We start from the raw sequence: 56,391 nt of genomic DNA on the forward strand, positions 1-56,391 counted from the left end.
CTCGAAAACGCCGACCAGCATCTATCTCGCCAACCGCGGTATCAAGACGGCAAATATCCCGATCGTGCCGGGCGTCGACCTTCCATATGCACTTCTGTCTGCAACCCGGCCCCTGATCGTCGGGCTGGTCGCGACGACGGACCGCATTTCACAGGTGCGCGAACACCGCGAACTCGGAACCACGCAAAATTTCGATCGCGGTCATTATACGGATCGGGCAACGATCAACGAGGAACTGAAATATGCACGAGCGCTCTGCTCGCGCCACGGCTGGCCGGTCATCGACGTCACCCGCCGGTCGATCGAGGAGACGGCGGCGGCCATCGTTGCGCTCCGCCCGAAGCTACGGTAATTCGGCACTAATTCCATCCGGAGATCTGCCGTGACAATGTCTCACTCAAGGCCACTCATATTGGCCTCATCCAGCAAGTTCAGACGCATGTTGATGGAAAATGCGGGGCTGAGTTTCGAAAGCCGGGCCGCCGATATCGATGAACGTCAGATCGAGGCGGGACTGGTGGGCGCCAGCCCAGATATCGTCGCGCTGACCTTGGCAAAGGCCAAGGCGCTCGATGTCAGCAGACACTATCCTTCCGCCATCGTCATCGGGTCGGATCAGACCATGTCGCTCGATCATCGCGTTTATCACAAGCCGAAATCACGGGAAGAGGCGCGCGAAAGCCTGCTCTCTCTGTCGGACAGGACGCATAGGCTGAACAGCGCCGTCGCTCTTGTGCGCGATGGCGAAACCCTTTGGGAGCATGTTGCACACGCCGATCTTACCGTCAGACCGCTCAGCGAGATATTCGTGGATCGCTATCTCGATAGGGTGGGCGAAACGGTGTTCGGAAGCGTCGGCGCCTACCAGTTGGAAGGTGAGGGCATTCAGCTATTCTCGCGGATCGATGGAGATTACTTCACCATTCTCGGCCTCCCCATGCTGCCGCTTCTCGACACTTTACGCGCTATCGGAGCGATCGATGGCTGATTCACGTGAAACACTTTTGGTTAACGCTTTCGTAACGGGGTGGCCGATCAAGCACTCGCGTTCGCCGATCATCCACGGTCATTGGCTGGCTAAGTTCGGTATTTCTGGCCGCTACACACGTGAAGCGGTGGCACCTGAGGATTTTCCAGCTTTCGTCAGCAAGCTTAAAGACGGATCATCAGGCTATCGCGGCGGCAATGTCACCATTCCCCACAAGGAAATGGCTTTTGCGCTCGCTGATCGTCCAGATGCGATCGCCGAAGAACTCGGTGCCGCCAACACGCTGTGGATGGAGGAAGGTGTTCTTCACGCCTCGAACTCCGATGTCTACGGTTTTACCGCCAACCTCGACGAACAGTCGCCCGGTTGGGGAAATGTCGATCGCGCCGTCATTCTCGGTGCTGGCGGTGCCAGCCGAGCTATCATTCAAGCCGTCAGGGATCAGGGCGTCGGAGAAATTCACGTCGTCAACCGGACCGTGGCGCGTGCGCAGGAACTTGCCGACCGGTTCGGACAAAACGTGCACGCGCATGCGATGGAAGCACTGGGCGAGGTCATGTCCGGCGCAGGTCTCTTTGTGAATACAACATCGCTCGGCATGGACGGCGCGCCGATACCGCAGTTCGACTTCTCGACCATGCTCACGAACGCAGTCGTTACCGATATCGTTTATATCCCGCTGCAAACGGACATTCTGAAACAGGCGGAGGAGCAGGGCTTCGTGACCGTGGATGGTCTCGGCATGCTTCTGCATCAGGCCGTGCCGGGTTTCGAGAAATGGTTCGGCCTCCGCCCTGTCGTCGATCAGACGCTGCGGGATCTTGTCATCGCAGATATGGATATTCACGGATGATCGTTATCGGCCTCACCGGCTCCATCGGCATGGGGAAATCCACCACCGCAGAAATGTTTGCGCAAGAGGGTATCCCGGTCAACGATGCCGACCAGGTGGTCCACGATCTCTATCACGGTGAAGCGGTCGATCCGATCGCGGAGGCGTTCCCGAATGCGGTCAGAGACGGTGTCGTCGACCGACAGGAACTGTCGCGCCAGCTTTCGGTAGCACCTGAAAAATTCAAACTGCTGGAATCCATCGTCCACCCGCTGGTGCGCAAACGCGAAACGGAATTTCTCGATAAACACAAAAGCGCCGGCGCAGCGCTCGTCGTGCTCGACATTCCCTTGCTGTTCGAGACCGGCGGCGAGAAAAGGGTCGATTTTGTCGTCGTCGTCAGCTGCGATCCACAGGTGCAGCGCCAGAGGGTACTTGCGCGGCCCGGCATGACAGAGGAGAAGTTGTCGATGATCTTGGCGCGGCAGGTTCCGGATGCCGAAAAGCGGGCGCGTGCCGATTTCGTCATCGACACCGGCGCCGGACTGGAGCCAGCCAGATCAAGCGTGCGCGACATCATCGCCACTCTAAAAGCCGGCAGCAGGAACGGAAATACCCATGCGTGAAATCATCTTCGATACCGAAACCACCGGCCTTGAATCCAAGGCCGACCGGATTATCGAAATCGGCGGCATAGAGCTCATCAACAACTTCCCGACGGGGAGAACGTTGCACCTCTATATCAACCCGGGCGATCGCAAGGTTCATCCGGATGCGCTGGCCGTCCATGGCATTACCGATGAGTCGCTGAAAGACAAGCCGCCCTTCGCCCAGGTGGCGCAACAGATCATCGACTTCTTCGATGGCGCCCGGTGGATCGCCCACAATGCCAATTTCGATATCGGCTTTATCAATGCCGAATTTGAACGCATAGGCCTGCCGCCGGTCCCACCGGAAAACGTGGTCGATACGCTTTCGATGGCCCGCCGAAAGCATCCGATGGGTCCTAACTCCCTCGACGCACTGTGCCGTCGCTACGGCATCGACAATGGCCATCGCACCAAGCACGGCGCGCTGCTCGACTCCGAACTCCTGGCGGAAGTGTATATCGAGATGACCGGCGGCCGGCAGGCGGCTCTCGGTCTGGTCGGTGCTGATCAGCCGAGAAACGTCATCGAGATCGAGGATGTGGTGGTCACCGCGATCGCCGCACGGCCACGCCATCTGCCGCCGCGCATTAGCGAAGACGACATCGCCGCCCATGCCGCGATGGTGAGTGGACTGAAGGATAAGGCCGTCTGGCTGAAATATGCAGCCGACTGATTCCTGCTGAAGTCCAGACATGAAAAAAGCCCGGCTGTGACCGGGCTTTTATATTCTATCCGTTGCTCGCTCAGCTGTTGAGCGGCTGAACCTGCGACTTGGTCTGTTCTTCGGCCATACGCTGCGAGAACATCTGACCGAAATCGATCGGATCGATCATCAGCGGCGGGAAGCCACCGTTGCGGGTCACGTCGGAAATGATCTGGCGTGCGAACGGGAAGAGAAGACGCGGGCATTCGATAAACAGGAGCGGCAGCATGTGCTCCTGCGGGAAACCGGTGATGCGGAAAACGCCGCCGTATACCAGCTCGGCCGCAAACACGATCTTGTCGTCTTCGCGGGCTTCGGCACTCAGCGACAGAACGACGTCGAAGTCGTTTTCCGAAAGCGGATTGGCGTTGACGTTGACGCTGATGTTGATCGCTGGTGCCTTGTCGCGCGACTGCAGCGAGCGCGGCGCGCCGGGATTTTCGAACGAAAGATCCTTGGTGTACTGCGCCAGGATATTGAGCGAGGGTGCGGAAGCCTGTTCGTTATCGTCTGCCATAAAAATTCCTCAAGGCTGGAAAGGGTGGCTGAAAAGCGTTGGGGGCACTTAACATTTCGCTCCGGGGCTTACAACCCTGCGAGATCTTAGCCTTAAGGTTCGATCCGCTTATCCTTGTCCGCCCAAGGCGAGGACGGGTTCGGTTCGCGGCGATAATCGTCGTCATCGAGATCGACCACCGGGCCGGATCCAACCGGATGAACAGGCGCAGGACCGGGGCCAGGGCCGGGACCGGCGCGAAAACCGCCCGGGCTTCTGCGATCGCCCGAATTCACGACGACCACGCGGCTGCCGATGGCCGACCAGATCAGCTTGCGGATAAAGGGCACAAGCAGCGCGAGACCAACGATGTCGGTCAGAAACCCCGGCAGCATCAGCAGGATGCCAGCCACCACGACCATCGCTCCGCTCACCAGTTCGGCTGCAGGCATCCGACCTTCGCGCCCTTCTGTCGAAAGCCGCCGCAGCATAGTCATCCCCTGGCCGCGGATCATCAATGCGCCCAGGAGGCCCGTTCCGAGGACGAGGCCAAGCGTTCCCCAAAGTCCGATCGCTCTTCCGACCAAAACAAAACCAGCGATTTCGGCCAGCGGCCAAGCCAGGAGAACAACCGGAAGGAATGGTAAGCGCATAATCATTGCCTGTATCTAATTGGCGGATATGGGTTCATCTCACGCCGTTGCTATTTGAAGATGGGCGGTAGGAGACTATATGAAAAGCTGCATAGAACTTTTAAACGACAATTGCGGGATAAAATGGGCTCGAACGACTTGATAACACTGTTTTTCCTCGTCGCAGCAGTGCTGATATTCCTGCAATTGCGCAGCGTCCTCGGCCGGCGCACGGGACATGAGAAGCCGCCGACTGAGACAGTCAGCCCTCGCGATGTTGCCCGCGGTCCCGTCGAGGACGATAGCAAGGTAGTGACGCTTCCTCGCCGCGACAATGTCGATGAGGAACAACGCAATGCCGATATCGATGCCGTCGCAAAGCCTGATACGCCGCTCAACGCATCGCTTCGTGCCCTCGTGAAGGAAGATCCGTCGTTCCGCCCGAAGGAATTCCTCAACGGCGTGCGGATGGCGTACGAAATGATCGTCATGGCTTTTGCCGATGGTGATCGGAAGACCTTGAAGGGGCTTCTCTCCAATGAGGTCTATGACGGCTTCGAAGCGGCGATCGCCGAGCGCGAGGCCAAGGGCGAGGTGATCAAGTCCACCTTTGTCGGCATCGACAAATGCGACATGACACAGGTTTCGATCAAGGACGGCGAATCTCAGGTTACCGTCCGCATTGTCAGCCAGTTGATCTCCGCAACCTTCGACAAGGCCGGCACGCTGATCGACGGCGATCAGGAAACCGTAGCCGACGTCATCGACATCTGGACCTTTGCCCGCGACATCGGCTCCCGCGACCCGAACTGGAAGCTGGTCGCCACCGAATCCGAACAATGATTTCCGCGTCTCCGACCCTCTCTGACTTCCGCCTCGAGAGGGTCGACTTCGTGGATCTCCCCGGTTGGGCTGCCGACGATCCGAGCCCGCTGTATGAGGCGATGCGCGCTTGCGCGGCCCATATCCGCAACGTTAAGCCCTATCGCAAGGGTTCTCTCGGCCTGGAGGCCATGGAACTGGCGGACCTCTTCGAGCAGGCCGCACCAGTTGCCGATGCCTCTGCAGCTCGCACCTTCTTCGAACAACGCTGCACACCCTTCCGGATCCTGAAGCACAATGACGAACAAGGATTCGTCACCGCCTTCTACGAACCGGAAGTCGACGTCTCCGATGTGAGCGAAGGTCTTTTCACCCATCCCTTCTATTTCCGGCCTGACGATCTCGTCGATCTCGACGACAGCAATCGCCCTGCGGATCTCGACTCCGGCTACATGTTCGGCCGTCAGACGCCGGATGGTATCGTCGCTTATCCGGATCGCGGTGAAATCGATCGCGGCTGTCTCGACGGCCGGGGGCTGGAGATAGCCTTCGCACGGTCGCGGATCGACGTCTTCTTTGCCCATGTTCAGGGCGCAGCTCGGCTGGTCTACCCCGATGGCCGCGTCCGGCGCATCACCTACGCAGCAAAGGCAGGCCATCCGTTTTCGCCGATCGGCAAGCTTCTGATCGATCGTGGCGAAATCGCTCGCGAAGATATTTCCATGCAGAGCATACGGGCGTGGCTTGCCGAAGCTCTGGTGTCGAATCCGGCTAAGGTTGATGAAGTCTTATGGCACAACAAGTCCTACATCTTCTTCCGTGAGGCCGATGTCAGCGACCCTGACCTCGGTCCTATCGCTGCCGCCAAGGTGCCGCTGATCGCGGGACGCTCGCTCGCCGTGGATCGCTCCATTCACACATTCGGCTACCCCTTTTTCATCCATGCGGAACGGCTGACACATCTCGACGACGGCAAGCCGTTCGCGCGGCTGATGCTGGCGCTCGATACGGGTTCAGCCATTATTGGGCCTGCAAGGGGCGATATCTTCACCGGTTCCGGCTATCACGCAGGCGAGCTTGCCGGCACGGTGCGAAACGATGCGGATTTCTATATCCTCGTCCCAAACGCGGCCGCCGGCCGTTATGCCGGGTAGGATATGGCGCATGAAGGATCGAAAACTCAGTTCGGATGAACGCATCCTTTGGGGCAAGGTGGCGAAATCCGCCCGTGCTCTGCCTGGGCGCATGAAAGAGATCGCTGCCTTCGAAGAGGAAATGGCGGCACGACTGGCGGCAGAGGATGAAGTCTCCAAGCCTCCGGTACCGCCAACCCAGCGTGTCAGCGATGCCTTCGCGGCAGTCGCGCCGAAGGTAAAAAAGCCTGCCGGCATTCATCATCCGCTGGAAAAACCCACCCGGAAGAAGCTCGCCAAGGGTCGCCTGGCGATCGATGCTCGGCTCGATCTGCATGGTCTCTACCAGGACGCCGCCCACGATCTGCTGCTCGATTTTCTCTACAGTGCTCATGATCGCGGTCTGCGCCATGTTCTCGTCATCACCGGCAAGGGCCGCTCGGTGGGCGGCGAGGGGGTTCTGCGCCGTGCGGTGCCGCTGTGGTTCTCGAAGGCCGAATTTCGTTTCCTGATCTCGTCCTACGAATGGGCAGCCCAAAACCATGGTGGCGAGGGCGCCATGTACGTGCGGCTTTCAAAGAGCCGTGCGGATTATCGGGGATCGGTCCTGTGACGCCCTTTGGTGAAGCGCTTCGACAGCTGCGCGCCAAAAAGGGAGTTACCCAGAGGCAACTGGCAGAGGCGATCGGGGTTACGCCTGCCTATCTGTCGGCCTTGGAACATGGCAAACGGGGCCGGCCCACATTCGAGCTGCTCCAGCGTATCACCGGCTATTTCAACATCATCTGGGATGAAGCGGAAGAATTGTTTCGAGTTGCAGAAGCCTCGCGCCCGAAAGTGGTCCTCGACACGACAGGTCTAGCGCCTGCATACACCGCATTTGCCAACGCCTTGGCGGCACGGATTCGCTCTTTGCCGCCGGACGTGCTAGAGGAAATGCGAAGACTTCTGCAAAAGGCTTGAATTGCCCTGGAAATCTCTGCGCATCCACGCCTTTCCAGGCATTTTGCGAGGCACCAACCTTTAGAAACCGCCCTGAATTCCCTATATTCAAGGCGGAGACTCCGGTGATTCGCTCGCCGGTATTTTAACCAACTGGAAGAGACTGAATGACCGACACACCCGTCAGCGATCACGGCGCGAGTGCCGAATACGGTGCCGATTCCATCAAGGTTCTAAAGGGCCTGGATGCGGTGCGAAAGCGCCCAGGCATGTATATCGGCGACACAGACGACGGCTCGGGTCTGCATCACATGGTCTACGAGGTCGTCGACAACGCGATCGACGAAGCCTTGGCCGGCCATGCAGATATCGTCACGGTCACGCTCAATGCGGATGGCTCGGTCAGCGTCACCGACAACGGTCGCGGCATTCCGACGGATATCCATACCGGCGAAGGCGTCTCGGCAGCCGAGGTCATCATGACCCAGCTCCACGCCGGCGGTAAGTTCGACCAGAATTCCTACAAGGTCTCGGGCGGACTGCACGGCGTTGGCGTCTCGGTCGTCAATGCACTTTCGGTCTGGCTCAAGCTGAAGATCCGTCGCTCAGGCAAGGTTCACGAGATCTCGTTCACGCACGGCGTCGCCGATGCGCCGCTGAAGGTCATCGGGGATTATGAAGGTCGCTCCGGCACGGAAGTTACCTTCCTCGCCAGCACCGAAACCTTCACCATGACCGAGTTCGATTACGGCACACTCGAGCACCGCCTTCGCGAACTCGCCTTCCTCAACTCCGGCGTTCGAATCCGGCTCACGGATCGGCGCAAGCCCGACGTGAAGGAAGAGGAAATGCTGTATGACGGCGGCCTCGAAGCCTTCGTCAAATATCTCGACCGTTCCAAGAAGCCGCTCGTCGAAAAGCCTGTCGCCATCAAGGGCGAGAAGGACGGCATGACGGTGGAAGTCGCGATGTGGTGGAATGACAGCTACCACGAGAACGTTCTCTGCTTCACCAACAACATTCCGCAGCGCGATGGCGGCACGCATATGGCGGGCTTCCGTGGTGCGCTGACTCGCCAGATCACGTCCTATGCGGATTCGTCCGGCATCATGAAAAAGGAAAAGGTTTCGCTCACCGGTGACGACTGCCGAGAAGGCCTGACCGCAGTTCTTTCCGTGAAGGTGCCGGATCCGAAGTTCTCGTCGCAGACCAAGGACAAACTCGTGTCCTCGGAAGTGCGCCCGGTTGTCGAAAGCCTCGTCAACGAAGCGCTGAGCTCCTGGCTTGAAGAACATCCGGCTGAAGCGAAGATCCTCGTCGGCAAGGTGGTGGAAGCTGCTGTTGCCCGCGAAGCGGCCCGCAAGGCTCGTGAACTCACCCGCCGCAAGGGGGTGCTCGATATCGCTTCGCTTCCCGGCAAGCTCGCCGATTGCTCCGAACGCGATCCGGCCAAGTCCGAAGTCTTCCTCGTCGAGGGTGACTCCGCCGGCGGTTCCGCCAAACAGGGCCGTTCGCGTGATACCCAGGCGATCCTACCGCTCCGCGGCAAGATCCTGAACGTCGAGCGCGCCCGTTTCGACAAGATGCTGTCCAGCCAGGAAATCGGCACGCTGATTACCGCTCTGGGCACATCGATCGGCAAGGATGAGTTCAACGCTGACAAGCTGCGCTATCACAAGATCATCATCATGACCGATGCCGACGTCGACGGCGCCCATATCAGAACCCTGCTGCTGACCTTCTTCTTCCGGCAGATGCCGGAACTGATCGAGCGTGGCCACATCTACATTGCCCAGCCGCCGCTCTATAAGGTGACGCGCGGCAAGTCGATCCAGTACCTGAAGAACGAGCAGGCTCTGGAAGAGTATCTGATCGGCATGGGGCTGGAAGATACGACCCTGACCCTCGGCTCCGGTGAAGTCCGTGCCGGCCAGGATATGCGCGAAGTCATCCAGGATGCATTGCGCATCCGCTCGATCATCGAGGGACTGCATTCTCGCTACAACCGCTCGATCATCGAGCAGGCAGCCATTGCCGGCGCGCTTCATCCAGATCTGACGGATAACCCCGAACGGGCCCAGCAGACGGCTAACGAAGTCGCCAAGCGTCTCGATATGATCGCCGAGGAAACCGAGCGTGGCTGGTCGGGTCACGTCACCGACGAAGGCGGCATGCGCTTCGAGCGGATGGTTCGTGGCGTCAAGGAAGTCGCCGTGATCGATGTGGCCCTGATCGGCTCTGCCGATGCCCGCCATATCGACCAGATGTCGTCGCGTCTGCAGGAGATCTACAGCACGTCGCCAGTCCTCGCTCGCAAGGATAGCGAGCAGGATATTTCAGGTCCACGCGCCCTTCTCGACACGATCTTTGCTGCGGGACGCAAGGGCCTGTCCATGCAGCGCTATAAGGGACTTGGTGAAATGAATGCCGAGCAGCTGTGGGAAACAACGCTTGATCCCAACGTTCGCTCGCTGCTTCAGGTCAAGGTTCCCGATGCGACGGATGCAGACGGCCTGTTCTCGCGTTTGATGGGCGACGAGGTCGAGCCCCGGCGCGAGTTCATTCAAGAGAACGCGCTGAATGTCGCCAACCTCGATATCTAGCAATCTTTTCATCGTGCAAAAATGGCGGCCTCCCGGCCGCCGTTTTTGTTTGTCCAGCAGAAATCTGTTTCACGTGAATCTAACCTGTGGATGGACGATTCACGTGAAACAATTATTCTTCGCCGGCAAACCTTCCTTCGAAAGCGACTTCCGATACAGGCTTGCGCTGGCTTGGAACCTCACGCTCGCGCAAGTCCTCCGGCAGCGTGTCCTTGGCTGCCATGCGCCCGATCGCCGCTGCGGCTTCCACCCTGAAACCCTCAGGCAAACCAAGTTCGCCAACAGCCTTTTCCTTGTCGAACCCTTCCATGCCATGCGCATGATACCCAAGCTTCATCGCCTGGCAGATGATTGAGAACCACGCGGCGCCCGTGTCGAAAGAATGCGTATAGCCCTCACGACGTTCGCCATCCTTGGAAACGCGATAGGTTTTCGATACGAAGAAGACCAGCGCACCCGCGTTTTGTGCCCAGCGCCGATTGCCCGGAACGAGTAGATCCGCAAGTCTGGTGAAATCCTCGGTGCCATGTAACGCGTAGACAAAGCGCCAAGGCTGGCTGTTGCCGGAAGAGGGTGCCCAATGCGCGGCATCCAGAATGGTCAGCATCGTGTCTCGCTCGATTGCTTCCTTTGCAAAAGCCCGCGGCGACCAGCGGTCGAGAAAGAATGCGTCGATTGGAAATTCCGAAGTGCGGTTGTTGCTGGTCGTCATGGGGCATCCTCATAAAGTTGGCGTGTTACCAATCTAGGCAAACGCCGACGCTTTGCAATGAACCGCAGAAGACAGAAACAGGGGTGACAAGTGCGCCTCTATTTTGCATAAACACTTGTCTGACAACTGGAGGAACAAGACCTTGAAATTGATGCGTGTAGGACCTGCGGGCCAGGAAAAGCCGGCATTGCTCGATCAGGATGGCAAGATCCGCGATCTGTCCGGCCATGTCGCCGATATCGGCGGCGAGGCGATTTCGCCTGAGGGTTTGAAGGCGATTGCCGCCATCGACGCGACAACATTGCCGGAACTGTCTGCCGATCGTATCGGCGCCTGCGTGACGGGCACCGGCAAGTTCATCTGCATCGGCCTCAACTATTCAGACCACGCGGCCGAAACCGGTGCCACAGTGCCGCCGGAACCGATCATCTTCATGAAGGCGACCTCCGCGATCGTCGGCCCCAACGACGACGTCGTCATTCCGCGCACGTCGGAAAAGACCGACTGGGAAGTCGAACTCGGCGTCGTCATTGGAAAGACCGCGAAATACGTCTCGGAAGCCGACGCGCTGGATTACGTTGCCGGCTACTGCCTCACGAACGACGTCTCCGAGCGCGCCTTCCAGACGGAACGCGCGGGCCAGTGGACCAAGGGCAAGTCCTGCGACACGTTCGGTCCGATCGGTCCGTGGCTTGTCACCAAGGACGAGGTTGCCGATCCGCAGAACCTCGGAATGTGGCTGACGGTCAACGGCGAAAAGATGCAGAACGGCTCATCCAAGACCATGGTGTACGGCGTCGCCTTCCTCGTCTCCTATCTCAGCCAGTTCATGTCGCTGCATCCGGGCGATATCATCTCCACCGGTACTCCTCCGGGCGTCGGTCTCGGCCTCAAGCCGCCGCGCTTCCTCAAAGCCGGCGATGTCGTCGAACTCGGCATCGATGGCCTCGGCACCCAGAAGCAGACATTCGTCGCCGATATCTGATGCCGTATTGAGGGAAAGGGCGGTGCCAAATGGCCGCCCTTTTATAACTGGCTTCAAAAGTGCTAGCCTTTCCGCATTCCGATGGCGGAACGTTTGTCCCGCCACCGCTTTGACGGATATCGGACCAGGGATGAGGAGAGCCCGATTTCATGTTCTACCAGCTCTATGAACTGAACCATGCTGCCATGGCGCCCTTCCGGGCCGCCGCGGATGCCATGCGTTTCATGTCCGACAATCCGATGAACCCGTTCGCCCAGACCACGCTCGGCCGCACCATGTCGGCCAGTCTCGAAGTGTTCGAGCGAATGACCCGGCGTTACGGAAAGCCGAGCTTCGATCTGCCGCAGACAGTAGTCGACGGCAAACCGGTCACGGTGACCGAAGAGATCGTCTGGGCAAAGCCCTTCTGCAATCTCCTGCATTTCCGCCGCGATCTGCCCGCCGCGCGCCCGGCCGACCAGAAGATCCTCATCGTCGCGCCGATGTCCGGACACTATGCCACCCTGCTGCGCGGTACGGTCGAAGCATTGCTGCCGCATGCAGATCTCTACATCACCGACTGGATCGATGCCCGCATGGTGCCGGTCACTGAAGGCAGCTTCGATCTCGACGATTACATCGACTACCTGATCGAGATGCTCCACCGGATCGGCCCCGGTACCCATGTGGTCGGCGTCTGCCAGCCGTCGGTGCCTGTGCTTGCCGCCGTTGCGGTGATGGAAACCCGCGGTGATCGGATGGCGCCCGCCTCGATGACGCTGATGGGCGGACCGATCGATACCCGCAGCAATCCGACAGCCGTCAACAAACTTGCCGGAGATCACCCACTCGAATGGTTTCGCGACAATGTCATCATGAGCGTGCCGTTTCCGCAGCCGGGCTTCATGCGGCGCGTCTATCCGGGCTTCCTGCAGCTGTCAGGCTTCATGTCGATGAACCTTGACCGCCACGTCAGCGCTCACAAGGAATTCTACGAGCACCTCGTCAAGAACGACGGCGAGCCGGCCGAAAAGCACCGGGAATTCTACGACGAATATCTGGCGGTGATGGATCTCACGGAAGAATTCTATCTGCAGACCGTCGATGCCGTCTTCATCCGCCACTCCCTGCCCAAGGGCGAAATGATGCATCGCGCGATGCCGGTCGATACCAAAGCCATCCGCTCCGTCGCTCTTTTGACGGTCGAAGGTGAGAACGACGATATCTCCGGCGTCGGCCAGACACAGGCGGCGCACACGATCTGCCCGAATATACCCGATGAGAAGCGCCAGCATTACATGCAGCCCGATGTCGGCCATTACGGTGTCTTCAACGGCTCGCGTTTCCGCCAAGAAATCGCACCCCGCATCGTCGAATTCACCCGCAAACATGCCCGGGCAGAAACCAAGCCAGATACCAAGGCAGAGAACAAGGCGGCGAAACCCGCACCCCGCCGTCGCAGTACCAAGCGTGATCCGACCGCCTGACGTCCGAATCGGATTGATGGCCGTATCTGGATTTCTCCAAGGTATTTCAGCATGTTCTTGGATTTAGCGACCTGTCTTCTTGAAGGCGGGTCTGAGGCTCACCAAATCGGATATCATCGGGCTGGCATCAGGCCACTCCGCATTGAACTGAAGGGTGTAACCCATGAACCAGTCTGCATTGATTCGTCCGGAATGGACGCCGGCCACCATTGGTTTAATGGTGCTCGGTTTCGTGGTCTTCTGGCCGCTTGGCTTGGCTATGCTTGCCTATATCATCTTCGGGGATCGGCTCCGCGGCTTCAAGCGCGATGCGAACAATCGCGCCGACGAATGGGCCGGCAGGACCAGCCGATGGTTTTCCAGAAGCCGCGCCGCTGGCTACAACACGCATTTCTCGACAGGCAACGTTGCCTTCGACGATTGGCGCAACGCCGAACTCAACCGCATGGATGAAGAACGCCGCAAGCTCGACGAGATGCGCGATGAGTTCGACAACTATTCCCGCGAGCTTCGCCGTGCCAAAGATCAGGAAGAGTTCGATCGTTTCATGCGCGAGCGCCGCAACAGCAACGCTTCTGGCCAGAACCCGGTCGTCGACGTCTGATCGGTCAAACGGATCTTCTGAAAACGTAACGAGCCGGCGTCCTTGCGACGCCGGCTTTTTCATGAGAACGGTGCTCTCGAATCGGCTAGAAAGGCTACATGTTCGCGCTCCTCAAAAAGCCCCTTCGCGCCCGCCCGAAACCGCTCGAAACCGTGAAGCGCACGCTTGAAGTCGGAAACCGCGCTTTACCGCTGACGATCAAGGAAAACAGTCGCGCCACTCGTATCACGCTGCGCATCGAGCCCGGCGGCCGCGCGCTTAATCTCACTGTGCCGGCAGGCCTTCGAAACAGCGAGATCGAGGAATTTCTCGAGCGCCATCAGGGTTGGCTGCTTACGAAGCTCTCGAAATTCTCCACCGACAATCCCATCCGCTCAGGCGGCTTCGTGCCGATTCGCGGCGTTCAGCACCGCATCGACCATACCGGAACGCTTCGCGGCCTGACGGAAATCGCCGTGGTCGATGGCGTGCCGGTGGTAAGGGTAAGCGGGCTGGAGGATCATCTCGGCCGTCGGGTCGCGACATTTCTGAAAAAAGAAGCACGTAGAGATATGGAGTTGCTGGCTTTTCGCCATGCTGCATCGATCCGCAAGCCGGTCGCATCAGTCACGCTGAAAGACACGAGAAGCCGGTGGGGATCCTGTTCCTGGGATGGAAACCTGAGCTTTTCCTGGCGCATCGTCATGGCGCCGCCGCTGGTGATCGATTACCTCGCAGCCCACGAAGTGGCGCATCTGAAGGAAATGAACCACGGGCCAAAGTTCTGGGCTCTCTGCCACCAGCTTTGCCCGAGGATGGAAGAGGCGCGAAAATGGCTGAAGCAGAATGGCTCGCAGCTTCACGCGCTGGATTTCAGCTGAAGCCCGGCTAAAACAAACGGAAACTGGACGAAGAGATCAAGGTGTAGCTGTGCGAGCCGGGAACTGACGCGGAGTCGGCGCGACCATTACCATGTCGCCGGCTGTGTCGGTCTTGGCACCCGCCGGGCGCCGTTTCGGCAGAGGCCCGCTATTGGGCAAGGCTTCAGTCGAAAGAATGGCGGCACTTGCCGCATCCATGCCAGCGCCGGCCTGGTAGGCCTGCATCATGCTGGGCGAATGGGAAACAGGCTGCACTGTTGCGACAGCGGCGGAAGATGTGTCGGCAACCGTTGTGACCGAGGCAACGCCCGGCAAGGGCTGCTGCGTTGCTGCGGACGCAACCGCAACGGGGCTTGGTGTCTGTTCACGAACAGGCTCGGCCCGTGCGATCATGCTCATCGCTCCCGGCGTTGGTACGATCGTTCCTTCAGCCATCATGACATAGGCCCCGGCAGGCTTCGGCTCTGGCGTCTGCAAGTTGCCGTCCTCGTCGCGCTTTTCGTAAAACACGTTGCCGCCGGCATCAGCCACGTAATGCATGTTCTTGTAGGGGAAGCGCAGGCCCTTCGTGTGGAAGAACATCGCTTCCTTCACATCGGGGTGGCGCTTGCCCTTCAGCACGGCTTCCGCTGCTTCATTCAGCTGCGGCGCAGTGTTTTCGTCCATCTTGCGGGTCATCACCCCCGGCGCGAACTGCTTTTCCTGCCCCACGACACCACAGATCGTCTCAGGGTAAAGACCTGAGGTCAGGCGGTTCATGATGACGCTGCCGACAGCCATGAAACCATCGGGGCTGCTGCGCCTTGATTCGAAATACATCGCGCGCTTGAGGCATTCGCGGTCGCTGGACGAATAGGTGTAGACCTGCTTTGCCGAACCCACATTGACCTGGGCAGTCCTTGTCTTCGAAGCCTTGGAATCGAGCGACGCAGTCGTCTGAGTGCAGGCTGAAAGAGCGCTCACCGCGGCAAGGCACATTGCAGCGCGCACAAAGTTCGCACCTCTTGCCGCCATGACTACCCCCTGCGAAAACATTTCAAGAAACAATTTGCTGTGGAATAAGTTACTGGCAAAACCCTAATAAATCAAACCTGAATCGAGAACGTCTATTTTCCCGGAAAAACCTGCTCTTTTGACCGAGGTTCTGGTTGTGATTATGTCGGCGAGCATGTCCTTTCGCGTGCAGGATCGTGGTGGAGAACCGAATCACGCCCCGGATGATTGCCTGAGGTCTTGAGAAGAGGAGTCCGTGCCGAACTGTCACGCCACCAAACCGCTGAAGGGCTCGACTCCGGGCGCGTTTCGTGCCAATCCGCGCACATGAAACCGGATATCAAGATCTGCGGCCTCAAGACTGAAGAAGCGGTCGATCGCGCGGTGACGCGTGGCGCAACCCATATCGGCTTTATCTTCTTCCCCAAGAGCCCGCGTAACATCGCGCCCGAGATCGCCGGAGACCTGGCGGACCGGGTGCGTGGTAGAGCTAAGATCGTTGCGGTCACGGTGGATGCCGATGACGAGGAACTGGACGATATCGTCTCGCTGCTTCGCCCGGACATGCTTCAGCTCCACGGTCACGAGAGCCCGGAACGGATTTTGCACGTCAAGGCGCTCTACGGTCTGCCTGTCATGAAGGCGTTTTCTGTGAAGTCGGCGGATGATCTTGCAGGCGTCGATGCCTATATAGGGGTAGCTGATCGTTTCCTGTTCGATGCCAAGGCACCGGCAGGCTCCGATCTTCCGGGCGGCAACGGCGTTTCCTTCGACTGGAACGCAATGGCCTCGCTTGACCAGAGCGTGGATTACATGCTTTCCGGGGGCCTGAACAAGGATAATGTCGCGACTGCGCTCTCATCGACGCGGGCAAGCGGCATAGATGTATCGTCCGGTGTCGAAAGCGCGCCAGGCGCCAAGGATCTGGGCATGATCGATGCGTTTTTCGATGCGGCAGACGCCGCTACGAAACGCTGAAGGAGTTGAAAGTGAACGAGACCCCAAAACTGAATTCGTTCCGTTCCGGTCCCGACGAGGACGGCCTCTTCGGTATTTTCGGCGGCCGCTTTGTCGCGGAAACCCTGATGCCCCTGATCCTCGATCTGCAGGGCGAATGGGAAAAGGCGAAGACCGATCCCGCATTTCAAAAGCAGCTTACCGATCTCGGCAAACACTATGTCGGCCGGCCCAGCCCGCTCTATTTCGCCGAGCGCATGACGGCAGAACTCGGCGGCGCCAAGATCTATTTCAAGCGCGACGAGCTCAATCATACCGGCTCCCACAAGATCAACAACTGCATTGGCCAGATCCTGCTTGCCAAGCGCATGGGCAAGACCCGCATCATCGCTGAAACCGGTGCTGGCCAGCATGGCGTCGCTTCGGCCACGGTCGCTGCCCGCTTCGGCCTGCCCTGCGTCGTCTACATGGGCGCGACAGATGTCGAGCGCCAGGCACCCAATGTCTTCCGCATGAAGCTTTTGGGCGCCGAGGTGATCCCGGTCACGTCAGGCCACGGCACGCTCAAGGATGCCATGAACGAGGCATTGCGCGACTGGGTCACCAATGTCGATGACACCTATTACATGATCGGCACCGCTGCCGGTCCGCATCCCTATCCGGAAATGGTCCGCGACTTCCAGTCGGTCATCGGTCGCGAAACCAAGGAACAGATGCTGGAAGCCGAAGGCCGTCTGCCCGACATGCTGGTAGCAGCCGTTGGCGGTGGATCGAATGCGATCGGCCTGTTCCATCCGTTCCTCGATGATGACAGCGTAAGGATCGTCGGCGTCGAAGCCGGCGGCAAGGGCCTCAACGGCGAGGAGCACTGCGCCTCGCTGACGGCAGGCTCGCCTGGCGTTCTGCATGGCAACCGCACCTATCTGCTGCAGGATGGCGACGGACAGATCAAGGAAGGTCATTCGATCTCGGCCGGTCTCGACTATCCCGGCATCGGCCCTGAGCATTCCTGGCTGAAAGACATGGGACGCGTCGAATACGTCCCGATCATGGATACCGAAGCGCTCGAAGCCTTCCAGTTCCTGACACGCACCGAGGGCATCATCCCCGCGCTCGAACCCTCGCACGCACTGGCCGAAGTCATGAAGCGCGCACCGAAAATGTCCAAGGACGAAATCATCGTCATGAACCTGTGCGGTCGCGGCGACAAGGACATCTTCACTGTCGGCAAAATCCTTGGAATGGGGCTCTGAACATGACCGCACGGATGGACAAGCGCTTTGCCGATCTGAAGGCCGAAGGCCGCCCGGCACTGATCACCTATTTCATGGGCGGCGATCCCGACTTTGCCACGTCGCTGGCCATCATGAAGGCTCTGCCGGATGCCGGCGCCGACGTGATTGAACTCGGAATGCCCTTTTCCGACCCGATGGCCGACGGTCCGGCAATCCAGATGGCCGGGCAGCGCGCGCTGAAAGGCGGCCAGACACTTGCCAAGACGCTGGATCTCGCCCGCGAATTCCGTAAGACCGATGCAGCGACGCCGATCGTCATGATGGGCTACTACAATCCGATCTATATCTACGGCGTCGACAGGTTTGTTGATGACGCGCTGGAAGCCGGAATCGACGGCCTGATCATCGTCGACCTGCCGCCTGAAATGGATGACGAGCTTTGCATCCCGGCAATCGCCAAGGGGCTGAACTTCATCCGCCTGACCACGCCGACCACGGACGAAAAGCGCCTTCCGACCGTTTTGCACAACACGTCGGGCTTCGTCTATTACGTTTCGATGAACGGCATTACCGGATCCGCTCTGCCGGATCTGTCGCTGATCTCGGGCGCTGTCTCCCGCATCAAGGGTCACACCGACTTGCCGGTCTGCGTCGGCTTCGGCGTCAAGACTGCCGACCATGCACAAGCCATCGGCGCTGCGGCTGACGGTGTCGTCGTCGGCAGTGCAATCGTTGCGCAGGTTGCCGGCAGTCTCACCAAGGATGGCGCTGCGACACCAGATACGGTATCTGCCGTTTCCACCTTCGTCCGCGGCCTGGGCACCGGTGTGCGTTCCGCCCGCCTTGTTGCCGCCGAATAACTGGCCCAGATAGGCCTGACAAGTCCAAACTCGGAGTACGCCCAGTGAACTGGATCACCAATTACGTCCGGCCGCGCATCAACTCCATGCTCGGCCGTCCCGATCGGGACGTTCCGGAAAATCTCTGGATCAAATGCCCGGAAACCGGGGAAATGGTCTTCCACAAGGATCTCGAAGAGAACAAGTGGGTCATTCCCGCCTCCGGCTTCCACATGAAGATGCCGGCCAAGGCGCGTCTGAGAGACATGTTCGACGACGGCGAGTTCGAATCGCTGGTGCAGCCGAAGGTCGCCCAGGATCCGCTCAAGTTTCGCGACTCCAAGAAATATGCTGACCGCTTGAAGGACAGCCGTATCAAGACCGATCAGGAGGACACGATCCTCGCCGGTCTCGGTTTCGTCCATGGCGTAAAGCTCGTGGCCGTCGTGCACGAATTCAACTTCATTGGCGGTTCGCTGGGCATGGCGGCCGGCGAAGCGATCGTCAAGGCGGCCGAGCGTGCCCTGAAGGAAAAGTGCCCGCTGGTGATCTTCCCGGCGTCTGGCGGCGCCCGCATGCAGGAAGGCATCCTGTCACTGATGCAGCTGCCCCGCACCACGGTTGCCGTCGACATGCTGAAGGAAGCAGGCCTTCCCTATATCTGTGTGCTGACCAACCCGACCACCGGCGGCGTGACCGCTTCCTATGCCATGCTCGGTGATGTCCACATCGCCGAACCGGGCGCCGAGATCGGCTTTGCCGGCAAGCGCGTGATCGAACAGACCCTGCGCGAAAAGCTGCCAGAAGGCTTCCAGACAGCAGAATACCTGCTTGAGCACGGCATGGTGGATATGGTCGTCAAGCGCCACGATATCCCGGCAACGCTGGCGCGGATCCTGAAGATGCTGATGAGACAGCCCGATCAGGAATTCCTTGCCGCCCCTGTCGCCGTCAGCGCCTGAACACCGGTTCTGACCTAACGTGATCGGAGCCGGAGCTTCGGGATGACGACGATGAACCAGCCCGTGGCAAGTGCGGCCGAGCAGGAAATCGAGCGGCTGATGACCCTTCACCCGAAGGGTTTCGATCTGTCGCTCGAGCGCATTACCCGCCTCCTTGAGGTGCTCGGCAATCCACATCTGAAACTGCCGCCGGTCATTCATGTGGCCGGCACCAACGGCAAGGGGTCCTGCACCGCCTTCTGCCGCGCGCTTCTCGAGGCGGGTGGCTACGCCGTGCATGTCCACACCTCGCCGCATCTTGTGCGCTGGCACGAACGCTTTCGCATCGGCGTCAAGGGCAGCCGCGGCCAGTTTGTCGATGATGCGCTGCTGGCAGATGCGCTGCGCCGCGTCGGTGAGGCCAATGCCGGCCAGATGATCACCGTGTTCGAAATCCTGACGGCAGCAACCTTCCTGATTTTCTCCGAACAGCCGGCCGATGCCGTGGTGCTGGAAGTGGGCCTTGGCGGTCGCTTCGATGCAACCAACGTCATCACCGACCCCGCCGTCTCGGTGATTATGCCGATCGCGCTCGATCATCAGGCCTATCTCGGCGACAAGGTCGAACTGATCGCAGCGGAAAAAGCCGGCATAATGAAGCGCAGCCGACCGGTCGTGGTCGGCGCCCAGGAATTCGAAGCGGCCCGCGAGGTTCTGGTGGCGACAGCCGAACGGCTGGGCTGTCCGGTTTCCATCTATGGCCAGGATTTCTCAGCCCATGAGGAGTTCGGCCGGCTGATCTACCAGGACGAAGACGGCCTGCAGGACCTGCCGTTGCCGCGCCTTCCGGGCCGCCACCAGTTCGCCAACGCCGCAGCGGCCATTCGCGCCGTCAAGGCCGCCGGTTTCACGGTAACGGATGCGACGATGGAAAAGGCGATGGGCATGGTCGAATGGCCGGCCCGCCTGCAAAAGCTGGTCGAAGGCAAACTGCTCGAATTCGCGCCCCCGGGTTCGGAAATCTGGCTTGACGGCGGGCACAACCCGGCCGGAGGCGAAGTGATTGCCGAAGCCATGGCCGCCTTCGAGGAACGCCAGCCCCGGCCGCTCTACCTCGTCACCGGCATGATCAATACAAAGGATCCCGTCGGCTATTTCCGGGCCTTTGCGGATCTCGGCGAACACGTCTTTACCGTCCGCATCCGCGATAGCGAGGCAGGCCTTGATCCGGTTGTGCTGGCCAATGCTGCGTTCGACGCTGGCCTGGTCGCCGAACCCGCTGGTTCCACCATCGAAGCCTTGCAGGAAATCACCCGGCGCCAGCTGCCCGGCAGTCCGCCGCCCCGTATCTTGATCGGCGGCTCACTCTATTTCGCCGGCAATGTGCTGGCCGACAATGGCACGCCACCGGTCTGATAACGGACAGGATCGATCAACAGATAACAAAAAACCCGGCTGATCGCTCAGCCGGGTTTTTCGATTCACGTGAAACAGACGCTTAAGCGGCGCTGGAGATCCAGGCTGCGAGAGCCGTCTTTGGCGCAGCGCCAACCTTGATGTCGGCCACTTCGCCGCCCTTGAACATGGCGAGGGTCGGGATCGAGCGCACGCCGAACTGGGCAGCCAGTTCCGGGTTCTCGTCGATGTTCAGCTTGACGACCTTCACCTTGCCAGCGAGTTCCGTCGAAATTTCTTCAAGGCTCGGAGCGATCATCTTGCAGGGGCCGCACCATTCGGCCCAGAAATCGACGACGACCGGCTCTACGGCGTCCAGAACTTCAGCCTGAAAATTGTTTGTATCGACTTTCACGGTAGCCATTGGGCTCTCCTTCGATTCTTGTTGACCCAGATGTGAGATCGGCACTCACCATTTTCAATGTCCGTCATGTCACTTTGTCTTAAGTTCTGCAAGCGAACGGGACATCAGCTCCACACCCAGCGATATCACCTTTGCCGTCTCGGTGTAGACGAGCACGCAGTCGATCGCTTTGCTCGGATAAAGAGGCATGAGGATTTCGCGGTAGATGGAGAGCTGTGCCCTGTGGGTCAATGGAACGTCTTCCGCAGTGCCCGGCGGAAAGCGGTTCGTCTTGTAATCGAGGATGATGACGCGGTCTTCCATCTCGACAAGCCGGTCGATCCGGCCCGAGATCGCGTAGTCCTGGCCCTCCAGCGTCAGCGTCCCCATGATCGACACTTCCGACTGGCTGCGCGCAGAAAATACCGGCGCGAGCTCGGGAAGGGACAGAACGGACATGACACTTGCGACCAGGCTCTGGCGTTCGCTCGGCGGCCAGAAGCGGGCGGCGCGGTCGGCATAACGCCGGGCTGCACCCTCGCGTTCACCGTCCGGAAAGTCGGTCAGCATCTGCAGCATCCGATGCACCAGCTTGCCTTTTTGCAGTGCCAGGCTGCCGGTCGCCTTGTCTCCAAACAGGGGCGATGTGACGATCAGATCATCATCGTCGTCGTCGATCATCGTACCGGCGCCGGACGGGCTAAGCGGCCTCGGCAGGATCTTGCGGGGCGGCAGCGGCCGTGAAAGCGCCGTGGGCAGGGTAGGGGCGGAAGCTTCTCTTTCCGAGCCGCCGGCAGCTGTATGGTCCGCTTTGGCAGCAGCCTTGCCCGGTGCCGCGGGCAGGCGCCAGGACAGGCCGCTCCACTCGCCCTCGGGGCCGGAGAACGTGGCTGGGCTGCAATGCTGCCCACTCGTCGACAAGGCACGCGCGATCATCGCCTGCCAGCTGTCAGGGTTATCCCGGCTGCCGCGATAGCCGCAAATCACCAGATGATCGGCAGCGCGGGTCATGCCCACATAGAGAAGTCGCCGGTACTCTTCTTCGGCAGAGGTCTTCAGCCGTTCGTCGTCCGCTGCCGTCAGCGGGTTGGACAGCGTCTTGCCCGCAAGCCAGGCCGGAACATCGCCATGGACGGTCTTCAGCAGCCGGAATTTCGGCACATGCGATGGAATGAAGGATTTCGAGTTGCTGTCGACGAGGAACACGACCGGCGCTTCCAAACCCTTGGAGGCATGCACGGTCATGATCCGCACCTCGTTGCGGCCACCATCCTGTTCGCGCTTCACTTCGGGGCTTTCGAGCTCCAGCGTGGATACGAAAGCCTGCAGGCCGGGCAGGCCGGATGTCTCGTGATCGAGCGCGAAGGTCAGCAATTCGTCGAGAATATCGCCCGCCTCGGTGCCGAGCCGCCCGAGAAAGTTCCGCCGTCCGCCGTGCTGTCCGAGAATACGGGCATAGAGATCATGCGGGCTGAGCAGGCGCGACAGCGTCAGCAGATGCTGCAGGCGCTCCGCTGCATCACGAAACCGCAGCGGCTGTTCTTCGGCAAGGCGCTTGAGTTGCGTCCAGGCGCTGTCATTTTCGGCTCTGAGCGCAGCAACCTCGAACACGTCCTCTTCGGACAGATCGAACAGCGGGCTTTTGAGAAGCGCTGCGAGCGACAAGTCATCCTGCGGTAGGAGCAGGAAACGACCGAGCGCCAGCAGATCCTGCACCGCGATATGGCTCGTCAGCTTCAACCGGTCGGCACCGGCGACGGGAATGTTGTCGCGGCGTTTCAGCGCCCGCGTCAGCGCGTTGACGAAGGCGTCGCGTTTTCTCACGAGAACGAGAATGTCGCCCGGCTCGATCGGCCGTTCCACGCCCTTTTCGATGACCGTCTCGCGGCCGATCATCTCGCCGATCCGGGCGGCAATGCGCGACGCAAGGATAGCGGCCGGTGCCTTGTCCGGGGTCGAATCGAACGGCGCGGTCCAGTCGTCTTCCTGTTCGGACACTTCGGGCGCCACCACGTCCCACAGATCGACCGCGCCGGGATGACCCATGCGGTTGGAACGGTGCTGCACCGGATCGCCGATCGCCGACAGGCCCTTGGCATTTTCCTCGATTGAGAACACCTGATCGACGGCGGAAAGAATGTCGGCTGTCGACCGGAAGGACAGCGGCAAGCGGATCGCGTGGAACGGCTGGCCGCTGGCAGCCACCTGCCTCTGCGTCGCGCTGCGTTCCTCCGCAAACCGCTCCGGCCGCGCGCCCTGGAACGAATAGATCGACTGTTTCTCGTCACCGACCGCAAACATCGTCCGGCGCGTATCGCGCGCGCTGTTGCCGGAATAAAAATCTTCCGCCAGCGACTTGATCACGGTCCACTGGATCGGGCTGGTATCCTGCGCCTCGTCGACCAGAATGTGATCGATGCCCTGGTCGAGCTTGTAATGCACCCACGCACCGACGCCGTCGCGGGTCAGAAGATCGGCGGTGCGGGCAATCAGATCCTCGAAATCGAGAAGGCTGCGGCCCCGTTTCAGGTCCTCGTAGTCGTCGGTCAGGCGTGCGGCAAGTGTCAGCGCCGCCTTGGTGGCCGCAAACAGGCGAAACAGCCGCAACCGGTTCCGGCAGCTCAGAACATGCTCTCGCGCCGCGTCGATCGCGCCGGCAAGCTCCGGTGCGATCTTGGTCATGGCGCTGGCGATCAGGCTGCGATCTGCCTTCACCGTGCCCTTGGCCGTTAGAAAGATGGAATCGAGATAGGCGGCGCGCTTGAAGACATCCGTCTCCTTGGCGACCAGGCGCAAACCGTAAGCCACCTCATGAACGGTCGAGCCGCCCTTCTGGTCGGCAAGCGACAGATAGAGATCGAGCGTGATCCCGGAAAGCTGGGGCAGCGGCCAATAGGTCGCGGCGATGCTGTCTTCGCTATCGGCAGGGTCGAGCCCCAGGACGCGCTTCAGTTCCGGGCCGATGCCGCCTTGCTTCTCCGCATGCGCGGTAAATTTGCGGATCGCGGTGCGTCTGGCAACGATGTCGGACAGCAGCGCTTCCAGCCCGAACTCGTCGCCGAGATCAAGCACGTGGGCAAAGGCTTCCGCCAGATCCGGATCGTCCTCGGCGGATGTGGCTGTCAGCAGCGAACGCCGCGCTTCGGAGAGAAGAGCGGTGGCGGCACGGTCGTCGAGCACGGAGAAATGGCCGGCCACATTGGCCTCCAGCGGAAACTGGTGCAGCAGAGCTTCGCAGAAGGCATGGATCGTCTGGATCTTCAGACCGCCCGGCGTTTCCAGCGCCTTGGCAAACAGCCGCCGCGCCTCGGCAATCTTCAGGGAATCCGGCTCATGACCTTCGATAGCCGCGATCCGCGTGCGTAACTCCTCGTCGGAAAGAACCGTCCACTCGGACAGCCGCTGAAACACACGGTTCGACATTTCGGACGCCGCGGCCTTGGTATAGGTGAGGCAGAGGATGGCGGAGGGACGGCAGCCGGCAAGCAGAAGCCGGATCACCCGCTGGGTCAGCACATGCGTCTTGCCGGAGCCGGCATTGGCCGACACCCAGGCGGAACTTGCCGGGTCCGAGGCGCGAGATTGCTGAACCGTGGTCCAGTCGATCCAGTGGATCGGGTCGTCTCCATCCGGCAGGTCCGAAGCCGGGTTATCCGGCAACTCGGTGAAAAGATCACTCATCGGCGTCCGCCTCTCCATCGTCATCGGCCGTCGACCACTCGGCAACGCGGGCGAGGTGATCGTATTCGCCGCCGAAATCCCCTTGCGCGAACGGCACCAGCCGCGAGGCGAACCCCGCATCGCCCTGACGCAGCTTGACGACGAACTTGGTCAGCTGGTCGATCGATTCCTGCGCCAGATCGATCGCCGATTTCGGCTGGCGTTTGGCATTCGCGGTTGCGCCCTCATTGTTGATCCGGTCTTCCTTGAACCGGTCGCCGGGTCGAAGCCGGACATAAAGAAGATCGCCGGGCCGCTGGATGCCCATCGTCTTGAAGGCGCCTGCCTGCAGCGCCGCTGCCTCCAAGGCAAGTTGCGGGTCGAGCAGCGACCGCGCCTGTAGGACGGAAGGGTTGAGGCCGGTCTTGTAGTCGATGATGTCAGCCTCGCCGGAGCGCTTGATGTCGATCCGGTCCGCAATGCCGGTGACACGGATGCCGGCACTCTCAACCTCGAAACCGGCACCGGCTTCTGTAACGCTGCTGCGGACTTCCGGTGTGCGACGCTCTTCCCAGTCGAGAAACGCCCGCGCGACCTCGACGAAGCGCGGCCGCCAGACCCGGTCGATATGCGGCGGGAGCTGTTCGGCGTCGAACAGCTCCCGCGTGATGCGCTGCATTGCTTCACGTGAAACCGGCGTGCCGGGCTTGTGGCTTTCGCGCGTATAGCGGTCGATAATGGCGTGGTAGAGCGTGCCGCGCTGTGCCGCACCCGGATCTTCGTTGAACGGCGCCAGCGGATCGAGTTTGAGGATACGCCGTGCATAGATCGAATAGGGGTCGCGACGCAGCCGTCCGACTTCGCTGAACGAATATTTGACCGGCTGCAGCTCCGCCGGCGGTTTGGGGGCAGGGCGCCTGGCCTGCTGCTGGTTGTCGCCACGATCGATCAGCGACGCCCAATGCAGAACATCCTTGCCGCGCGCCTTCAATTCGTCGGCAAAACTTTTGCCGCCCAGCGCCAACAATCTCTGCAGCCAGCGGGAGGCAACCGTCGGCGTCGATCCCTGTCGTGTGGAGCGGGAAAAGATCAGGTTGCGGGTGCCGCAGGCCATTTCGAAATCGTGCGCAAGCTGGCCGATCCGCCGCTCGGGCGGTTCCAGCCCCATATCGGTCTTCATCGAGCGCGACAGGAACGGATTGTTGACCGTCTGTCCCGGCCAGGAGCCCTCGTTGAGACCGCCGAGGATCATTGTATCGACGCTCTGCAACCGTGCTTCCAGCGTGCCGAAGATAAACACCCGCGGATGCGCCAGCGAACGCGGCTTCACCGCTTCGCCTGTCGTCAGCGCCATGACGATGTCGATCCACTGCGGTCCGTCGGCCTCGATCTGGCCTTCCGTCTCGATGACTTCGCCGAGCAGGCCCGAGAGACGTTCGCCCGGCTCTCCGGACCACAGTGCCGAGAGATCACCGCGCTCATCGATGCACAGCGCCTCAAGCGCGCGCCCGGTGCGCGTCGCCCAATCGGACAGCGTCAGTCTTGCCGTCAACCCGCGTCCATCGGGACGGCGGCGGATAAACGCGCTGACCAGCGGTTCCACCGCCGCCGATATCCGCTTTGCGATATCCTTTGCCTGAGCAACCGCACCTTCAGGCAACGAGCTGCGCCAATGCGGCATGTGGCGATCTTCAAGGATTGCGGTCAGCTGTGCATCGAGAAGCGGCTCGAGAGCGGCGATATCCATGTCGCCGACGCCACCGCGCAGCGCCAGCACTTCCAGCGCATCGATCGCGGCGCGCAATTCGGCAGGCGGAAGGCCAAGCCGTATCAGTGGGTGTTTCAACAGGCCGACGATCGCCACCGGATCGCCTGGCCGAAGCGTCGCTTCCAGCAGAAGCTGGGTCAACGTGCCCTGCGGCGTGCCCGAAAGCGCCGAACCGGCCGAATCATCGGCGAGGATGCCGAAACGGGCAAGCTCTGCGGTGACGCGGCGGCCAAGCGCGCGGTCGGGCGTGATTAGCGCTGCCTGTGCTTCGCCACCGTTGCGTCCAGGTTTCTCCAGCGCGAGCCGCAAGGCGATGGCAATTGCCACCGCTTCCTCGCGCTCGTTAGCGGCTTCGATCAGCGCGACATCGGCAAAGGCCGCGCGCAGCTTTTCCGGATCGGCCTCCTGGCGCCATGTACTCCAGCGATCGGTCGCCTTGGCGGGCACCAGCGCCTGCGAGATCGCCTCAGCGCGGAAGGCGAGATCGGCCTGCGTCTCGCCGATGACAGTGACATCCTCACGTGTCGCACCGATCTTCTTCAACAGGCGGGACAAACCGAACTGCGGATGGCTGCGGCTCGAAGGGTCGGGCTTGCCATCGAAGGTTTCCTCGCCCACCATGTCCCACTGGTCCTGCGGCATCGTCATGTCGAGGCCCGGCAGGACAACCGTGCCTTCGGCAAGCCTGGAGATCGCCGCGATCAGCTCGGCCGCTGCCGGAACAGAGCCTGTGGATCCTGCAACAATCACGGGCCCCTTGTGCTCCCGCTCGGTAATCCGACGCGCCTCTCCGCGCAGGATTGAAGCACGATGCTTTGCCGGCGAAGAGCGTTTCAACTCCTCAAGTCGCGTCGGCCAGAAACCGCTGGCGATCTTCAGGAATTCGGCGGTGAGCTGCCACCAGAGCGCATGTTCGCCGGTCTGGAGATTGTCGAGATCCTTCCAGTCGCGTTCCTCGGTCTCGATCGCATCAATCAGTTCCGCCAGCGCCCGGGCAAGCCAGATCGCGTCCGCCGGGCTTGCGGGCGCGACCAGCGGCGATTCCGAATGCACGTCCAGCACGATCTTCGGCAGCTGGTTGCGCCAGGCAAGGATCAGCCGTCCGAGTTCGAGAAGTCGCGCCGTGCCGCCGATCGGCAGGGCCAGATCCATTTCCTCGGGCGCCACGAGATCGAAAAAGCCCTGATCGTCGTCGGTTTCGCCAAGTGGCCGGATGACTGGCAGGATCGCGGCGCGGCCGCCGAGAAGATCGACGAATTCCGAGCGCAGCACACGCGCCGAACGGCGCGTCGGCACAAAAATGGTGACGTCAGCCAGCGACAGCGGATTTTGGGGATCGTAGCGAAACGTCTCGTTCAGCCGCCCGTCGCAGAGTGCTGCGGCTAGCGTCTTCAAAAAGGGCGCGCCTGACGGGATGGAGAAGAGGCGGTTCGGCCGTACATCCGACATCGATCAGGCCCCCGCTTTGTGGCGGGCGATCACGGCTTCGGCTTCCGGCAGCGCTTCCGGCGTGCCGACAGTGATCCACTCGCCATCCATCACAAGGCCGAACAGCCGATCGTTCTGGATCGCACGGTCGAAATAGATGTTGAGGTTGAAGGCATCGTCAGGTGCGTCGTCGAGAAGCGACGTGTGCATGACGATCGCACCCGCATAGACGACCGGGTTGTCGTTGCCCTCGACGTAACGCGAGAGCCGTCCGTCGGACGACAGCTGGAAATCCTTCTTGCCGTTGTGTCCCGTGGTGCGCTCCAGCGGCACGCAGAGCAGCGCCATATCCATGCGTTGCGGATCGAAAAACCCGGCCAGGCGCTCAAGATTGGTGGGCTCGTCAGGCTTTTCGCCGATCCAGAACAGGTCGGCGTTCATGACGAAGACAAAGCCTGGTTGAAGCAGGGACAGACCCTGCTTCAAGCCGCCACCCGAGTTCATCAGCTGCGCCCGCTCGTCGGACACGGTGATCTCAAGGCGCGGATAGGCGGCGAGATGCGCTTCCATCCGGTCGGCGAAGTGATGGACGTTGACGACCGCATGGGTCACGCCGACGTCGGCCAGGGCATCGAGCCCGTAGTCGATCATCGGCTTTCCGGCAACGGGCACCAGTGGCTTCGGCATCGTATCGGTGATCGGGCGAAGCCGGGTACCGAGCCCTGCCGCCAGCACCATAGCCTGCGTGATCGGGGCGTTGGTCATGTCCATGCAACCGTATTTATGATTCGGGAAGCTCTATACCAGCCCTGTGGCACCAATCGCGCAAGGGCGCGAGTGCTTCATGCGCGAGTGCCGTCGAAAGATGGCGCAATGTTCGCGGCATATGCTTCATATAGTGCGGCTTGCCGTCGCGTTCCCGCAGCCGAACCCAGAGACCGGCGAGCTTGCAGTTACGCTGTGCCGCCATGATCGCCCAGGATTTCAGGAAACCCGCTTCGTCAAATCCGCCCAGTGCGCGGCGCAGCGTCAGGTAGTCGATCATCATCTGATCGGCCAGAACCTTGGGAATATCGACGCGGGCGTCCTGGACCAGCGACGCGAGGTCGTAAGCCGTCGGGCCGATCATCGCATCCTGAAAATCGATCAGGCCCACCTGATGCACGCCGGAGGCTTGGCTACGCCAGATGATGTTCGGAGAATGGAAATCGCGCAGCAGCAGGTTCTTCTCTGCAGAGCCGAGCTCTGCGATCAGCCCGTCCCAGATCGAGAGATACTCTTCTCGCTCGTCCTCTCCAGCCTGTCCGCCCCGCTTCCACGGCAGATACCAGTCGAGCAGAAGCCGCGCTTCCATCTTCATCGCAACCGGATCGAAATCCGGAATGTGATGCGTGCTGGACCCGGCGACGGGAAGATCCTGGAGGATCTCATGGCCATGCAGATAGGCCAGCGCCACGACGCTTTCGCGGTAACGTTCGCCGATCGGCTGCCCGTCCTCGTCGAGCACACCGTCCTGGCCGAGATTTTCGATGAGGAGAATGCCCTGGTCGTAATCGACCTCGAGCACTTGAGGCGCGCAAAGGCCGATGCCGCGCAGGTATTCGGAGATCGCCACGAACGGATAGGCATCCTGGGCAATATGCGCCACTTTCGGATACGGCTTGCCGTCGAGAACCGGCGGACCCTCGGGCCGCTTCGGCCAGTCCATCAGGATCAGTGTCTCGCCTGATTCGGTCAGAACCGTTTCATAGGCCCGCATCGAGGCATCGCCGGTCAGAAAGCGGCGTCGGCCATTGGCATGACCGTGAGTGCACAGAAACTCGCGGATGGCGATCACTCGGCGAATGCGGGCAAGGGATGCTTCCGGTGCCGTGATCGTCGCGCGTCGGCCAACCGTCTCGTGCTCGAGCGTCAGCGTGATGCGGTCGAGAGGCAGGAGATCGCCGCCCATTTCCGGCCATTCGACAAGGCAGATGCCGGAGGAAAGCGCTTCGTCGAAACCGAGTTCGTCGAGCTCGGATGGGTCGGCCAGCCGGTAGAGATCGAAATGCGCCACGGGAATGCGCAGGTCATAGATCTGGACCAGCGTGAAAGTAGGGCTCGGGACTTCCAGATCGTTTTGGTCGGCCATGGCCCGAAGGAAGGCCCGGGCCAGAGTCGATTTGCCGGCGCCAAGATCGCCCGAAAGCGCCAGGCAGTCGCCGGCCTTCAGCGCCAGCACCAGATCCTCGCCGAAGAGAATTGTCTCGGCCTCGTCGGCCAGTGTCACGACAATGCTATCGCCAGGCGCAGCGATCATTCGGCAGCGACCGAACGGGCCCGCGATCCGACCGGAATGCGGCAGGTAACCACCGTTCCCTGTCCGGCCCGGCTGTCGATCGAGACGTCGCCGTTGTGGAGGGTGACGAAGCTTTCGACGATCGAAAGACCAAGGCCAGCACCGCTGCGCTTGCCGCCCTTGGCGTTCGCCTTGAACCGGTCGAACACCGTTTTCAGCATGTCAGGAGGAATGCCGGGGCCTCTGTCAGTTACCGAGAAGAACACGTTGCTCTCGTCGCGCCAGCAATTCAGCGAGATTGCGGACCCCTCGGGCGCAAAATTGGTGGCGTTCATCAGAAGCTTGATCAGGATCTGCTTCAGCCGCTGCTCGTCCGCAAACACGGTTCCGAGTGCCTTCGGCGCGATGATCTCCAGCGTCACGGTATTTTCGTGCAGCCGGTCGGCGATCTGCATCGCCACGTCGTCCAGAAGCTCGTCCACGGCCAGCTGCGAATAGTTCAGCTGCATGATGCCGGCATCGACGGTCGCAAGATCGAGAATGTCGTTGACGATGGTGAGAAGCACCGACGACGAGGTGGAAATATGGTCGATATACTCCGCCTGCCGCTCGTTCAGTTCGCCCATGCCCGGCGTCTTCAGGAGATCGGTAAATCCGATGATGTTGGTCAGCGGCGACCGCAACTCGTAGGACACGTGCTGGACGAAATCATTCTTCAGCTCATCGGCTTTCTGCAGCGCCTCGTTCTTTTCCTTGAGTGCCCGCTCGGCGCGCGCGCTGGCCGTCATGTCGACGAAGGTGAACATCGTCTGGGCATTGGGCAAAGGCGTCGCGGCATAGTCGAGGATGAGGCCTGAATAGAGCTCGAACGTTCCCTGAATCGAGGCCCGTTCGTCATCGAAATTGGTCAGCATCTGCCCGAAATGACGCCAGCCGTCCGGCTCGTCATAGGATGGCGCGCAGGCTTTCTCGATCGCCTTGATATGGGTGCCCGGCTTGGTCTCGTCGGCGGTCACGCCCCAGAGCGCACGGAAAGCGGGGTTGGACAGTGTGATTCGGCCGTCCGGGCCGAACACGGCCACGCCTTCTGCAAGGTGGTCGATCGTTTCGCCCTGAACCTTGACCAGCGTGTTGTAACGGGTTTCGAGATCGACCTGTTCGGTGAGGTTCTCGAACACCCAGGTGGCGCCGCCGCGAGGGTGCGCGGTGGCGATGACGCGCAGCGTCTGGCCGTTCGGCAGATGCCAGGTATCGGTCTTGGTATCGAGCGCCTGGTAGATCGACAGCGCCGATTCCTTCCAGTTGCGCCAGCTGAGCTCTTCCGGCAGCTTGCCGTTGGCGCGCAGCTTGTCGAGCAGTTCGGAATTATCCGGCCGCGATTCGAGGAAGGGCAGGGAAAGGCCCCACAGCTGGACGAAAGCCTGGTTGTAGAATTGCAGCCGCCGTTCGCCGTCGAAGATCGCGACGGGTGTCGCGAGATGGTCCAGCGTTTCGGCGTGGCTGTTGAGCGTCCGCTTCAGCTCTTCGCGCACCGATTCGGCTTCCGACACATCGATCGCAATGCCGACGGAACCGTTCGTTGCCACGACATCGACAACGTCGAACACGGTACGATTGCCGCGCACGACAGTGGAGATGCGGTCGTGGAAAGGCGAGTTGGCTGTTGCGACGGCGCGGATCTTCTCACGCGCGATCGTGCCCAGGAATTCGCGGCTTTCGTCAACGGCCTGCGTCGGAACCTTGGCTTCGACGGCATCGCTATAGGCGTGGTTGACCCAGGCAAGCCTGCCCTGTGCGTCGCGCTGCCAGACCGGCTGTTCGATCGTGTCGAGCAGCGAGTGGAAAAGCGAGATGGAGTGGGTCAGCCGTTCGCGTTCGATCTTCAGTTCGGCAAGCTCGGCGCGCAGGTTGTTGAGCGCGATAAAGCGGACAAACGCCTTTCCGCCCGAAACGCGGCCCTGCACCTCAAGGATTTCGTCGCGGTTGGTTTCAAGAACCAGATCGAAGCTGCGGGCTTCGCCGCGCAGAGCGTCGATCGCCTTTTCAAGCTCGATTGCCGAGGAAGAGCGCAGCCAGCGGCCGAAGGCGAGAAAATCGCGATCCTGCTGCGGCGCGCCGGTTTCAGCCGGCAGCTGGCCCAGGAACTCAGGTTTGGAGTAGCCGCTTTCCCACACCACGATGCGGCGGTTCTTGTCGGCGATCAGCGCTTCGTACTTGGAAATCCGCTGCTGCGCATCCGACAGCGCGCTGCGCATATCCTGGGTTTCGGCTTCCATGTTGCCGCGCTGGCGAACCAGCCAGACGGCCGACAGCAGGGCAGCCCCCAGCGCGCCAAGCACCAGCGACGACCAGATCACCTGGGTCGACGAGAACATGTGCGGACCGACCGTGCCGGCCTCCTGTGCATGCGCCATCCCAGCCACGCCTGAGAGCACCGTCCCCGCCAGGAACGCTGCAGCCGAACGTGCCAAGCTCACCGGCGCAAGCCGGGCAAGGTCTTTCTTCCACCGCCCATTTGCCGCCTCTTTACAAGCGTCCAGGCCGCAGCTCATCGCCACGCCACAAATGAGATCGGCCTGCTTTCGCAGGCTCGTTTTTCTTACCGACATGACCGGTCTGTCTCCGTCCAATTGCCGCTTATCGACAAGACATACCACATCGCACCTTGCCCGAAGCCGGAGGCTCGAACGAGTACGAATCAAGAGCTGTAACAATACCTGCCGCGGCAGAGAGCGGGAAGGCGCGGGGCCAAAAAAGAAGCCGCAGCCTTTGTCAAGGCTGCGGCCACAAGATGTTGTGGATTGTTCGGCTACGGATCAGTAGCGGTAGTGTTCAGCCTTGAACGGACCCTGCGACGAGACGCCGATATAAGCAGCCTGTTCGTCAGAAAGTTTGGTCAGCGTCACGCCGAGCCTTCCGAGGTGAAGACGGGCAACTTTTTCGTCGAGGTGCTTGGGCAGGATATAGACCTCGTTCTTGTACTCGCCCTGCTTCGTGAACAACTCGATCTGGGCCAGCGTCTGGTTGGTGAACGAGGCGGACATGACGAAGGACGGATGGCCGGTAGCATTTCCGAGGTTGAGCAGGCGACCCTCCGACAGAAGGATCATCCGATTGCCCTTCGGGAACTCGATCATGTCGACCTGCGGCTTCACGTTGGTCCACTTCAGGTTCTTGAGCGCCGCAACCTGGATCTCGTTATCGAAATGGCCGATATTGCCGACGATCGCCATATCCTTCATCTCGCGCATATGCTCGATGCGGATGACGTCCTTGTTGCCGGTCGTGGTGATGAAGATATCGGCCGAGGCGACGACGTCTTCGAGCACGACGACTTCAAACCCGTCCATGGCAGCCTGCAGGGCGCAGATCGGATCGACTTCCGTGACCTTGACGCGAGCACCGGCGCCCTGAAGCGAAGCAGCCGAACCCTTGCCGACATCGCCGTAACCGCAGACGACGGCGACCTTGCCGGCCATCATCACGTCGGTGCCGCGGCGAATGCCATCGACCAGCGATTCCTTGCAGCCGTATTTGTTGTCGAACTTCGACTTGGTGACGGAGTCGTTGACGTTGATGGCCGGGAAGGGCAGGAGGCCCTTCTTGGAAAGATCATAAAGGCGGTGAACGCCTGTGGTGGTCTCTTCGGTCACACCCTTGATCGCATCGCGCTGCTTGGTGAACCAGCCTGGCGAAGCGGCAAGACGCTTCTTGATCTGCGCGAACAGGATCTCTTCTTCTTCCGATGTGGGCACGGAAAGAACGTCCTCACCGGCTTCGGCGCGGGCGCCGAGCAGGATGTACATGGTGGCGTCGCCACCATCATCGAGGATCATGTTGGAGAAGCCGCCATCGGTCCACTGAAAGATCTTGTCGGTGTATTCCCAGTACTCGGTGAGCGATTCACCCTTCACGGCAAATACCGGGATGCCGGACGCTGCAATTGCAGCAGCGGCATGATCCTGGGTCGAGAAGATGTTGCAGGAGGCCCAGCGAATGTCGGCGCCGAGTTCCTTCAGCGTCTCGATCAGAACCGCCGTCTGGATCGTCATGTGCAGCGAACCGGAGATGCGGGCGCCCTTGAGCGGCTGCGATGCACCGAATTCCTCGCGGCACGACATCAGGCCCGGCATTTCGGTTTCGGCGATGTCGAGCTCCTTGCGACCGTAGGCAGCAAGTTCGATATCCGCGACGATGTAATCCTTGTCAGTGCTCATAAAGCTCTCCGCGTGGTGTGTCGAAGGCAGGGGAACGGATTTCCGTTCATCCGGGCGTCGACGAAAAATCTCGCCAGCGGTGTAACAGGCTTGGGGCTGACTTGCAACTAACACATAAAGACGTCTTTATATGTTTATGTCCGTTCGGTTGCTATGGTTATCAAGCTTCTTCGCCGAACTTGTTGGCAACGAGCGCCTCCAGAGCGTCGAGCGCTTCAACAGCCTGCGGGCCGCTTGCGGAAACCTCGATCGAACAGCCGGTGCTGGCGGCCAGCATCATCAGGCCCATGATGGAATTGCCGCCGACTGTCGATCCATCCCTTGAAACCCTCACATCGGCTTCGAAACTTTCCACCATCTGCACGAACTTGGCCGATGCTCGCGCGTGGAGGCCACGCTTGTTGACGATTGTGAAATGCCGTGGGGCAAGGGGAGACATGCGTTTGCAGTGCTTTCTTATTTTCCGCTGAGCACGCGGCTTGCGACGTTGATATATTTGCGGCCGGCCTCGGAGGACTCGACCAGCGAGCGCTCCATGTTGTTGTCGCTTCGGACGCCGGCAAGCTTGATCAGCATCGGCAGGTTCATGCCGGCGATGACCTCCGTCTTGCCGCTTTCCATCACTGAGATCGAAAGGTTCGACGGCGTACCGCCGAACATGTCGGTGAGGATGATGACGCCGTATCCGTCATCGGCCTTCGCGACCGCATCGACGATATCCTGCCTCCGCTGGTCCATATCGTCTTCGGGGCCGATGCAAATGGTTTCGATGAATTTCTGAGGTCCGACGACGTGCTCGACGGCCTGTCGAAATTCCTCAGCCAGCTTGCCATGAGTGACAAGCACAATTCCGATCATGAAAACTGCCCCCTGCTATGGAAACTTGCGGCCAATATCGCAACGCAATACAGGCGTCCAGCGGTGGGGAGCCATCTTCGCCATGTCCGCATCAAGTTCAAGTTAAAAAATCGCGAGCCGGATTGGGTCAGAAGGGTCGCTCCCCTCGAAATGCCGGGAAAAGGCCGGAAAGCGCGGAAAGTGGCTCCGGAAAGAGCGACCATAATCTCACCAGTGGAATGTCTCCGAGACCCGAAAGCGCAAAGCGTTCGTTGTCCGGCGGATACCGTTCGTCGTTCGGAGACGACAGGACGCGCACGGCAAGATCGAGGGCAGCTGACGGGGCGGAGTCTACTTCGATAATGCCACTGCCGCGCAATTCGATGAGGCCGGCGATCGTCTGCGGCCGGTGTGCGACGAGGCGATCATTCTCGCGCGAGACAAACACCTGATCGTCGGCCACCAGCGCCGAAAAGACGCCCTGGCGTCTGGCGGCACTCAGACAGGCAAACGCCAGCATGGATTTGCCGCTGCCGGAAGGACCGGTGAAGAGGATGCCGCGGGTCCCGACGACGATCGCCGTTGCATGGATATTGACGCGTTGCGTATCGCTCATGGCTCTTCGCCCGAAGGAAGCGACAGCGTGAAGCGCGCGCCCTTAAGCGTCTCCGTCTGCGGATCGACAAGGTTTTCCGCCTGCAGCGAGCCGCCATGCGCCACGGCGATCTGACGGCTGATCGACAGTCCCAGGCCCGAATTCTGGCCGAAGCTCTCGCCATCGGGGCGATCGGTGTAGAACCGCTCGAAGATGCGATCGATGTTCTCGGCCTGAATGCCCGGACCGTTGTCATCCACGGTGACGACCACCTTGTCCTTGACCCGGGCGAGGCGGATGGCAATGCGACCGCCTTTTTCCGGCACGAAGGAGCGGGCATTTTCGATAAGGTTGGTGATGATCTGGCCAAGCCGCAGATCGTGGCCGTTGACGAGGTAGTTTGGTTTCTGCCCGCCCTTCGCGTCGATGACCAGATCGATCTCAACCGGTTTGCGGCCGGTGCGGATCTGTCTGGAAATATCGACGAGGTTGCCGAGCAGCGTATCCATGCCGACAGGTGCCGAATCGGTCCGGGCAAGTTCCGCATCGAGCCTCGATGCATCGGAGATATCACTGATGAGACGGTCGAGGCGGCGCACATCGTGGAAGATGATATCCGTCAGTTTCTGTTTGGAGGCCTCGGATTTGGCAAGCGGCAGCGTCTCGACGGCGCTGCGCAAGGACGTCAGCGGGTTCTTCAGCTCGTGGCTCACGTCGGCTGCGAAGCTTTCGATCGCGTCGATGCGGTCGTAGAGCGCATTGGTCATGTCGCGAACAGCGATCGAGAGGTTGCCGATCTCGTCCTGACGATAGGAGAAATCCGGAATCTCTTCACGCTGCTTGGCACCGCGACGGACGCGAACAGCAGCAGCAGCAAGCCGGCGCAACGGATTGGCGATGGTGGACGACAGGAGCAGCGACAGCAGAATGTTGACGAGGGTCGCGACGCCGAAGACGCGCATGATCGCCAGCCGCTCCGCATGCACGATCTTGTCGATGTCGCCGGCCTGGGTCGAGAGAAGCAGAACGCCGAGCACCGCGCGGAACCTCTGGACCGGGACGGCGACGGAGACGATCAGTTCGCCGCGATCGGTAATGCGCACCACGGCGCCGCGAACGCCAGTCAGCGCGTTCATCACTTCCGGATAGATCGAGCCATCGCCACCCGGCGCTTCCTTGTAGGTCGGCAGGTTGCCGGGCTGCAGCATGCGGTTGAACAAGCCGGCAACCCATTCGCTCCAGGTCTGCGACTGATCTTCAACCGGCGGCAGATCAAAGCGCAGCACCTGGCCGCGCGAATAGAGGTGGCGCGAGTCCAGCAGCAGGTTTGCGTCTGCATCGAACAGTCGGGCGCGGGTGCGGGTCGGCGAGATCAGCCGCCGCAGCACGGGCGCGACCCGCTCGGGGTCGATCGGGAAATCGAGGTCCTCGTCGTTCGGCACCGGCGTGATGCTCTGGCCTGCCTGCAGTTCGAGAAGCTTCTGCGGATCGATGGTGATCGAATTGGTATCGACGGAGGCCGAGGCAGAGATTGCGCCGGCAATGATTTCACCCTGAGTCAGCAGGCTCTCGACGCGGGCATCGATCAACCCCTCGCGAAACTGGTTGAGATAGAGGATGCCGGCGACGAGAACGACGGTCGCCGCGATGTTGAAGAACAGGATGCGGCGGGTGAGGCTGGAAAACACCGCGTGGCCGAACACCCGGCGAATGAGCGTGAACGGTCGCGACCAGAAGCGCCGTGAGGCGCGGCGTATTCCGGCACTCGCGGGTCTGGTCGTTCCGGTTTCATGCAATCGGTCTGCCACGTGCAGTCCTTCCAGAGAGCTTACAGTCTAAGCCCTGTGCCGCGGTGGCTTCAAGTTACGCATCCGCACGATCGAATTTTTAGAGGCTCCCGGGTCTCGGAGCTGGCAACCGTTACGCAGCCTCGCGGAATCGGTAGCCAACGCCGTACAGCGTCTCGATCATGTCGAAATCCGTGTCAACCATCTTGAACTTCTTGCGCAGGCGTTTGATGTGGCTGTCGATGGTGCGGTCGTCCACATAGACCTGTTCGTCATAGGCGGCATCCATCAGCGCGTCGCGGCTTTTCACCACGCCCGGGCGCTGCGCCAGCGAATGCAGGATCAGGAATTCCGTGACCGTCAGGGTTACCGCTTCGCCCTTCCAGGTGCAGGTGTGGCGTTCCTGGTCCATCGCCAGCTGGCCGCGTTCCAGTGTGCGGGCCGCCAACTGGTCCGGGGTCGGCTTGACGCCGCCACTTGCCTGCTGGGCTTCGCGTGCGCTGGAGCGGCGCAGGATCGCCTTCACGCGCTCGACCAGCAATCGCTGCGAGAACGGCTTGGTGATGAAATCGTCTGCGCCCATCTTGAGCCCGAACAGCTCGTCGATCTCTTCGTCCTTGGAGGTGAGGAAGATCACAGGCAGATCGGATTTCTGTCGCAGGCGTCGCAACAGCTCCATTCCGTCCATGCGCGGCATTTTGATATCGAAGATGGCCAGGTGCGGGGGGCGGGCGATCAGCCCGTCGAGCGCGGAGGCGCCATCGGTATAGGTTTCGACCTTATACCCTTCGGCTTCCAGTGCAATCGACACCGAAGTCAGGATATTGCGGTCGTCATCTACGAGCGCGATTGTCTGCATTCTCTCCGTCTCCATCGTCATATAGGCGCATCTCCTGGATGTCCCCAGCCAGAATTGGCGAAAGCCATGCGCTTCTTCAGTATAAAGGTGGAACAAATTGTGGCAACGCCAAGAGGCGCACGGTCGGTAGGGACCTTTGTCCCAATGAGCCAAACACAGTCTGCAGGTCTTGAAAGACACCCAGAAACGGCGAACAGAAAACCCTCGTAAACCGATTTAATCGAGAATAAAATTTTTTAAATCGATTAAATAACTGATATTATTACGCTATTTCAGAATTATCTTGCCCTTTTTAAAAACCCGCTCTAGGTTCCGCGCAGGTTCAATCCACAAAAAGGAGCGCGCGTATGGAGCAGTTTGGACTTCACAACCCATCGAACGGGCTCGCAGACATCGGTCTCGGCAATGCATCGCGTGTGAATTACAATCTCAGCGAAGTCGAGCTTTACGAAGAAGCGATTCGCCGGGGCGAAGCCGATCTGACGATCGACGGCGCGTTGAGGGCTCGCACCGGACAGCATACCGGCCGGTCGCCCAAGGATAAGTTCGTCGTCCGCGATGCCGGCACCGAAGACAAGATCTGGTGGGACAACAACAAGCCGATGTCTCCCGAGCACTTTGCCGTGCTGAAGGCTGACATGCTGGCCCATGCCAGCGGCAAGACCCTGTTCGTCCAGGATCTGATCGGCGGCGCCGATGAAGCAAACGCGCTTCCGACCCGCGTCGTCACAGAGCTTGCCTGGCATGCGCTGTTCATCCGCAACCTCCTCATCCGCCCCAAGCGCGATACGTTGGAAGGTTTCGAACAGAAGCTGACGATCATCAACCTGCCGAGCTTCAAGGCCGATCCGGCCCGTCACGGCTGCCGCTCCGAAACCGTGATCGCCTGCGATCTGGAAAACGGTCTCGTTCTGATCGGCGGCACGTCCTATGCCGGCGAAAACAAGAAGTCGGTCTTTACCGTTCTCAACTATCTCCTGCCGGCCAAGGGCGTGATGCCGATGCATTGCTCCGCCAATGTTGGCAGCGAAGGCGATACCGCCGTGTTCTTCGGCCTTTCGGGCACCGGCAAGACCACGCTTTCGGCCGACCCGAGCCGCACGCTGATCGGTGACGACGAGCATGGCTGGGGCGAAAACGGCGTCTTCAACTTCGAAGGCGGCTGCTACGCCAAGGCGATCAAGCTTTCCGCTGAAGCCGAACCCGAAATCTACGCGGCAACCCGCCGTTTCGGCACGGTCCTGGAAAACGTCGTGCTCGACGAGAACCGAGTTCCCGATTTCGACGACAATTCGCTGACGGAAAACACCCGCAGTGCCTATCCGCTGCATTTCATTCCGAACGCATCGGAAACCGGTCTCGCGCCGCATCCGAAGACGATCATCATGCTGACGGCAGATGCTTTCGGCGTGATGCCGCCGATCGCAAGGCTGACCCCGGAACAGGCCATGTACCACTTCCTGTCCGGCTACACAGCCAAGGTGGCGGGTACGGAAAAGGGTGTCACGGAGCCGGAAGCGACGTTCTCGACCTGCTTTGGCGCGCCATTCATGCCCCGCCATCCAGCTGAATACGGCAACCTCCTGAAGGACCTGATCGCCAAGCACGGCGTCGATTGCTGGCTGGTCAACACCGGCTGGACGGGCGGCGCCTACGGCACCGGTCGTCGTATGCCGATCAAGGCCACCCGCGCGCTTCTGGCCGCAGCCCTGAACGGCAGCCTCAAGGATGCCGAGTTCCGCACGGATGCCAATTTTGGCTTTGCCGTTCCGGTCGCCGTCGACGGCGTCGAAACGTCCATTCTCGATCCGCGTTCGACCTGGTCCGATGGCCAGGCCTACGACAACCAGGCAGCCAAGCTGGTCTCGATGTTCATCAAGAGCTTTGAGAAGTTCGAAGACCATGTCGATAGCAAGGTCCGCGACGCAGCACCTGGCCTGAAGATCGCCGCCGAGTAATCCTTTGGTCCCAGCTGGACCTTAAGGATTCACGTGGAACATTATAGCCGTCGGCTCTCCTTGTGCCGGCGGTTTTCTTTTGCTCCGGTTTGTGGGAAATACGGCCATGGCCAGCAATCCTCTCGAGATCAACACCCGCATCACCATCGCCGGATGGGAGCTCACCGAGCAGTTCGTGCTGGCGGGCGGTCCGGGCGGCCAGAACGTCAACAAGGTCTCGACGGCGGTCCAGCTGTTCTTCGATCTCGTCAATTCCCCGTCGCTGCCCGAACGGATCAAGGAAGCCGCGATCAAGCTTGCCGGCCGGAAGGTATCCAAGGACGGCGTGCTGATGATCGAGGCCAACCGGTTTCGAAGCCAGGAGCGCAACCGCGAGGATGCGCGCGACCGGCTGAAGGAACTGATCCTGAAGGCAGCCGAGCCGCCACCGCCACCGCGCCGGAAGACCAAGCCGACCAAGGGCTCCGTGGAGCGGCGACTCAAGGCGAAATCCGGCCGCTCCGATGTCAAGAAGATGCGCGGCAAGCCGAACGGCGACTGACCACGAAGGGCCACGGGGGAATCATATGGCGACTTTGGCAAACGGTATCCGGCATCTGCCGGGCTCTCTGAACCGCGCCGCCCAGGAACATCTGGTCGAGGTCATCCGCGCCATCGTCGCCGAGGCACCGCTCTACGTCCCGGCCATGCCCGGCACGGGCAAACCGATGTCGGTTCGGATGACGAATTGCGGCGAGCTCGGCTGGGTGACGGACAAGGAGCGCGGCTACCGGTACCAGGAGACCCATCCGCAGACGGGCAGACCGTGGCCCGCCATTCCGTCAGAACTGATGGACCTCTGGGAAAACCTCTCCGGCTATGACAAGCCGCCGGAGGCATGCCTTGTCAATTTCTATTCAGACGACGCGAAAATGGGCATGCATCAGGACAAGGACGAATCAGACCTGAACGCGCCGGTCCTTTCCATCTCGCTCGGCAATACCTGCCTGTTTCGGGTCGGTGGGGTCGATCGCAAGGATCCGACAGGCTCCTTCAAGCTCTCGAGCGGCGATATCGTGGTGCTGGGCGGGGAAGGGCGGCTTGCGTTTCACGGGGTGGACCGGATCTATCCCGGCACGTCGACGCTTCTCAAAAATGGAGGCCGCATCAATCTGACACTGCGAAGGGTCAATAGCTGACGATCGAAGATCCATCGTGTAATGGGTATCGATCGACAGCCTACAGTTTTCTCAAAGCCACCGTCTCGATGAAGTGGTCGCGACCCTTGCGCAGAATGATATCGGCGCGGGGCCGGGTCGGGATGATGTTCTGGCGCAGGTTCTTGAGGTTGATGTTTTCCCAAAGCCCTTCTGCGACGGCCATCGCCTCCGCTTCGCTGATCGCCGCATACTTGTTGAAGAAGGATGTCGGCTCACGAAAGGCCGTCTGCCGCAGTTTCATGAACCGCTGGACATACCACTGGTGGATCTGCTCCTCGTCGGCGTCGATATAGATCGAGAAGTCGAAGAAGTCAGACACGATCGGCACGATCTTGCCGTCAACAGGCAATGCGCGCGACTGCAGCACATTGATGCCTTCGAAGATTAGGATGTCGGGACGGTCGACCAGCGTATATTCGCCGGGCAGCACGTCATAGGTCAGATGCGAGTAGCGCGGCGCCTTGACGTTTTTCTCGCCGGCCTTGATCGCCGAAAGAAACCGCAGGATCTGGCCGATATCGTAGCTCTCGGGAAAACCCTTGCGCTGCATCAGGTTTTCACGCTGAAGGACAGCGTTGGGATAAAGAAATCCGTCGGTCGTGATGAGATCGACCTTGGGACTTGCCGGCCAGCGGGCAAGCAGTTCCTTCAGCACGCGTGCGGTGGTCGACTTGCCGACCGCGACCGACCCGGCAACGCCGATGATGAACGGGGTCTTTGATACATCCGGAAGGGTCAGAAACCGGTTGCGCTGCCGGTAAAGCCGTTGCGAGGCCTCGACATGGGTCGAGAGGAGACGCGACAGCGACAGATAGATGCGCCGGACTTCGTCGATGTTGATCGGGTCATCCAGCGAGCGCAGCCGGGCAATTTCCTCGGCCTTCAGCGTCAGTGGCGTGTCGGCCCTAAACTTCGCCCATTCCTCGGCCGTGAAGTGGTGGTAGGGCGAGTAGTATTCCGCGTTAACACCGCTCTCCGGGATATCCACATCATGCTTTTCAGGCGTCGAAACGATGTTCATCAAGGAGCTCGGCTCGCCTTTTCCTGCAGGCCTGTCTGGCCTGTCCTGCGCTGAAGTTCGGCAAGCACATCCTGCAACGGGATGTCGGCAATGTTCAATACGACCATAAGATGATAAAGAAGGTCGGCACTTTCCGACACGAGATCGTGCCGGTCCTGCGCCACCGCGGCGATGACGGTTTCCACCGCCTCTTCGCCAAGCTTCTTGGCCGCCTTGGTCTGGCCGGCCGCCACAAGCTTCGCGGTCCAGGATTCCTCCGGCGGGGCTTTCGCGCGCTGCGCAACGATCTTCTCGAGATCGCCGAGGGTGAATTCACTCAAAACCGTCTCCTCCCGTCCCGAATATCAGTCGAGCCGCATGGCAATGCCATGGTCGGCCATATAGCGCTTTGCCTCGCCAATCGAATAGGTCCCGAAGTGGAAAATCGAGGCGGCGAGAACGGCGGTCGCATGGCCCTCTTTCACGCCCGCAACGAGATCGTCCAGCGTGCCGACGCCGCCCGAGGCGATGACGGGAACGCGAACCGAATCGGCAATCGTGCGGGTCAGCGCCAGATCGTAGCCGATCTTCGTGCCGTCGCGGTCCATCGAGGTCACGAGCAACTCGCCGGCGCCGCGCTCGACCATCTTTCGCGCAAACTCGACAGCATCGATCCCGGTCGCAGTGCGTCCGCCATGGGTGAAGATCTCCCAGCGATCGCTCTCGCCGGCGGAGGACACCCGCTTGGCATCGATCGACACGACGATGCACTGGTTGCCGAACTTGTTGGCGGCTTCGTAGACGAAATCCGGATTGTTCACGGCAGCGGAGTTGATCGAGACCTTGTCGGCCCCGGCCAGCAGCAGCTTGCGGATATCGGCAATGGCGCGAACGCCGCCGCCGACGGTCAGCGGCATGAAGCAGTGTTCGGCGGTGCGCGCGACGACGTCGAAGATCGTGTCGCGATTGTCTGACGAAGCAGTGATGTCGAGGAAGCAGAGTTCGTCGGCACCGGCAGCGTCATAGGCTTTTGCGGCCTCGACCGGATCGCCGGCATCGATCAGATCGACGAAATTGACGCCCTTGACGACGCGGCCGTCCTTCACGTCGAGACAGGGAATGACACGGGCCTTGAGGGTCATGCGGCTTCTCCTCTCGCGGCGCGAATCAGCGACAGCGCTTCGTCAGGATTAATACGGCCGTCATAGAGCGCGCGACCGGAAATTGCGCCCTCGAGGCGGGCCGCGTCCGGTTGCAACATGCGGTGGATATCATCCATCGAGGCAAGACCGCCCGACGCGATGACGGGAATGGAAACTGCATCTGCCAGTTCCAGCGTCGAGGCCCAGTTGATGCCGGCGAGAATCCCGTCGCGGTCGATATCGGTATAGATGATTGCCGAAACACCCGCGCCTTCGAATTTCTTCGCAAGCTCGATGACGCCAAGCTCGGACGCTTCAGCCCAGCCTTCCACCGCCACTTTGCCACCCTTGGCATCGATGCCGACGGCGACCTGGCCCGGAAACTTCTCGCATGCCTCGATGACGAGGGCAGGATCGCGCACCGCAACAGTGCCGAGAATGACACGCGCCAATCCGCGGCTAAGCCACGCTTCGATATGCTCGAGCGTCCGGATGCCGCCGCCGAGCTGCACCGGGTTCTTCGTTGCCTTCAGGATCGCATCGACGGCCGTGCCATTGACGCTTTCGCCGGCAAAGGCGCCGTTGAGGTCCACTACGTGCAGCCACTCGAAACCCTGGTCCTCAAAGGCCTTGGCCTGGTCCGCAGGGTCCGGATTGTAGACGGTTGCCTGCTCCATGTCGCCAAGCTTGAGGCGCACGCACTGGCCGTCCTTGAGATCGATAGCCGGGAAAAGAATCATGTTCAGGGCTTCCAGCGCAGGAAGTTGGAAATCAGGGCGAGGCCAAGTGTCTGGCTCTTTTCCGGATGGAATTGCGCCCCCACCATGTTGTCGCGTCCGACGAATGCCGTCATCGCGCCACCGTATTCGGTTGTGGCAATCACGTCGGAAGGGTTGGCGGCGGCCAGATGGTAGGAGTGCACGAAATAGGCGTGCAGCCCGTCCGGTCCGGTCGGAATGCCATCGAACAGAGGATGCGGGTTGACGAGCTCCAGCGTGTTCCAGCCGATCTGCGGGATCTTCAAGCCGGGATCGGACGGCGTCATCTCGACGACGTCGCCCTTGATCCAGCCGAACCCTTCGCTGGTGGTCTTTTCGAGCCCGCGCGAGGACATCAACTGCATGCCGACGCAGACCCCGAGGAAGGGCCGCGCTTTTGTCTCGACGGCTTCGATCAGCGCCTCGTGCATCCCCGAAACGGCATCAAGCCCCGCCCGGCAATCGGCATAGGCGCCAACGCCTGGAAGAACGACGCGGTCAGCCGAGGCGACGGCGTCAGGCTTGTCGGTAAGGTCGATTTCAGCGTCGATGCCGGCCTCGCGGGCGGCGCGTTCGAAAGCCTTGGTGGCGGATCGGAGATTGCCCGATCCGTAGTCGATGATTGCGACGCGCATCAGCGTGCTCCGTGATCGAAAAGTCCGGCGCCGGAACTCTGCCATCCGGCAGCGGCGGGGGAAGGGGTGTTCGTCTGTGGCGCCCATTCGGAAAGAGTAGGCATTGCGCTCGGTTCAGGCTGCGGCAGATTGGAGAAATACATCTGCTCGGCCGTGCTTCTGTCCTGCGCAAACACGACAGTTTCGAGCGTGTAGCCCCGGCGCTGCAGCGACTGCGAATAGAGATGCCGGCCTTCCAGCGCAACGATGAGGTTCATCGCAAAGCCGAGCAGCCAGCCGCCGATCGCGAAACCCGGCATGGTCGAAAGAACGCCGCTGCCGGTCTGGATGGCGAGTGCGACCGCGCCGGCGATCCACATCCGGTGCCAGAACAGCCAGATCCAGGAAAGCAGGAATGCCGGCCAGGAAAAGCCGTCCGGCATGATGATGGTGGAACGGTGCTCCCTGTCGGGGCCATTTTTCGGCGTCAGAACGAGATAGCTTCTCAAGGATGAAACTCCTGGAAGCGTCAGGCAAGCGTACCCTTGGTCGAAGGAACGCGATTGGCCTGCCGCGGATCGATTTCTGTCGCGATGCGCAACACGCGCGCCACGGATTTGAAGCAGGTCTCGGCGATATGATGGTTGTTGGCGCCGTAATGGTTGAGGATATGCAGCGTGATCCCGGCATTCTGGGCCAGCGCGTTGAAGAATTCCCGCACCAGTTCCGTATCGAACGTGCCGATCTTCGGGGCCGAGAACGAAACGTTCCAGACCAGGAACGGCCGGCCCGACACGTCGACCGCAGCCTTCGTCATCGTTTCGTCCATGGCGAGATCGAGCGAAGCATAGCGGGCAATGCCGCGCCGGTCGCCGAGCGCCTTGGAAATGGCCTGGCCAATCGCGATGCCGGTGTCTTCCACCGTATGGTGATCGTCGACATGCAGGTCGCCCTTCACGTCGATTTCCATGTCGATCAACGAATGGCGCGACAGCTGGTCCAGCATATGGTCGAAAAACCCGACGCCCGTCGAAATCTTCGACGTGCCGGTGCCGTCAAGATTGACGGAAACCGAAACGGAGGTCTCGTTGGTCTTGCGGGAAACGCTTCCCGTACGTGTGGCTGTCGTATCGCCCATCAGGTCACCCATGCTTATTATGCGCGCTCCATATCAGGCGGCAGATCAAATATCCAGCAAAAGCACGGCCGAAGCGCGGCCGGTACGCTGTGCCGTTTCGGCAAGATTGTATTCGGCGGATGCCCACTTACATAGGGCTCAACGGAGCCGCCATGAACGTCGCTGGGGCTCGCAATCGAAGGCGCCCTCCAGGGGCTTTTAGAGGTATATGGAATGACAACGATTATTACGGTCCGAAAGGGCGGCAAGGTGGTGATGGCCGGTGACGGTCAGGTGAGCCTGGGCCAGACGGTGATGAAGGGCAATGCCCGCAAGGTGCGCCGAATTGGCAAAACCGGCGATGTGATCGCCGGGTTCGCCGGCGCCACTGCGGATGCCTTCACGCTTCTCGATCGCCTCGAAAAGAAGCTCGAGCAGTATCCCGGCCAGCTGATGCGCGCCGCCGTCGAACTTGCCAAGGACTGGCGCACCGACAAGTATCTGCGCAATCTCGAGGCGATGATGCTGGTTGCCGACAAGTCGATCACGCTCGCCGTCACCGGCAACGGCGATGTGCTGGAGCCCGAACACGGCACGATCGCCATCGGCTCCGGCGGAAACTACGCCTATGCGGCTGCCCGCGCGCTGATGGACACGGACATGTCGGCCGAAGAGGTTGCCCGCAAGGGGCTCGATATCGCGGCCGATATCTGCGTCTACACCAATCACAATCTCGTCGTCGAAACGCTCGACGCCGAATAACGCCATCCAAGCCAGAGGATCTCTCACGGGCCGGGCCTGACAGGACGGTTGACGAGGGACGCCAAGAGGAACTCATGACCAATTTTTCTCCCCGGGAAATCGTTTCCGAGCTCGACCGCCACATCATTGGCCAGCACGACGCCAAGCGCGCCGTTGCCATTGCGCTTCGAAACCGTTGGCGCCGTCATCAGCTGGACGAAAGCCTGCGTGACGAAGTCATGCCGAAGAACATCCTGATGATCGGGCCGACCGGCGTCGGCAAGACGGAGATCTCTCGTCGCCTTGCAAAGCTAGCCGGCGCTCCCTTCATCAAGGTTGAAGCCACCAAGTTCACCGAGGTCGGCTATGTCGGGCGTGACGTCGAACAGATCATCCGCGATCTCGTCGAGATCGGCATCGGCCTGATCCGTGAGAAAAAACGCACCGAAGTGCAGGCGAAGGCGCAGGCAAGTGCCGAGGAGCGCGTGCTCGATGCGCTCGTTGGATCGACGGCCTCTCCTGCCACCCGCGACAGTTTCCGCAAGCGCCTGCGCAGCGGAGAGCTTGACGAGAAGGAAATCGAGATCGAGGTGGCCGATACCAGTTCGGGCATGCCCGGCTTCGACATTCCCGGCATGCCGGGCGGCAATATCGGCGTTCTCAACCTCTCCGACATGTTCGGCAAGGCGATGGGTGGGCGCACCAAGAAGGTCAAAACCACCGTTGCCAAGTCCTACGGCGAACTGGTGCGCGACGAATCCGACAAGCTGATCGACAACGAGGTGATACAGCGCGAAGCCGTGCGTTCGGTTGAGAATGACGGCATCGTGTTCCTGGACGAGATCGACAAGATCGCTGCCCGTGACGGCGGCATGGGCGCCGGTGTTTCACGTGAAGGCGTGCAGCGCGACCTGTTGCCGCTTGTCGAGGGCACCACGGTCTCGACCAAATACGGACCGGTGAAGACCGATCATATCCTGTTCATCGCTTCCGGCGCCTTCCACGTGTCGAAGCCGTCTGACCTTCTGCCGGAGCTTCAGGGTCGCCTGCCGATCCGCGTTGAACTGAAGCCGCTGACGAAGGAAGATTTCCGCCGCATCCTGACGGAAACCGAGGCAAGCCTGATCCGGCAGTACAAGGCGCTGATGGGCACGGAAGATCTGGCGCTCGACTTTACCGATGACGCGCTCGACGCGCTGGCCGATGTCGCGGTGCATCTCAACTCCACTGTCGAGAATATCGGTGCTCGCCGGTTGCAGACGGTGATGGAGCGCGTGCTGGACGAGATTTCCTTCACCGCGCCCGATCAGGGCGGCACGGCGATCACGATCGATGCCGAATATGTCCGCAAGCATGTCGGCGATCTCGCCAACGATACCGACCTGTCGCGTTACATCCTCTGACCTTGAATTCGTGGCAGCCGGGCAACGACCGGCTGCTGCTCGCCTTGGCAGTGACGCTATTTTGAATGCCACTCTCTCGACATTACAGCATCTCTTCACGTAAGGGTGACGCGCTTTCGTGATGCGCCGCTCTCCCCCGCCTGACTGTTTCGGCGTCTGGAGCGTTATCAGTGCAGACCGTAATTGGGACACGACAATTTTGAAACGCCTCCTGCTTGCATTTCTGATGACCGTCGCATGGACGGCCGCTTCCACGACCTACGCGGCCGCGGTGACCATCGTGCCGGAAGGCAACCGCAATACGGTGCAGCCGAAAGTGCCGGGTGCTTCCGTGCGCCGAACCCGCGCCGGCCGCACCACCTTCGACGACAAGTATGAAAAGATCCGCGATCTGCTCGCAACCGACAAGAAACTGATCGGCAAGATCAGATCTGCGGCAGCGGCCTACGGCTTCGATCCGATCCATATCGTCGGCGCGATCGTTGGCGAGCACACCTATAATGTCGATGCCTATGACCGGTTGCAGACCTATTACATCAAGGCCGCCGCCTATGCCGGCAACAGTTTCCGCTTCGGCTACGACGACGAATCGATCAAGGATTTTCTCGACCGCCCGCAATTTGCAAAATGCAGCACGGGGCTCGACTCCTACCGTCTCTGGACCTGCCGGGAAAATGTCTGGGAAGACGCTTTCCGTGGCCGCAAGGTCGATGGCAAGGCGTTTCCGGACAATCGTTTCAGCGCGGTCTTCTTCCAGCCCTTCTATGCCGGCCAGACCTTCGGCCTCGGCCAGCTCAATCCGCTGACGGCGATGATGTTTTCAGACACCGTCGCCCGCGTTTCCGGTTACCCGAAGCTGGACGAGAACAAGGCATCGGAAGTCTATGACGCTATCATGGACCCGGACAAGTCGCTGGCCTACATGGCGGCCAACATCCGCCGTTCGATCGACGACTACAAGACGATTGCGAATGTCGATATCTCCCGCAATCCCGGCATCACAGCCACTCTCTATAACACCGGCGGCTCGGCACAACGTGCGGCAGCCTTGAGGGCGCGCGGCGGTTTGCCGGAAGAGAATTATTACGGCTGGCTGGTCAACGATAAGATCGCCGAGTTGAAATCGCTCTTCTGAGTTCTGATATGTTCTTCATCTCTTAAAGATGAGGACCCTTCATATGGACATGCGCCCCGAACCTTTCGTGCCACCGGCACCGGAGCCGCGCACCGTCCCGCCGTCGCGGCTGGAAGTCATCCGCACCGTGATGCGCAATCCGCTCGAACTGTGGGGAAAGCCGTCCTACACGCTTCCCTGGATCGAGACGAAGTTCCTCAAGGAACGCACCCTCATCGTCAACGATCCGGGCCTCATCCGGCACATTCTTGTCGATAATTCCGCCAATTACGAGATGTCGGAGATCCGGCAGCTCATCCTGCGGCCGATCCTGCGTGACGGGTTGCTGACGGCGGAAGGGCCCGTGTGGAAGCGCTCGCGCAAGGCGATGGCACCGGTGTTCACGCCGCGCCACTCCCGCGGATTTGCCGGCCAGATGCTGGCGAAGTCGGAGGAGTATGTCGAGAAGTATGCGGCCGACCATCCTTCGGGCGCGGTCCACGACATCTCGGTCGACATGACGGAACTTGCGTTCGCCATCCTTTCCGAGACACTGTTTTCCGGCGAGATCGTCACCGAGAGCGAGAAATTTTCCGATGACGTCGACAGTCTGCTGCATCGCATGGGCCGTGTCGATCCGATGGATCTTCTGCGCGCCCCGCCTTGGGTGCCGCGCCTGACGCGGATCGGTGGCCAGCGCGTGCTGGACAAGTTCCGCAAGGTCGTCGCCGATACGATGCTCCAGCGCCAGAAGCGGATGCGCGAGACGCCGGATGCCGTACCGCAGGATTTCCTGACACTGCTGCTGCAGCTCGAAGGGCCCGACGGCCTGACGATGGCGGAAATCGAAGACAATATCCTGACCTTCATCGGCGCCGGCCACGAAACGACGGCGAGGGCGCTCGCCTGGACGCTGTATTGCGTCGGCCAGTCGCCGCATGTGCGCGATGCGATGGAAACGGAGATCGATCAGGTCTTGAGCGAAGGGGCCGAACCGGTCGACTGGCTGGAGAGAATGCCCTGGGTGAGGGCCGCTTTCGAGGAAGCGCTGCGGCTCTATCCGCCGGCGCCCTCCATCAACCGCGCGGCAATCCGTGGCGATCGCTGGACCAGCCCGACGGGCGAGACCGTGACCATCGATGCGGGCGTGACGGTTCTCGTCATGCCATGGACACTGCATCGGCATGAACTCTACTGGGAAAAGCCGCGCGCGTTCATGCCCGAACGCTTCCTTCCGGAAAACCGCGGCAATATCAATCGCTTCCAGTACCTGCCGTTTGGGGCGGGGCCGCGCACTTGTATCGGTGCGGTCTTTGCCATGCAGGAGGCGGTGATCGCGCTTGCCGTGCTGATGAAGCGCTACCGGTTCGATGTGGTTCCGGGCACCAAAGTCTGGCCCGTCCAGAAACTGACCACCCAGCCGCAGGACGGAATACCCATGAAGGTGGTCCGTCGGCGCTCCACGTGAAACACCTCTTGTAGGCGGTCCATATCGGCCAATGATTTCCTGGTCGATGGCATCGTCGGCGATTGACAGACAGGGTCTTGCGGGCAATCTGCATGTCACCAAAAAATCATACGGGAGGCGCGGCATGACTCGCATCGAAAAAAACGGACTGCAGATCGATCAGAAGCTGCACGACTTTCTGGTTACGGAAGCGCTTCCCGAGACCGGTATTGATGCCGACCATTTCTTCGCCGAGTTTTCCGTGATCGTTCACGACCTTGCGCCGAAGAACCGGGCGCTTCTGTCCAGGCGCGATGCGTTTCAGCTCGAGATCGACGAGTGGTACCGCAAGCACGGTGCACCGAACGACCTGGCTGCCTACGAGGAATTCCTGCGCGAGATCGGCTATCTCCTTCCCGAAGGACCCGATTTTAAGGTCTCGACGGAAAACGTCGATCCGGAAATTGCCGGCATCGCCGGCCCGCAGCTCGTCGTCCCCGTGATGAATGCACGCTATGCACTAAACGCCGCCAATGCCCGCTGGGGTTCGCTCTATGATGCGCTTTATGGCACGGACGCCATCCCGGAAGTGGATGGTGCCGACAAGGGCAAGGGCTACAATCCTGTCCGCGGCAAACAGGTAATCGCCTGGGTGCGCGACTTCCTCGATCAGTCGGCTCCGCTTTCCGGCGCCAGCTGGAAGGATGCAGACTCCTTCAAGGTGGAAGATGCCGCCCTGTTCGTGACGCTGTCGAACGGCGAGGTGACAGGCCTGACCGATCCGACGCAGTTTGCCGGCTATCTGGGCGAACCGAACCGGATCCTGCTTGTGCGCAACAACCTGCATGTCGAAATCGTCATCGATCCGGCAACCGCGATCGGCAAGGACGATCCGGCCCATATTTCTGATGTGCGAATCGAATCGGCGATCACCACAATCATGGACTGCGAAGATTCGGTCGCCGCTGTCGACGCTGAGGATAAGGTTGCCGTCTATCGCAACTGGCTCGGCCTGATGAAGGGCGATCTCGCGGAAGAGGTTGCCAAGGGTGGCAAGAACTTCCTGCGCACGCTCAACCCGGATTTTGACTATACGGCGCCCAATGGCGCAACCGTCGAAGTCAAAGCCCGCTCGCTGATGCTGATCCGCAATGTCGGCCACCTCATGACCAACCCGGCCATTCTCGACCGCGACGGCCATGAAGTGCCCGAAGGCATCATGGATGCTGTCGTCACGGCGCTGATCGCCATCCACGACATCGGTCGCAAGGATGGCGGCATCACCGGCCGCCGCAAGAATTCGAAGCTCGGCTCCATGTATGTGGTCAAGCCGAAGATGCACGGGCCGGAAGAAGTGGCCTTCGCAGCCGAGATCTTCACGCGCGTCGAACAGGCGCTCGGCCTTGCCGACAATGCCATGAAGATGGGCATCATGGACGAAGAGCGCCGCACCACGATCAACCTCAAGGAAGCGATCCGCGCCGCGAAGGAGCGCGTCGTGTTTATCAACACCGGCTTCCTCGACCGCACCGGCGACGAGATCCACACCTCGATGGAAGCCGGCCCGATGATCCGCAAGGGCGACATGAAGCAGGCAGCCTGGATTGCGGCCTATGAGAACTGGAATGTCGATATCGGCCTCGCCTGCGGGCTGTCCGGCCATGCACAGATCGGCAAGGGCATGTGGGCGATGCCGGATCTGATGGCGGCGATGCTCGAGCAGAAGATCGGTCACCCGAAAGCGGGCGCCAACACCGCCTGGGTCCCGTCGCCGACGGCGGCGACGCTGCATGCCACCCATTATCACACGGTCGATGTCGCCGAGGTCCAGAAGGGGTTGAAGACCCGTACCCGTGCCAAACTCTCCGATATCCTGTCGGTGCCTGTCGCCTCGCGGCCGAACTGGACGCCGGAAGAAATCCAGCGCGAACTCGACAACAATGCGCAGGGCATTCTCGGCTACGTCGTGCGCTGGATCGACCAGGGCGTCGGCTGCTCCAAGGTGCCGGATATCAACGACATCGCGCTGATGGAAGACCGGGCGACCCTGCGCATCTCGTCGCAGCATATGGCCAACTGGCTGCACCACAAGCTTGTCACCGAAGAGCAGATCGTCGAGACGCTGAAGCGGATGGCGGCTGTGGTCGATGGCCAGAACGAAGGCGATCCGCTCTATACGCCGATGGCAGCTAACTTCGAAGCCTCGGTCGCCTTTCAGGCAGCGCTCGAACTGGTGCTCAAGGGTCGCGAACAGCCGAACGGCTATACCGAACCGGTCCTGCATCGCCGCCGGCTGGAACTCAAGGCAAAGGCTGGTTAATCCGGTCCGTCGCCCAGACACAAAAAAGCCGCCGGGAAATCCTCGGCGGCTTTTGCATTTGCAGGCGTTGAACCCTTACTGGATCACGACGACCTTGGTGTTGCGACCCGGACGGACGCGGCTGTAGAGGTCGATCACGTCCTGGTTCATAAGACGGATGCAGCCCGACGAAGCGGCGGTGCCAATCGAGGCCCATTCCGGCGTTCCATGCAGGCGGAACAGTGTGTCCTGGCCCTTTTCGTTGAACAGATACATGGCGCGTGCACCAAGCGGGTTCGACAGACCGGGGCCCATGCCGTTTTCGACATAACGGGCGATGTCCGGCTTGCGCACTGCCATTTCCTTCGGCGGATGCCAGTTCGGCCATTCCTGCTTCCAGGCAACATAGGCGGTACCCGACCATGCGAAGCCCTGCTTGCCGACGCCGATACCATAGCGCATCGCACGACCACCCGGCAGGATGAAATAGAGATGACGCTCGCGGGTGTTGACGATGACCGTTCCCGGCCGCTCATTCGTCTCGTAATTGACGACCTGGCGAACGAACTGCGGCTTCACCCGGTTGATCGGGATCGCCGGCAGGGTGTAACCTGCATCGGTGATCGACCCATACGAATCGGTAAAGATCTGCGCCGTCTCGATACGGACCGGAGCTTCGGCCTGGGCGACCGTCCGGGGTGTGTCGGACGTAGTGGAGCAGCCGGCCAGGGCAGAGGTTGCCAACAGGCCGAGTGCGAGCATGCTGTTGCGAAAGCGCATGGATGTCTCTTGATGTACGAATCGATTGAAATGGGCGCTCAGGCGCCTTCGGACCCGTTATTTTCCATAGCGCAGCGCTTGGCAAGCGATAGCAGTGAGCCAGGGGATCGCGCTTCCACGAATGCAAAAGGCAATGTCCTTTTTGCAACATCCGTAACCCCCCGGAGGGGCTGTGACAGGTCAAGTGCATGACGATATTGAATATTGCCAATAATAACCCGCTGGTCGACGGCCGTCAGTCGTCGCGGGCCATGATGGTCCGCCGGGGCATGCAGATCCTGCTCCATGACATGCGGCATGCCATTCTTCCGGAAATGGCGCTTTCAAATGGTCGCCGCGCCGATCTGATTACAGTGTCGGAGAAGGGCGAGATCTGGATCATCGAGATCAAGACGTCCATCGAGGACTTCCGGGTGGATCGCAAATGGCCTGATTACCGCGCCTCCTGCGACCGGCTGTTCTTCGCCACCCACAAGGACGTTCCGCTCGATATCTTTCCGGAGGATTGCGGCCTGTTCCTGTCCGATGGCTACGGCGCCCACCAGATGCGCGAGGCGCCGGAACACAGGCTTGCGCCCGCGTCGCGCAAATCGATCATGCTGAATTTCTCCCGCGTTGCCGCAAGAAGGCTGATGCTGGCCGAATGGGCGACCGGCAAAAGCTTCGACGACATCTGACCGGCGACTTACTTCGGTGCGCGCTTGGCAAGAATCCGCTGCAGCGTGCGCCGGTGCATGTTCAGCCGCCTTGCGGTTTCCGAAACATTGCGCTCGCAAGCCTCGTAAACGCGCTGGATATGTTCCCAACGCACCCGATCGGCAGACATCGGGTTCTCGGGCACATCGGCCTTTTCGCCCGGGCGCTGCATCAACGCGTTGAACACGTCGTCCGCATCCGCAGGCTTCGACAGATAGTCGAGCGCCCCGAGCTTAACAGCCGTCACCGCGGTCGCGATATTGCCGTAGCCGGTCAGCACCACGATCTTGGTGTCCGAACCGGACTTCTGGATGGCTTCGATCACGTCGAGACCGTTGCCGTCACCCAGCCGCAAATCGACCACGGCATATTTCGGCGGCCGGGCTTCGGCCTTGGCGATCCCTTCGGCGACCGATTCCGCTGCATCCACGATAAAGCCGCGGCTTTCCATGGCGCGCGCCAGACGCCGCAGGAACGGACCGTCGTCATCGACGAGAAGCAGGAACGGATCGTCTCCGAGCTGGGCATCGTCGAGGGCGGGCATGTTTTCAGAATTCGTATCCATCGTCTGTCTCCACGGACAACGGTCCGTTGCTGCACTTCAATATGGGTCGCGTTGGCAAAGCGGCCACTCATTTTATCGCCGGCCGGTCCATCAGGCTGCGCGGCCATTCGATCCGGATCCGGGCGCCTGCCTTGCCGGCATCGCGGTTGCCGAACTTGAGCGATGCCCCCGATCGCTCCAGCAGCGTCTTGGCGATGAAGAGCCCGAGCCCGAGCCCACCCGCGCTTTCGTCTTCGCGAGACCGCGTGGTCATATAGGGCTCGCCGATATGGGCGAGTATATCCGGCGCATAACCCGGCCCATCATCCTCGATCGTGATGGCGACCCGCGACGCGGTGTGTTCGGTGGTCACCGTGACCTTCTCTCTGGCATAATCGACGGCATTCTCGACAAGGTTGCCGAGACCATAGAGAATTGCCGGGTTGCGATTGCCGACCGGCTCGCCGGCAATGTCGCTTTTTTCGACGAGTTCCACATCGATGCCGAATTGCCGATGCGGCGCAATCACCTCCTCGATCAGCGACGACAGCGGCAGACGGCGCATATGCTCCTCGCTCTCGGTCGACAGCGATGTCAGCCGGCGCAGGATATCGCGGCAGCGTTCGCTCTGGCTGCGCAGCAAAAGCACGTCTTCGCGAAACCGGTCGTCTTCGCGCAGGTCGCGCAGCATTTCCTTGGCAACGACGCTGATCGTGGCAAGCGGCGTTCCAAGCTCGTGCGCGGCCGCGGCCGCCAGTCCGTCGAGCTGCGACAGGTGCTTTTCCCGCTCCAGCACCAGTTCGGTTGCGGCCAGCGCATCCGCCAGAAGCGCCGCCTCGCTCGAGACGCGGTAGGCATAAAAGGCGGCAAACATCATCATCGAGGCGATCGCGCACCAGACGCCGATCTGCATCACCGGCTGCGTCTCCAGCGTCTGGCCCGCATACCAGGGCACGTCG

General features: G+C 60.7%; 54 protein-coding genes (2 of these 54 cut by a window edge). 28 read left to right on the plus strand and 26 right to left on the minus strand.

Features of this window, described 5'->3' with window-relative positions; all coding sequences use genetic code 11:
- The 5 genes in view from ACQY1P_RS22255 to dnaQ are tightly spaced (at most 36 nt apart) and all read left to right on the plus strand, a layout consistent with a single transcriptional unit that may run on beyond the window.
- On the plus strand, positions 1 to 352 hold the 3' portion of the coding sequence (locus ACQY1P_RS22255) for a pyruvate, water dikinase regulatory protein (RefSeq protein ID WP_430255534.1). It extends 470 nt beyond the left edge of the window; 352 of the gene's 822 nt are visible here — the last part of the coding sequence; the start codon falls outside the window, past its left edge; the stop codon is at positions 350 to 352.
- Positions 353 to 388: 36 nt separating this feature from the next.
- Positions 389 to 988: a Maf-like protein gene (locus tag ACQY1P_RS22260; protein ID WP_430256758.1), complete on the plus strand. Its 600-nt coding sequence runs from the start codon at positions 389 to 391 to the stop codon at positions 986 to 988.
- Positions 981 to 1,841: a shikimate dehydrogenase gene (locus ACQY1P_RS22265; RefSeq protein ID WP_325265624.1), complete on the plus strand. Its 861-nt coding sequence runs from the start codon at positions 981 to 983 to the stop codon at positions 1,839 to 1,841. The genes ACQY1P_RS22260 and ACQY1P_RS22265 overlap by 8 nt, the downstream gene beginning before the upstream one ends.
- On the plus strand, positions 1,838 to 2,446 hold the full coding sequence (gene coaE / locus ACQY1P_RS22270) for a dephospho-CoA kinase (protein WP_062462898.1): 609 nt from the start codon (positions 1,838 to 1,840) through the stop codon (positions 2,444 to 2,446). The genes ACQY1P_RS22265 and coaE overlap by 4 nt, the downstream gene beginning before the upstream one ends.
- On the plus strand, positions 2,439 to 3,143 hold the full coding sequence (dnaQ, locus tag ACQY1P_RS22275) for a DNA polymerase III subunit epsilon (protein ID WP_325265625.1): 705 nt from the start codon (positions 2,439 to 2,441) through the stop codon (positions 3,141 to 3,143). Before coaE ends, dnaQ begins: the two co-directional genes overlap by 8 nt.
- 70 nt (positions 3,144 to 3,213) lie before the next feature.
- Here the strand turns inward: dnaQ and secB are convergent, their stop codons facing one another.
- Both secB and ACQY1P_RS22285 read right to left on the minus strand, forming a co-directional pair.
- Positions 3,214 to 3,690: a protein-export chaperone SecB gene (secB, locus tag ACQY1P_RS22280; protein ID WP_062462904.1), complete on the minus strand. Its 477-nt coding sequence runs from the start codon at positions 3,688 to 3,690 to the stop codon at positions 3,214 to 3,216.
- A 92-nt stretch (positions 3,691 to 3,782) separates the two neighbouring features.
- Positions 3,783 to 4,322 (minus strand): FxsA family protein, encoded by a 540-nt coding sequence (locus ACQY1P_RS22285; RefSeq protein WP_062463061.1) that lies wholly within the window; start codon positions 4,320 to 4,322, stop codon positions 3,783 to 3,785.
- Between the two features lie 123 nt (positions 4,323 to 4,445).
- On the opposite strand from ACQY1P_RS22285, the gene ACQY1P_RS22290 reads away from it, so the two are divergent.
- The 5 genes from ACQY1P_RS22290 to gyrB all read left to right on the plus strand — a co-directional run bounded on the left by ACQY1P_RS22290 (position 4,446) and on the right by gyrB (position 9,801).
- On the plus strand, positions 4,446 to 5,144 hold the full coding sequence (locus ACQY1P_RS22290; protein WP_062462907.1) for a Tim44/TimA family putative adaptor protein: 699 nt from the start codon (positions 4,446 to 4,448) through the stop codon (positions 5,142 to 5,144).
- Complete coding sequence (mltA, locus tag ACQY1P_RS22295) at positions 5,141 to 6,277, plus strand: murein transglycosylase A (protein ID WP_430255537.1); 1,137 nt, start codon at positions 5,141 to 5,143, stop codon at positions 6,275 to 6,277. Before ACQY1P_RS22290 ends, mltA begins: the two co-directional genes overlap by 4 nt.
- A gap of 10 nt (positions 6,278 to 6,287) precedes the next feature.
- Positions 6,288 to 6,869, plus strand: coding sequence for a Smr/MutS family protein (locus ACQY1P_RS22300; RefSeq protein ID WP_082471708.1), 582 nt, complete (start codon positions 6,288 to 6,290; stop codon positions 6,867 to 6,869).
- Complete coding sequence (locus ACQY1P_RS22305) at positions 6,866 to 7,219, plus strand: helix-turn-helix domain-containing protein (protein WP_092665195.1); 354 nt, start codon at positions 6,866 to 6,868, stop codon at positions 7,217 to 7,219. Before ACQY1P_RS22300 ends, ACQY1P_RS22305 begins: the two co-directional genes overlap by 4 nt.
- A 146-nt stretch (positions 7,220 to 7,365) precedes the next feature.
- Positions 7,366 to 9,801, plus strand: a complete 2,436-nt coding sequence (gene gyrB / locus ACQY1P_RS22310) for a DNA topoisomerase (ATP-hydrolyzing) subunit B (RefSeq protein ID WP_062577110.1) — start codon at positions 7,366 to 7,368, stop codon at positions 9,799 to 9,801.
- A gap of 112 nt (positions 9,802 to 9,913) precedes the next feature.
- Here gyrB and ACQY1P_RS22315 read toward each other — a convergent pair whose 3' ends face one another.
- The gene (locus tag ACQY1P_RS22315) at positions 9,914 to 10,513 is read right to left on the minus strand and encodes a nitroreductase family protein (RefSeq protein ID WP_430255539.1); all 600 of its coding nucleotides are present in this window, start codon (positions 10,511 to 10,513) and stop codon (positions 9,914 to 9,916) included.
- Between the two features lie 142 nt (positions 10,514 to 10,655).
- Between ACQY1P_RS22315 and ACQY1P_RS22320 the strand changes: the two genes are divergently transcribed.
- The 4 genes from ACQY1P_RS22320 (at position 10,656) to ACQY1P_RS22335 (ending at position 14,428) form a co-directional block, all read left to right on the plus strand.
- Positions 10,656 to 11,498, plus strand: coding sequence for a fumarylacetoacetate hydrolase family protein (locus ACQY1P_RS22320; protein ID WP_430255541.1), 843 nt, complete (start codon positions 10,656 to 10,658; stop codon positions 11,496 to 11,498).
- Between the two features lie 149 nt (positions 11,499 to 11,647).
- Positions 11,648 to 12,964 (plus strand): polyhydroxyalkanoate depolymerase, encoded by a 1,317-nt coding sequence (locus ACQY1P_RS22325; RefSeq protein WP_430255543.1) that lies wholly within the window; start codon positions 11,648 to 11,650, stop codon positions 12,962 to 12,964.
- Between the two features lie 163 nt (positions 12,965 to 13,127).
- Complete coding sequence (locus ACQY1P_RS22330) at positions 13,128 to 13,568, plus strand: DUF2852 domain-containing protein (protein ID WP_430255545.1); 441 nt, start codon at positions 13,128 to 13,130, stop codon at positions 13,566 to 13,568.
- Between the two features lie 98 nt (positions 13,569 to 13,666).
- Entirely contained in the window at positions 13,667 to 14,428 is a 762-nt protein-coding gene (locus ACQY1P_RS22335; RefSeq protein ID WP_192078913.1) for a M48 family metallopeptidase, read from the plus strand.
- A gap of 36 nt (positions 14,429 to 14,464) precedes the next feature.
- Here ACQY1P_RS22335 and ACQY1P_RS22340 read toward each other — a convergent pair whose 3' ends face one another.
- Positions 14,465 to 15,442 (minus strand): cell wall hydrolase, encoded by a 978-nt coding sequence (locus ACQY1P_RS22340; RefSeq protein ID WP_062577120.1) that lies wholly within the window; start codon positions 15,440 to 15,442, stop codon positions 14,465 to 14,467.
- 306 nt (positions 15,443 to 15,748) lie between these two features.
- Between ACQY1P_RS22340 and ACQY1P_RS22345 the strand changes: the two genes are divergently transcribed.
- From ACQY1P_RS22345 to ACQY1P_RS22365, 5 genes are read left to right on the plus strand one after another with little or no spacing between them, the layout of a single operon-like run.
- A complete protein-coding gene (locus ACQY1P_RS22345; protein ID WP_430255548.1) occupies positions 15,749 to 16,399 on the plus strand; it encodes a phosphoribosylanthranilate isomerase in 651 nt (216 codons plus the stop codon).
- An 11-nt stretch (positions 16,400 to 16,410) separates the two neighbouring features.
- Positions 16,411 to 17,631: a tryptophan synthase subunit beta gene (trpB, locus tag ACQY1P_RS22350; RefSeq protein ID WP_092665274.1), complete on the plus strand. Its 1,221-nt coding sequence runs from the start codon at positions 16,411 to 16,413 to the stop codon at positions 17,629 to 17,631.
- Between the two features lie 2 nt (positions 17,632 to 17,633).
- The gene (gene trpA, locus ACQY1P_RS22355; RefSeq protein WP_430255550.1) at positions 17,634 to 18,473 is read left to right on the plus strand and encodes a tryptophan synthase subunit alpha; all 840 of its coding nucleotides are present in this window, start codon (positions 17,634 to 17,636) and stop codon (positions 18,471 to 18,473) included.
- Positions 18,474 to 18,517: 44 nt separating this feature from the next.
- The gene (accD, locus tag ACQY1P_RS22360) at positions 18,518 to 19,414 is read left to right on the plus strand and encodes an acetyl-CoA carboxylase, carboxyltransferase subunit beta (protein WP_430255552.1); all 897 of its coding nucleotides are present in this window, start codon (positions 18,518 to 18,520) and stop codon (positions 19,412 to 19,414) included.
- A 42-nt stretch (positions 19,415 to 19,456) separates the two neighbouring features.
- Positions 19,457 to 20,809, plus strand: a complete 1,353-nt coding sequence (locus ACQY1P_RS22365) for a bifunctional folylpolyglutamate synthase/dihydrofolate synthase (RefSeq protein ID WP_430255554.1) — start codon at positions 19,457 to 19,459, stop codon at positions 20,807 to 20,809.
- A gap of 82 nt (positions 20,810 to 20,891) precedes the next feature.
- Here ACQY1P_RS22365 and trxA read toward each other — a convergent pair whose 3' ends face one another.
- From trxA to ACQY1P_RS22425, 12 genes are all read right to left on the minus strand, one after another.
- Positions 20,892 to 21,212, minus strand: a complete 321-nt coding sequence (gene trxA / locus ACQY1P_RS22370) for a thioredoxin (protein ID WP_062462956.1) — start codon at positions 21,210 to 21,212, stop codon at positions 20,892 to 20,894.
- Positions 21,213 to 21,281: 69 nt separating this feature from the next.
- On the minus strand, positions 21,282 to 24,872 hold the full coding sequence (addA, locus tag ACQY1P_RS22375; protein ID WP_430255556.1) for a double-strand break repair helicase AddA: 3,591 nt from the start codon (positions 24,870 to 24,872) through the stop codon (positions 21,282 to 21,284).
- Positions 24,865 to 28,068: a double-strand break repair protein AddB gene (gene addB / locus ACQY1P_RS22380; protein ID WP_430255558.1), complete on the minus strand. Its 3,204-nt coding sequence runs from the start codon at positions 28,066 to 28,068 to the stop codon at positions 24,865 to 24,867. The genes addA and addB overlap by 8 nt, the downstream gene beginning before the upstream one ends.
- Before the next feature lie 3 nt (positions 28,069 to 28,071).
- Positions 28,072 to 28,812 carry a nucleotidyltransferase family protein gene (locus tag ACQY1P_RS22385; protein ID WP_430255560.1) on the minus strand — a complete coding sequence of 247 codons (741 nt, stop codon included), beginning with the start codon at positions 28,810 to 28,812 and terminating at the stop codon, positions 28,072 to 28,074.
- A gap of 16 nt (positions 28,813 to 28,828) precedes the next feature.
- Positions 28,829 to 30,346: a tRNA (adenosine(37)-N6)-threonylcarbamoyltransferase complex ATPase subunit type 1 TsaE gene (gene tsaE / locus ACQY1P_RS22390; RefSeq protein WP_430255562.1), complete on the minus strand. Its 1,518-nt coding sequence runs from the start codon at positions 30,344 to 30,346 to the stop codon at positions 28,829 to 28,831.
- A complete protein-coding gene (locus ACQY1P_RS22395) occupies positions 30,343 to 32,934 on the minus strand; it encodes an ATP-binding protein (protein ID WP_325265638.1) in 2,592 nt (863 codons plus the stop codon). Before ACQY1P_RS22395 ends, tsaE begins: the two co-directional genes overlap by 4 nt.
- Before the next feature lie 207 nt (positions 32,935 to 33,141).
- A complete protein-coding gene (ahcY, locus tag ACQY1P_RS22400) occupies positions 33,142 to 34,542 on the minus strand; it encodes an adenosylhomocysteinase (protein ID WP_062462971.1) in 1,401 nt (466 codons plus the stop codon).
- 160 nt (positions 34,543 to 34,702) lie between these two features.
- Complete coding sequence (locus ACQY1P_RS22405; RefSeq protein ID WP_062577136.1) at positions 34,703 to 34,981, minus strand: HPr family phosphocarrier protein; 279 nt, start codon at positions 34,979 to 34,981, stop codon at positions 34,703 to 34,705.
- Positions 34,982 to 34,998: 17 nt separating this feature from the next.
- The gene (locus ACQY1P_RS22410) at positions 34,999 to 35,400 is read right to left on the minus strand and encodes a PTS sugar transporter subunit IIA (RefSeq protein WP_062462977.1); all 402 of its coding nucleotides are present in this window, start codon (positions 35,398 to 35,400) and stop codon (positions 34,999 to 35,001) included.
- A gap of 127 nt (positions 35,401 to 35,527) precedes the next feature.
- A complete protein-coding gene (locus tag ACQY1P_RS22415; RefSeq protein WP_062577137.1) occupies positions 35,528 to 35,995 on the minus strand; it encodes an HPr kinase/phosphorylase in 468 nt (155 codons plus the stop codon).
- On the minus strand, positions 35,992 to 37,782 hold the full coding sequence (locus ACQY1P_RS22420) for a stimulus-sensing domain-containing protein (protein ID WP_425503250.1): 1,791 nt from the start codon (positions 37,780 to 37,782) through the stop codon (positions 35,992 to 35,994). The genes ACQY1P_RS22415 and ACQY1P_RS22420 overlap by 4 nt, the downstream gene beginning before the upstream one ends.
- A gap of 112 nt (positions 37,783 to 37,894) precedes the next feature.
- The gene (locus ACQY1P_RS22425; protein WP_092665285.1) at positions 37,895 to 38,620 is read right to left on the minus strand and encodes a response regulator transcription factor; all 726 of its coding nucleotides are present in this window, start codon (positions 38,618 to 38,620) and stop codon (positions 37,895 to 37,897) included.
- A gap of 347 nt (positions 38,621 to 38,967) precedes the next feature.
- Here ACQY1P_RS22425 and ACQY1P_RS22430 point away from each other — a divergent pair, with 347 nt between their 5' ends.
- The 3 genes from ACQY1P_RS22430 (at position 38,968) to ACQY1P_RS22440 (ending at position 41,756) form a co-directional block, all read left to right on the plus strand.
- A complete protein-coding gene (locus ACQY1P_RS22430; RefSeq protein WP_430255564.1) occupies positions 38,968 to 40,578 on the plus strand; it encodes a phosphoenolpyruvate carboxykinase in 1,611 nt (536 codons plus the stop codon).
- Positions 40,579 to 40,684: 106 nt separating this feature from the next.
- A complete protein-coding gene (arfB, locus tag ACQY1P_RS22435) occupies positions 40,685 to 41,119 on the plus strand; it encodes an alternative ribosome rescue aminoacyl-tRNA hydrolase ArfB (protein WP_062577144.1) in 435 nt (144 codons plus the stop codon).
- A gap of 25 nt (positions 41,120 to 41,144) precedes the next feature.
- On the plus strand, positions 41,145 to 41,756 hold the full coding sequence (locus ACQY1P_RS22440) for an alpha-ketoglutarate-dependent dioxygenase AlkB (protein ID WP_062577146.1): 612 nt from the start codon (positions 41,145 to 41,147) through the stop codon (positions 41,754 to 41,756).
- A 40-nt stretch (positions 41,757 to 41,796) separates the two neighbouring features.
- On the opposite strand, the gene coaA is transcribed toward ACQY1P_RS22440, so the two are convergent.
- Genes coaA through hisB form a run of 7 tightly spaced genes read right to left on the minus strand, consistent with a single transcriptional unit; the run spans position 41,797 to position 46,429 of the window.
- A complete protein-coding gene (gene coaA / locus ACQY1P_RS22445) occupies positions 41,797 to 42,798 on the minus strand; it encodes a type I pantothenate kinase (protein ID WP_062577147.1) in 1,002 nt (333 codons plus the stop codon).
- Positions 42,798 to 43,118 (minus strand): phosphoribosyl-ATP diphosphatase, encoded by a 321-nt coding sequence (locus ACQY1P_RS22450; protein ID WP_062462998.1) that lies wholly within the window; start codon positions 43,116 to 43,118, stop codon positions 42,798 to 42,800. The genes coaA and ACQY1P_RS22450 overlap by 1 nt, the downstream gene beginning before the upstream one ends.
- 24 nt (positions 43,119 to 43,142) lie before the next feature.
- The gene (gene hisF, locus ACQY1P_RS22455) at positions 43,143 to 43,919 is read right to left on the minus strand and encodes an imidazole glycerol phosphate synthase subunit HisF (RefSeq protein ID WP_325265641.1); all 777 of its coding nucleotides are present in this window, start codon (positions 43,917 to 43,919) and stop codon (positions 43,143 to 43,145) included.
- Complete coding sequence (hisA, locus tag ACQY1P_RS22460; protein WP_430255566.1) at positions 43,916 to 44,659, minus strand: 1-(5-phosphoribosyl)-5-[(5-phosphoribosylamino)methylideneamino]imidazole-4-carboxamide isomerase; 744 nt, start codon at positions 44,657 to 44,659, stop codon at positions 43,916 to 43,918. Before hisA ends, hisF begins: the two co-directional genes overlap by 4 nt.
- A 2-nt stretch (positions 44,660 to 44,661) precedes the next feature.
- Entirely contained in the window at positions 44,662 to 45,312 is a 651-nt protein-coding gene (gene hisH / locus ACQY1P_RS22465) for an imidazole glycerol phosphate synthase subunit HisH (RefSeq protein WP_062463007.1), read from the minus strand.
- The gene (locus tag ACQY1P_RS22470; RefSeq protein WP_430250723.1) at positions 45,312 to 45,800 is read right to left on the minus strand and encodes a DUF2628 domain-containing protein; all 489 of its coding nucleotides are present in this window, start codon (positions 45,798 to 45,800) and stop codon (positions 45,312 to 45,314) included. Before ACQY1P_RS22470 ends, hisH begins: the two co-directional genes overlap by 1 nt.
- Before the next feature lie 20 nt (positions 45,801 to 45,820).
- Entirely contained in the window at positions 45,821 to 46,429 is a 609-nt protein-coding gene (gene hisB / locus ACQY1P_RS22475; protein ID WP_062463073.1) for an imidazoleglycerol-phosphate dehydratase HisB, read from the minus strand.
- A 213-nt stretch (positions 46,430 to 46,642) separates the two neighbouring features.
- Between hisB and hslV the strand changes: the two genes are divergently transcribed.
- The 5 genes from hslV to ACQY1P_RS22500 all read left to right on the plus strand — a co-directional run bounded on the left by hslV (position 46,643) and on the right by ACQY1P_RS22500 (position 53,433).
- On the plus strand, positions 46,643 to 47,170 hold the full coding sequence (gene hslV, locus ACQY1P_RS22480) for an ATP-dependent protease subunit HslV (protein ID WP_062463013.1): 528 nt from the start codon (positions 46,643 to 46,645) through the stop codon (positions 47,168 to 47,170).
- A 74-nt stretch (positions 47,171 to 47,244) separates the two neighbouring features.
- The gene (hslU, locus tag ACQY1P_RS22485; RefSeq protein ID WP_062577159.1) at positions 47,245 to 48,552 is read left to right on the plus strand and encodes an ATP-dependent protease ATPase subunit HslU; all 1,308 of its coding nucleotides are present in this window, start codon (positions 47,245 to 47,247) and stop codon (positions 48,550 to 48,552) included.
- A gap of 199 nt (positions 48,553 to 48,751) precedes the next feature.
- Positions 48,752 to 49,687 (plus strand): DUF1402 family protein, encoded by a 936-nt coding sequence (locus tag ACQY1P_RS22490; RefSeq protein WP_062463019.1) that lies wholly within the window; start codon positions 48,752 to 48,754, stop codon positions 49,685 to 49,687.
- Positions 49,688 to 49,730: 43 nt separating this feature from the next.
- Positions 49,731 to 51,134, plus strand: coding sequence for a cytochrome P450 (locus tag ACQY1P_RS22495; protein WP_430255568.1), 1,404 nt, complete (start codon positions 49,731 to 49,733; stop codon positions 51,132 to 51,134).
- Between the two features lie 124 nt (positions 51,135 to 51,258).
- On the plus strand, positions 51,259 to 53,433 hold the full coding sequence (locus ACQY1P_RS22500) for a malate synthase G (RefSeq protein WP_430255570.1): 2,175 nt from the start codon (positions 51,259 to 51,261) through the stop codon (positions 53,431 to 53,433).
- A gap of 75 nt (positions 53,434 to 53,508) precedes the next feature.
- Here ACQY1P_RS22500 and ACQY1P_RS22505 read toward each other — a convergent pair whose 3' ends face one another.
- Complete coding sequence (locus tag ACQY1P_RS22505; protein WP_113167228.1) at positions 53,509 to 54,192, minus strand: L,D-transpeptidase; 684 nt, start codon at positions 54,190 to 54,192, stop codon at positions 53,509 to 53,511.
- 188 nt (positions 54,193 to 54,380) lie between these two features.
- On the opposite strand from ACQY1P_RS22505, the gene ACQY1P_RS22510 reads away from it, so the two are divergent.
- Positions 54,381 to 54,869 carry an MmcB family DNA repair protein gene (locus ACQY1P_RS22510; protein WP_192078934.1) on the plus strand — a complete coding sequence of 163 codons (489 nt, stop codon included), beginning with the start codon at positions 54,381 to 54,383 and terminating at the stop codon, positions 54,867 to 54,869.
- Between the two features lie 8 nt (positions 54,870 to 54,877).
- Here the strand turns inward: ACQY1P_RS22510 and ACQY1P_RS22515 are convergent, their stop codons facing one another.
- Both ACQY1P_RS22515 and ACQY1P_RS22520 read right to left on the minus strand, forming a co-directional pair.
- Positions 54,878 to 55,453, minus strand: a complete 576-nt coding sequence (locus ACQY1P_RS22515; protein WP_062463032.1) for an ActR/PrrA/RegA family redox response regulator transcription factor — start codon at positions 55,451 to 55,453, stop codon at positions 54,878 to 54,880.
- 67 nt (positions 55,454 to 55,520) lie between these two features.
- Positions 55,521 to 56,391: the 3' portion of an ActS/PrrB/RegB family redox-sensitive histidine kinase gene (locus ACQY1P_RS22520; protein ID WP_174197350.1), read on the minus strand. 455 nt of this gene lie beyond the right edge of the window; 871 of the gene's 1,326 nt are visible here — the last part of the coding sequence; the start codon falls outside the window, past its right edge; the stop codon is at positions 55,521 to 55,523.

Source organism: Neorhizobium sp. DAR64872/K0K18 (assembly GCF_050500175.1).
In the GTDB taxonomy this organism is placed as follows: domain Bacteria; phylum Pseudomonadota; class Alphaproteobacteria; order Rhizobiales; family Rhizobiaceae; genus Neorhizobium; species Neorhizobium soli.

Excerpts from the sequence above, each read along its gene's own strand:
- ACQY1P_RS22440 (WP_062577146.1), top strand. The coding sequence starts at position 41,145 with ATGGCGACTTTGGCAAACGGTATCCGGCATCTGCCGGGCTCTCTGAAC.
- ACQY1P_RS22325 (WP_430255543.1), top strand. The coding sequence starts at position 11,648 with ATGTTCTACCAGCTCTATGAACTGAACCATGCTGCCATGGCGCCCTTC.
- trxA (WP_062462956.1), bottom strand. The coding sequence starts at position 21,212 with ATGGCTACCGTGAAAGTCGATACAAACAATTTTCAGGCTGAAGTTCTG.
- hisF (WP_325265641.1), bottom strand. The coding sequence starts at position 43,919 with ATGACCCTCAAGGCCCGTGTCATTCCCTGTCTCGACGTGAAGGACGGC.
- arfB (WP_062577144.1), top strand. The coding sequence starts at position 40,685 with ATGGCCAGCAATCCTCTCGAGATCAACACCCGCATCACCATCGCCGGA.
- ACQY1P_RS22510 (WP_192078934.1), top strand. The coding sequence starts at position 54,381 with ATGACGATATTGAATATTGCCAATAATAACCCGCTGGTCGACGGCCGT.
- tsaE (WP_430255562.1), bottom strand. The coding sequence starts at position 30,346 with ATGATCGCTGCGCCTGGCGATAGCATTGTCGTGACACTGGCCGACGAG.
- ACQY1P_RS22515 (WP_062463032.1), bottom strand. The coding sequence starts at position 55,453 with ATGGATACGAATTCTGAAAACATGCCCGCCCTCGACGATGCCCAGCTC.
- hisA (WP_430255566.1), bottom strand. The coding sequence starts at position 44,659 with ATGATTCTTTTCCCGGCTATCGATCTCAAGGACGGCCAGTGCGTGCGC.
- hisH (WP_062463007.1), bottom strand. The coding sequence starts at position 45,312 with ATGCGCGTCGCAATCATCGACTACGGATCGGGCAATCTCCGATCCGCC.
- ACQY1P_RS22330 (WP_430255545.1), top strand. The coding sequence starts at position 13,128 with ATGAACCAGTCTGCATTGATTCGTCCGGAATGGACGCCGGCCACCATT.
- ACQY1P_RS22385 (WP_430255560.1), bottom strand. The coding sequence starts at position 28,812 with ATGACCAACGCCCCGATCACGCAGGCTATGGTGCTGGCGGCAGGGCTC.
- ACQY1P_RS22425 (WP_092665285.1), bottom strand. The coding sequence starts at position 38,620 with ATGCAGACAATCGCGCTCGTAGATGACGACCGCAATATCCTGACTTCG.
- ACQY1P_RS22495 (WP_430255568.1), top strand. The coding sequence starts at position 49,731 with ATGGACATGCGCCCCGAACCTTTCGTGCCACCGGCACCGGAGCCGCGC.
- ACQY1P_RS22340 (WP_062577120.1), bottom strand. The coding sequence starts at position 15,442 with ATGGCGGCAAGAGGTGCGAACTTTGTGCGCGCTGCAATGTGCCTTGCC.
- ACQY1P_RS22395 (WP_325265638.1), bottom strand. The coding sequence starts at position 32,934 with ATGTCGGTAAGAAAAACGAGCCTGCGAAAGCAGGCCGATCTCATTTGT.
- ACQY1P_RS22290 (WP_062462907.1), top strand. The coding sequence starts at position 4,446 with ATGGGCTCGAACGACTTGATAACACTGTTTTTCCTCGTCGCAGCAGTG.
- ACQY1P_RS22345 (WP_430255548.1), top strand. The coding sequence starts at position 15,749 with ATGAAACCGGATATCAAGATCTGCGGCCTCAAGACTGAAGAAGCGGTC.
- ACQY1P_RS22500 (WP_430255570.1), top strand. The coding sequence starts at position 51,259 with ATGACTCGCATCGAAAAAAACGGACTGCAGATCGATCAGAAGCTGCAC.
- ACQY1P_RS22365 (WP_430255554.1), top strand. The coding sequence starts at position 19,457 with ATGACGACGATGAACCAGCCCGTGGCAAGTGCGGCCGAGCAGGAAATC.
- gyrB (WP_062577110.1), top strand. The coding sequence starts at position 7,366 with ATGACCGACACACCCGTCAGCGATCACGGCGCGAGTGCCGAATACGGT.
- coaE (WP_062462898.1), top strand. The coding sequence starts at position 1,838 with ATGATCGTTATCGGCCTCACCGGCTCCATCGGCATGGGGAAATCCACC.
- ACQY1P_RS22505 (WP_113167228.1), bottom strand. The coding sequence starts at position 54,192 with ATGCGCTTTCGCAACAGCATGCTCGCACTCGGCCTGTTGGCAACCTCT.
- mltA (WP_430255537.1), top strand. The coding sequence starts at position 5,141 with ATGATTTCCGCGTCTCCGACCCTCTCTGACTTCCGCCTCGAGAGGGTC.
- ACQY1P_RS22410 (WP_062462977.1), bottom strand. The coding sequence starts at position 35,400 with ATGATCGGAATTGTGCTTGTCACTCATGGCAAGCTGGCTGAGGAATTT.
- ACQY1P_RS22285 (WP_062463061.1), bottom strand. The coding sequence starts at position 4,322 with ATGCGCTTACCATTCCTTCCGGTTGTTCTCCTGGCTTGGCCGCTGGCC.
- secB (WP_062462904.1), bottom strand. The coding sequence starts at position 3,690 with ATGGCAGACGATAACGAACAGGCTTCCGCACCCTCGCTCAATATCCTG.
- ahcY (WP_062462971.1), bottom strand. The coding sequence starts at position 34,542 with ATGAGCACTGACAAGGATTACATCGTCGCGGATATCGAACTTGCTGCC.
- hisB (WP_062463073.1), bottom strand. The coding sequence starts at position 46,429 with ATGGGCGATACGACAGCCACACGTACGGGAAGCGTTTCCCGCAAGACC.
- coaA (WP_062577147.1), bottom strand. The coding sequence starts at position 42,798 with ATGAACATCGTTTCGACGCCTGAAAAGCATGATGTGGATATCCCGGAG.
- ACQY1P_RS22430 (WP_430255564.1), top strand. The coding sequence starts at position 38,968 with ATGGAGCAGTTTGGACTTCACAACCCATCGAACGGGCTCGCAGACATC.
- ACQY1P_RS22315 (WP_430255539.1), bottom strand. The coding sequence starts at position 10,513 with ATGACGACCAGCAACAACCGCACTTCGGAATTTCCAATCGACGCATTC.
- hslU (WP_062577159.1), top strand. The coding sequence starts at position 47,245 with ATGACCAATTTTTCTCCCCGGGAAATCGTTTCCGAGCTCGACCGCCAC.
- hslV (WP_062463013.1), top strand. The coding sequence starts at position 46,643 with ATGACAACGATTATTACGGTCCGAAAGGGCGGCAAGGTGGTGATGGCC.
- ACQY1P_RS22260 (WP_430256758.1), top strand. The coding sequence starts at position 389 with ATGTCTCACTCAAGGCCACTCATATTGGCCTCATCCAGCAAGTTCAGA.
- addA (WP_430255556.1), bottom strand. The coding sequence starts at position 24,872 with ATGAGTGATCTTTTCACCGAGTTGCCGGATAACCCGGCTTCGGACCTG.
- ACQY1P_RS22335 (WP_192078913.1), top strand. The coding sequence starts at position 13,667 with ATGTTCGCGCTCCTCAAAAAGCCCCTTCGCGCCCGCCCGAAACCGCTC.
- ACQY1P_RS22415 (WP_062577137.1), bottom strand. The coding sequence starts at position 35,995 with ATGAGCGATACGCAACGCGTCAATATCCATGCAACGGCGATCGTCGTC.
- ACQY1P_RS22265 (WP_325265624.1), top strand. The coding sequence starts at position 981 with ATGGCTGATTCACGTGAAACACTTTTGGTTAACGCTTTCGTAACGGGG.
- addB (WP_430255558.1), bottom strand. The coding sequence starts at position 28,068 with ATGTCGGATGTACGGCCGAACCGCCTCTTCTCCATCCCGTCAGGCGCG.
- trpA (WP_430255550.1), top strand. The coding sequence starts at position 17,634 with ATGACCGCACGGATGGACAAGCGCTTTGCCGATCTGAAGGCCGAAGGC.
- ACQY1P_RS22300 (WP_082471708.1), top strand. The coding sequence starts at position 6,288 with ATGAAGGATCGAAAACTCAGTTCGGATGAACGCATCCTTTGGGGCAAG.
- dnaQ (WP_325265625.1), top strand. The coding sequence starts at position 2,439 with ATGCGTGAAATCATCTTCGATACCGAAACCACCGGCCTTGAATCCAAG.
- ACQY1P_RS22405 (WP_062577136.1), bottom strand. The coding sequence starts at position 34,981 with ATGTCTCCCCTTGCCCCACGGCATTTCACAATCGTCAACAAGCGTGGC.